The sequence below is a fragment of the Leptospira ainazelensis genome (genome assembly GCF_016918785.1).
Lineage (GTDB): Bacteria > Spirochaetota > Leptospiria > Leptospirales > Leptospiraceae > Leptospira > Leptospira ainazelensis.
On record NZ_JAFFPT010000025.1, the window covers coordinates 1 to 56,508 of the forward strand.

Genomic DNA, 56,508 nt, shown 5'->3' on the forward strand with positions numbered 1-56,508 from the left:
GGTAAAAGAGTTTTTCCGGAAGACTGGAGGAAGGAACAAGAATCTAAATCACAAGAGATTATAGATCGAGATCTGGATGCGTTTGGGGCAGGTGTAGATGTCGGTGGAACAATTGCGGTCGGATCGAATCCGAATCGAGTGGATTTGACCGACACTTTGATCGCCTATGATGAGAATGGAAAACGAATCGAAGTTCCACTGACCGTTGGGATTTTGGTACCCGCCAATGCCGTTTGTACAATTGTAATTCGTCATAAGTTCCAAGAAACTGAAACGAACAATCCTTCCAATGTTCCGAACGACGGACCGATTGTATGGAGGGACAATTCCTTTGAAATCATTGCTAGACAAGGCGCGCTCATCGAAGGAGACATTCCGCTTCGATCGATCTCGACAAATATTTCCGGCGTTGTTACTCTCGGCGCCGATTTAAGGTCCTATCGTGGCCTCAAAGGTCATCGAATCCGAGACAATGAAATTACGGAGGAAAAACAAGCAAGCGCGGTTAAGACCGGACTTGTAACCGATCTTCATACGGATATTGTCGCTGCGATCAATCCGGATACAAACAATCCGCTGAAGCTGGTAAAGGCGATCAATCAAGTGTATCTCTTCTTTAAGAATTTCGTTGAGTCAATCTTTAAGGAAGAAAGAAAATTCTTAGGGGAGATGTTTTGGTTGGACGATTTAAGAGTTCCTTCGACAGATTTTCCTGCGTTTTGTTTGGCTTCCCCGGATCAGTTGATCCAGGCGAGTGGAGTTGGTGGAATGCCCGACTTGGTGAATTATTGGTTGAACAAGCCCTTTCGCTACGATCCCCTCGGAACAAACGTGACCGACTTTGACGCGATCAGTTATTCAATTGCGAGTAACGTTCTGACCGTTACATTTGCAAATACTACAGCGTGTCAAAAGATGATTGATGCTTTAGCGGAGGACAATCTGGTCCACAGCTCTTTCACTCATTGGATGACGGGAACTCTTATGCAGGCCATCGGCGGGATTCCGTTAAATGCAACTTTAGCAATTACCGGATTATCCACCGTCAGTCGTATGATAAGTTTTTCTTGTTCAGCATCCAACTCGAGCGGATCGTTATCTGGTGTGAAGTTAAGATTTTATAAACATCGTATTCCGGATGTGGTCCCAGGGACTACGGTGACTACACAGGTTCGGCACTTTGCAATGCAAGGACGAGGGTTCGTTGGTGTTATGGACGCTGATAGTGAGTGGATCGGCGGTTTGCGGAGAAGAGATCGATTTCAGGGACATTTCCATACTACAATCGGTGGGGATATTATGAGCCAAGACATCACTTCTTCAAGGAGCTATATTCAGGGAGGAGATTATTCCGCCAGCCCAATGGGACAACATGTCGTAAAAGAAGCCAAACCGGACGGATCCAACGGAAATCCTCGCACAGGCAAAACTACGGATCCTCGCGGTTTATCCGCTTTTCCTTATGTTTTTGCAAAGAGGGTTTTGTAAATCAATACTTCGATGAATTGAAACGAAGGTGAAAAAAAGAATTTTAGAAAAATTGAATTCTTCTGAGACGATAAAAAAGGCGATGATTTCTCATCGCCTTTATTGAATCAGAATTCTGATTGATTTGTTTATTGTTGTGGAGCAGACGTCGCAAAACGGAAGGTTACTCTTCTGTTTTTTGCATCTTTTGCATCCAAACCGGAAACAGGCTCAGAAGAACCGGCGCCTTTCGTAGTGATACGATTCGCAGGAATTCCTTGTTTGATCAGAGCTTGTTTTACGGCGTTTGCACGAAGTTCTGAATAAAAAATGTTACCTTTTTTGTCACCTTCTGCTTGTTCAGGTCCTACCGCGTCGGTATGTCCTGTAATTTCAAGAGCGTAGCTATCAGGAAGTTTTCCAAGACCTTCTTTGATCACTGGAGCGTTTACTTTTGACCACTCGCTGAAATCTCCAGCGTTTACGTCGGCTTTCTTATAGCTGAATCCTGGACGAGAAAGTCCGTCTGGATATCTGAATTCTTTCAACTTTTCGTTCAAAGAATCAGCAATCGCTTCCGGAGAATCTACATCAACACTTCTATTTGCAGCGGCATTTTGCTCTTGCGGAGCTGGTTCCGGAGCAGGAGCTTCTTCTTTTTTTTCAGCGGAGGAGCAAAGAGTGAAAGAAAATGCAATTGCACCGAGCAGAATCAGATTCAAAATCTTTTTGACCATGTTTCTATCCTTCCTTAGATCTAAGGGGTTTTGGGTTTCAGTGTGTCATATTAAGGCTTAGGAAGGAAAATGGAAACTGTTTTTTTAGAGTGCTAAAAACGCGTGCAGTAAAAATCTGGATCCTTTCCCCAATTCAATGAACTTAGAACTGAAAGCAGAGGTTACGGAAGAATTTTCAGGAAATCGTCTCGATCGATTTCTGAAACTCTCTTTTGGAGACGAAGTCTCCCGTGCATCCATTCAAAAATGGATAGAATCCGGTTATGTTCGGAATCAAGACGATAGAATTCAAGATAAGAGTTCTTTTAAAGTGAAAGAAGGGGAACAATTCTCCATTTCAGTTCCTCCAAGGCCGCCTTTGAATTTAGAACCGGTTTCGATGTCCTTACCGGTAATTTTAGAAAGAGAGGACTTTCTCATCATTCACAAACCTGCGGGAATTGCCAGTCACAGTGGACCAGGGGATCGTTCTCCGAGTCTCGTAAACGGACTTCTCTATCACTTCAAGGACCTCTCCAAAGCCGGAGGTGAGGCAAGGCCGGGGATCGTCCATCGTTTGGACAAACCGACGGAAGGATTGATTCTCATCGCGAAAAACGATCGAGCTCATGGAAAGTTATCCGAACTCTTTCGCAAAAGGGAAATCGAAAAAAAATACTACGCTTGGGTGCAAGGTCATCCACCGGAAGAATCTGGAACGATCGATCTTCCGATTTCCCGTCATCCGGTGGAAAGACTCAAGATGACGATTTCTCCAAAGGGAAGAAGGTCCGTAACTCATTATAAAGTTCTAAAATACATCAATTCGAGGACGGGGCGAAAGTTCAGTTTTGTGGAAGTCGGATTGGAAACGGGAAGAACCCATCAAATCCGAGTTCATTTTCAGAGTCAGAGATGTCCCGTCGTCGGGGATTTATTGTATTCGAGAGCGGGCGCTCAGTTCGAATCTTACGGACTTCTATTATTGTCCTTCTTCTTAAAATTTAAAGATCCGTTTACGGGAGAATGGATCGAAGCCGATCTTCCTTTGACTGAAAGATTTCTTAGATTTGAGAAGAACGCTCCGATGATCTGACTTTTATCGTTTCCGGATCTTTTCGATCTCTCAGAACGGGAAACGTCTCACGGTATTCTATAATCGATTTTTTTTCTGCCTTGTAAAAAAGAATCGTTTCCACCTCATCGCCCGCATCCGTAAAATCACCGTTAGGCGCCACCGCAAGAGAATGACCGTTGTGATGAACGCTCTTGTTATAACCGGCGATTCCTATACGATTCACTCCAAAAACGTAAGCCTGATTTTCAATGGCCCTCGTTTTGAGAATCAGTTCCCAGTGATGAATTCTCGGGATCGGCCAGTTTGCATGGATCGTAAAAATATCAGTTTCTCCTGCGACCCTTCGAAAAATTTCAGGAAATCGGATATCATAACAGATAAACGGAGTGATTCGAAAACCGTTGAGATCGTAGCTTAGAATTTCCGATCCGGAGGAATAGTGTCGATCCTCTCCTCCAAAAGTAAACGGATGTATTTTAGAATATCTTAATACGATACCGCCGTCCGGCTTTACGACGCTTACCGTATTGAACGGTTTTCCTTCCGGATTTTTTCGAATCCAACCGGCGCAGATATAAGCTTCGGTTTCCTTAGCGATTTTTTTTAAAAAAGTTTCGGTCGGACCATCGTTGGGTTCGGCGATTCTTTCCGACCGCATCGTAAATCCGGTAGCAAAGGTTTCCGGAAGAAGAATCAAATCGGGTCTTTCCTCTTTTTTTTTATCAAGAGTGGAAAGAATCAAATTTCGAACGTGATCATAGTTCGCTTCCTGATTTTCCCATGAAAGGTCGCACTGGACCAGCGCTACGTTCAATTCTCCCGGATTCATTTTTTTACCTCATTTGTCACGATTCAAAATCTCTCTCGTGTTTTCGAAGAATCGGTTTTTTAGAAATTCTATGGAATCTAGGCCTGATCGTAATTTCCGTAAAACCGAGATTCTCCCTTCCACTGAATGCAAACTCGAACGCGTTTAAAACTTCTTCGACATAAAGAAAAGAACCGGAATCTTCATCTTTCCCAAAATCGAGGCGATCGTAGAATTCGGTATCCACGATATCGGGATTGATGCTTACTAATTTGACTCCCGATTTCCGAATCTCTTCAAACAAATTTAATCCGAAATGTCGGAGTCCTGCCTTTGTTCCGGCGTAAGCCGCGCCTCTCACGGATTCTTTGACTGCGGCGACGGAATGAATTTGAAAGATCCAGCCTTCATTCTTCTTAAGATCTCTTAACAGCAATTTGGTGATAAGAATCGGAGAAACGAAGTTCACAAGAAGCATTCTTTCCAATTCTTCGATCGGAATCTCCTCGTGTGGAGAAAAATTTCCAAAACCCGCGTTGTTTACGAGCACTTTCAAAGGAGGTTCTTCTTTGAGAAAACCCGGAAGTAGTGCGACATCCATTGTTTGGGAAAGATCCATTTGGATATGACGATATAAAGAAGAATCCTTTAAAAGAAGCGAGTTCGGTAGTGATCTTGCAATTCCGATCACACGATATCCTTTGGAAATTAAGAATTCAGAAATCGTTTGTCCGATTCCTTTGGAAGATCCGGTTACGATTGCGGAAAAGCCGTTCGCTTTTGAAGTTTCAGTCATTTTGATTCCATCTCACTCGCAACCAATCTATGAATTTTTTCCTTGGAAACAAAACGAATCAGTTCCTTTTCAACTTCGACAAACATTTCTTTTTCCAATTCTTCCGGATAAGATTTGATAGAATCGTGAGTTTCCATAGGTAAATAATACAAATAAGAATCCGGTCTTCTCTTTTTGGAATTTTTAAAATAATCGGAGTTCATTCTAAAAACTCCAAGGCTGATTTCTCTCAATCGGTTTCCGTCGATCTCCTCAAAGATTTGTTGAACGAATTCGGAATAAACTTTTTTCCAATCCGGAATCGCCAAAATCGGATCCAAACAAAGACGCACCTGCCAACCGGAATCCAAGGCCTCCTTTATATTTTTCAATCTCGAAGAAAGCCTTGGAGTCAAGGGTTCGTGTTTTTTAATTACGGATTCGGGAGAAAGAGTCCACGCAAGAATGATATTCGGGGTCGGCTTTAAACGGGCAATCGATTTAAAATTGGCGCTTTTGGTTCTCAATTCTACGATCAGATCCGGATTTGAATTTGCGAACAAAATCCATTCTTTACAATATCCTAATGTGTTTTCCAAGGCTAAGAGATCCGTATCATAGGAGATGCAGAGGTAAAGTGGTTTGGATAGTTTTAGCTGTTCTTCGGTTTTTTGGATATAATCCTCGTTATTTACGAAGACCACCAAGTTTGCGGAAGAATACATTCCTTGCAGATAACAATACGAACAATTGTAAAGACAATTGAGAACCAACGCGTTGTAATAGAAAAATTGATAACCGAAATCGGGAGCTACTCCGGAGCCTGAATACAAAAACTGCTCCTTTCTTTTTGCCAAAATGAGTTTAGGACTTCTCTTCTGTATTTGAAAACTTTGGGAAGAAGGATTAAAAACTTCCTTGTAAGAATCTATGGGGATCACGATAGAATCCGGAAACTTGGAAAGAATCTCCTTTGTCTTCGGATGATCCTTTGCGGATTCCTCCAAGTATATATGAGAAAAACGTTTAGGACTGATAAAATTGTCTGAGCTCATACAATCCTTTTTTACCTTCTTCTCTCGTTTTTACCTTGTTAACTTCCGAACCGAAGTTTTGATTTAAGAATTTTAGTCCGTCTTCGGAAGAATTTCCGGTCCTAATTTTATAACCGAGCATCCAATCTTTGAGTTGGATCGTTTCCGTTTCCGATAAACGAAGGAATTCTATTAAAGAATCGAGTGTTTTCAATTCTTCCTCGTCGAGTAATATTCTTCTCTCGGCTACGATCGGGATTCTTAAAATCGCATGAATATCAGGAAGAGCCGATTGGATTCTATCCGAGATTACGTTAGAGAAATTCGACTCCGAAGAAGATTCCAATTTTGTAAAATGATCGGAAACCGTTTTTACGATTCGGATTTTATCGGAAGTGAAGAATTTTTTTGAGGCTTGAAAAAATCCGAAAGCTTCCATGTCGACTAACGTGTTTTTGTGCTCGGACGATTCGTTTTCAAAAACGGGTTTGTCCACCGTTACAAGGGACGCCTCTTTTAGAGGGGATTTGAAAAGAAGATCCGGATAAACATTTTTTCCGGAACCCCAGTCCGCGACTTTGTGGATCAAAAAAGATTCTCCGATGGCTGCGTATTCCTTTGAAGAGCCGCAGATTCCAAAATTAAGGATCCAAGAAGATTCTTGAATTGCGTCTTCAAATCCGCTTAAAAGAAAAGAAGTAGCGATGGCCGAGGAAATTTTTCCGATTCCGGAAACTACCAACGTATAATTTTCATTTTGATAGACCGGAAACGCGGATTTTCCCTTGAGACTTTTGAGCCCAAGAGATTCTATCAAAGGTTTTGCTTCCGGGAAAAGCGCTGTGGAAATAAAAATCATCTTTCTTTCTTGATACCTGGAAGCAGAATTTGGGACAAGAGAGAAATCACTTTCCAATTGGAAAAGGAGACTTTATGGATCTGATCGAAAAAGTAAAAAGAGAATTTTGGCCGAAATTAAAGTCCGTGGTTTCCAAGATTCCGTTTACGGAAGATTTACTCGCGCTTTATTATTCCATGATGGATCCTGAAACTCCTCTCAGGACAAAACTTATCATCGCGGGAGCTCTCGCTTATTTTATTTCCCCTTTGGACGCAGTTCCCGATTTTATTCCCGGCGCCGGATTTCTGGATGACGCGGGAGTGATTGCGGCCGTACTGGCAAGTGTTCAATCCGCAATTCGTGCGGAACATCGCGAAAAAGCGAGAAAGAAGCTGGAGATAGAATGAGTTTAGAAAACGAAATTAAAATCAGATACGATCACTTCCTTAACTTTGTCCCCAAGATCATGGAATTTTTAGCCGAGACTCAGGAAGAAAACGATCTTGGAATCGCTTATAAAGGAGAAATCGATTTAGTAACGAAGGCGGACAAAGGTTCGGAGGAAAGAATCATATCCGAAATTGAAAGAATGTTTCCTTCTGATGGTATTCTTGGCGAGGAAGGAACCGATAAAAAAGGGACTTCGATCTTCAAGTGGATCATCGATCCGTTAGACGGAACCGTAAATTATTCGCATCGTCTTCCTTTGTATTGTCTTTGTATCGGATTGGAAAATCAGGAAACGGGAGAGGTTGTGATGGGCATAGTTCCTTTTCCGGGAACCGGAGACGTTTATCACGCGAGAAAAGGTTTCGGAGCTTTTAAGAATAAAAAACAAATCCACGTTTCTAAAACAAAAGACCTAAAACAATCGCTTCTTTGTACTGGTTTTCCCTATGATCGGGAAAAAAAGATCGACCGACTGATGTTCTATTATAGAAATTTTTTACTCAAAACTCGAGGTGTTAGAAGAACGGGATCTGCGGGTGTGGATCTTTGTTGGACTGCGGAAGGCCGATTCGACGCTTTCTGGGAAGAAGGTCTCAAACCTTGGGATATGTCCGCGCCCTCCGTGATCCTGAGCGAAGCGGGTGGCAAACTCTCCACTTACGACGGAAATATTTTTACGCCTTATATTCCGAATCTGGTAGCGAGCAACGGAATCCTCCACGAAAAAATGTTAGCGGGTATGAGCGAATATCTTCACGATTTAACTTAAAAGTCGAAAGATGTTTTTTACGGAGTCGAATAAAAATACATTCTAAATTTCTAATGTTCTATGATTGATTGGATTCTTAAGATTTCTAAAAGTCGACTTATCGAATTTTTCTTTCGATCGGACTTGAAGTCGGATTTCAAGCAATTTTTGCGGAAGGATTTTTGTAGGAACTCCGGACTGAAGTTTTTTTCGACGTATGGTTTTCCATTCTTCCCCATCTGCATAGAATCGTTCGAAAACGTTCTTTTTGACAGGAAAGTTTTCGATTCTAAAAAGCCGGCTAACTTCGTTTATCAAAGACCGGCGTATTTTTTTTGAATGGTCTTATCGATCAGACGAAGAAGTTTTTCACGAACGATGTCCGGGTTGAAGTTTTGTTCGACGTATCGTTTTCCATTCTTCCCCATCTCCATAGAATCGTTCGGATGTTCGAGGATGTAATTTATGGTCGCTGAGAAACTTTTTTTATCGGAATAAAACAGACCTCCGTTGCTTCTCAAACAATGGCCTTTGAGAACGTCCGATTTTCCGTTTACAAGAACCGGCTTTTCAGCCAACCAGGCCTCCATCAAAACGATGGAAAAACTTTCCAGAGGCGAAGAATTGATCAGACAAGCGCAATTTTGAAGGAGTTTGATTTTTCTTTTTTCCTCTACAAAACCTAAAAATTCTACATTCTGATTTTCTAATATTCGAGCGGGAATTTTAGAGGCGATTTTGCCGACGATCCTGAGTTTATGAGGAAGTTCCGAATTCTTTTTCCAGTCCAAAAACCATTCGGCCATTTCTAAAAAGCCCTTTCCCAAATCCACGCGACCGACATACAATAAGAATGGATCTTGTTTATCGGTAGACGAATTCTTAGGATTCGAACGGTTCTCCGAAACGGAGGCTAACGTATTCTTATCCAGATTCAGATTCATCCCGGTGATCGAATATGTACTCGGAGCGAATCCGAGGATGTTTCGAAAAACTTCCAATTCTTCGGGAGTGTTAAACGAGTAAGAGCTCAAATCCGTGAGAACCTCCTTATAAATCGGAAGATGTGCCGGAGCTTCGTCGTGAAACGTCGGAATGATGATCGACTTCTCCGCCACGAGTGGAGAACCGAAAACGAGAGGATAGTAGAGATAACTTACGAAGAAAAAAACTTCGAATTCACTTTTTCTGGATTCGATAAACTGAATCAGCTCCGGAACAAAGGGGCCTTGTTCTTCGATCCAGTGATTTACGTTTTCCCGATTTTGAAAAGACGGCTCTTCTAAGATCTTCTTAGAAAGGCGGTTGAACTTATCGATGTTTCTTCTCTTTTCCACGGTAAAATGGAGAACCTTATACGTTCCTCCGAGGGAGGAAGTTCGTTCTTCGACACAAACCGGTTTTGAAAGATTGTTAGCTTCTTGAATCGTGTAATTTTCTCGAACCGGAATGGAATTTTTCCAAGAAACATAATCGAGGCTTCGAGTCGTAAGAACTGTGATTTCGAAATCTTTCGCTAATAATTCAACGAACTGAAAGATCAGTTTTTCCGAACCCCCCGAAACTTGGTCCGAAAAGATGGGGGAAACAACCGCGATTTTTTTAAGAGAGGTTTTCAATCGTTTTCCTTAGAACGGATTTCGATTCCATATTCTTAAATTCTTCCAAACGCAAATCTTGTCCGTTTAAAATCCGATTCTTAAATTCTAAATCTGTCAAAATTTTATTGAGTAAGACCGCCAAATCCGGAAACTTCTTTTCCTTAAAAAGAACACCCGCTCCGTTTAATGTTTCCGGAACCGCGCCGCCGGCATACGCGAGAATCGGAATTTTATGAACCATCGCTTCGATCAAGGGAACACAAAATCCTTCGTGCTCGCTCATGGAAACAAAAACGTCAGCTTCCCGGTAGAGATGGTTCAATTCGTTATCCGAAAGAAATCCCGTAATCAAAACGTTCTTCCTGAGATCGTAAAAGTCCAACATTCTTTCCAATTCTTCCCTATAAAGAAAAAGTTCCCTAGAACTGAATCCGGCGAGATAGAATTGAAATTGATCCGAATATAAAGTTTTGTATGCGTGCGCGAGACGGATGAGATCGTCTTGTCTTTTGTTAGGAGTGATCCTTCCTACAAAAAGAATTTTTTTGATCGGAGTCGCGACCTTTTCGGTTTTTGAAACTGACTGGGATAATTGATACGTGATCGGAAGAATCCCGACATTCTGAAATCCTAATTCTTCCAGTTCCGCTTGATTGAATTTGGAAACCGCGAAAACAAGATCGAATCGATCCTTCATCTCTTTGAGTTCTTCTCTTCCTTTTTTTAAAAGATAACTCATCTTAAGATCGTAGGATTCAAAAAAGTGATGAGGAGTAACGTTATGATAGATAAGTATTCTCGGAGACCGAAAACTCCTCAGAAAATCAAAAACGCCGGAGTGAATCGAATGATGATAGAAGAGAATATCTTTCGAAGATTTGTTGTAAGTTTTGTATTTTTTTACGAAGGGAAGTTTGGAAGCGCCTATGTTTTCGGAATAGATGTCTCCTTTATATTCCAATTCTCTTAAATAGTTGCGGATCTCCAGCATCTCGTTGCTGATCGCATCTCCGGGATTGAAACCCGCGGAAAATTGTTGAACGGATCTCATACTAATATCCGCTCTTTGAAAATATTTTCAAAAGGAAAACGATTGTATTCTTCGATGACTGATTTTTCCGTCTGGGATATTTGTTCTCTTAGTTTTCTTTTTTCGACGAGGTTATCGATCAAAGCCGCGAGTAAGGTCAAGGATTCGGAGGATTTATTCTTAAAAAGAATTCCGCCGTTTTTCATAGTTTCGGGAGTTGCACCTGCAAAAAAGGAAATCACCGGAATTCCGGCGCCGAAAGCCTCCAAAACCGGAATATTGAATCCTTCGTGTTCGCTCATACAAACGTAAAAATCCATCGAGTTTAAAAACGATTCCATCTCCGCGTCATTCGCATTCAAACGAATTTGAACGCGGCCCATCAATCGTTTCTGTAAAACGAGTTTCTTAAGAAAAATATAATATTCTTCGAAAACGGGAGATACGTTTCCACAGATCAGAAGCTGGACGTTTTGTCTGAATTTGAGAATGGATGAAAGGAGCTCCAAAAGGTCTTCCATCTTTTTATTCGGAGAAATTCTTCCGATAAAACCGATCGTAACTTCCCTTTTGTCTTTCGGAACTCCTTCCCGGATTTTGTATTTTCTTACGATCGGAAGAACGAGTTTATTTTCAATTCCCAAGGAGTGTAAAAACTCCGCGTTGAATTCCGAGGAAGGTAAAAAGAGATCGGTTTCGTTTTTGAGAGAATAAAGCTCTAATAGGGAACGTTTTTCCTCCAATTGGAGCGTATTGTAAATTTCAGGACTTACAAAATTCTTAAAGTAGGCCGCAGGTGTAAAACTTTGGTAACGAATGATTTTTTTACCGGGAAGATCGCGAAACCAATCGAGAGGATAACCGCATCCGCCGTAGTTCAGGATGTGAAAGTCTTCCTTTTTGAATTCCTGAGCGATCGGGTGAACCTGAACCTCGAAGTTCTCTTTCGATAGATTTTTAAGACAAAAAATCGAATTCGGAATTTCTAATGTTTTTAATACGTTGGAAATACCTTTGATATCGTTTCCGATTCCGTCTCCGTCCCGGAACTCTGTAACGTGCTGATAGACTTTCATTTTCTAAACGATAGAATTGTGAATCCGTCTTCCGATTTTTTTTCAATTATATTTCTAAAACCTAATTGTTTTAGATAGTCTCGAATCAACGGTTCCTGGATTCTTGTGAGTCTCAGCGGTAAAAACGGGGAAGGGTAGTTCGAGTTTTCATTGGAGAATCGAAAACGAATCTCAGTACCGGAGGAAACGTTACGGCTCAAAGAACGGAGCGCTTTTTCTATCAGCCAGTGAGGATGAATCGAAAGATTTTCAGATATTATAATTTTAGAATATTCTGAACAGTTCACAGGAATGGAACCGGGTTCTTCCAAGACGACTTTGGCGGTAATCGAAGCGCGGATATATTCCTCGCAGGAGCGGTTCCAAGTCACGGAATCGAACCGAGCCCCCAACTTCAAAAGTTGTTTTAGAATTTTTCCCCAACCCGGAGAAAGGATCAAAACGTTTTCGGAAGGATCGATCGATTCCAAAAGAAAAGTTTCGCTTTCTTCGATCGTGTCTTCGGAATAAAGATTTTCGTTCGCCCAAAGAAATTCCGGACGTACTTCTTTTCCGATGGCCTGATTCCATTCTAAAAATTCGGAATAAAAGGATTCCATCTTACGTTTGAGGTTTTGATTTTCGGAACGGATCAGAATCAATTCGTGAAGAACGCTGTAAAACGCGCGCGTCCTGTTTTCGGAAAGTTTTTTGTCTAGGAACGAGTAGAATTCCGCGAAGCGTATCAAAAGCCATTTCAAAGGCCCGCGTACAAACCAAAGTTTTGGATTGGAGAATTTAGGAGCTGCGATTCCTTTTTCAAAAAGGTGAGCGATTTCCGCAGGATCAAAATCTCCATAACCTTCCGGACTCGGAGGAGAGAATTTCCAATGTGTGAGTTTATCGATTTCTTCTTTTGTGGAAGGATTCTTTTTGAGTTTGGATTCTATTTCTTCCATAATTTCCCGGACGTTGATCCGGGAATCTCTGATTTCGAATAGTTCCTGAAATTTATCTTCCATGCGGCAAAGGGAGAGAGAATTTTATTCGATTGTTTTTTATTCATTTTCTAAAACAACAGTATTTTTACGGAAAACCAAGAATTCTATGAAATGCCTTATTACTGGAGCCGCCGGGTTTGTAGGTGTTTACCTGCTGAAAGAGCTTAAGGATTCTTATTCGGAATTTTTGGGAATCGGAATTCTTCCCGGACCAAATCTGGAGGACGATCCCGAGCTTCCAAGAACATATCGTTCTACAATTTGCGATATTCGAAACGGAAATCAGGTTCGAGAAATCATCCAAGAATTTTCTCCGGACGCCGTCTTCCATCTCGCCGCACAACCCTTTGTTCCGAGGTCGATTGAAGATCCCGGCGAAACCTTGGAGATCAACGTACACGGTACGTTGAATATCTTAGAAGCCCTCCGCGGTTTAAAAAAGAAAGTTCGTTTTGTTTATATTTCCTCCTCGGATATTTACGGTAACGTTCCCGAAACGGTTCTTCCCGTTTCGGAATCCGTAAATCCGGCTCCGCTCAATCCGTATTCTTCTTCCAAATCTTGTGCGGAAATTTATTGCCTTCAATACCATCGTTGGATTCCGGAGATCGAAGTTGTGATTGCGAGACCTTTCAATCATACCGGTCCGAGACAGAGTTTAAACTTTGTGATTCCGAATTTTTGTGCCCAAGTCTGGAAATCCGCCAAACAATCGGAAGGTGAAAGAAAAATTTTGGTCGGCGATTTGACTTCCACTCGGGATTTTCTCGACGTGAGAGACGTCGTACACGCGTATCGTGTTCTTTCCGAAAAAGGAAAGCCAGGGGAAATTTACAATATCTGTTCCGGAAAAGAAGTCGTGATTCGGGACGTTCTCGACCGGATCATCGCTGCCTCTGACAAACCAATTTCGGTGGAAGTGGATCCTTCCCGGTTTCGCGCGGCCGAGATGAGACGTCTGTCAGGAAACAATCTCAAACTGCAACAGTTAGGTTGGACTCCCCGGTTCGGATTGGAAGATACGATTCGCGACGTCTATCATTGGGTCGGAACTCAGATCTGAGAATTAAGAATTTTTTATACTTTCCCTTTTCACTTTAACAAAGCGATCCCCGTTTCCAAACGATCACAAAAGATAATTTTTCCGTTCCGATTGCTTTCGTAAACGAAGTCTTGAAAACTTTTCGAATCGTATTCCGAAAAGTCTCCGACTATGATAAGACGGATTTTGTAATTGGAAGTTTTTTGCAAAATTTCGCCGGCAAATCCGGTTTTTAAATCAAAAAACGAATCGGGGAAACTCACACGATTGAAAGCGAACGTGTCGGCTTCCGCGGAATAGACTAGTTCCAAAAAAGAATTCGCATCCGCAATTCTCAGATCCTCCTCGTCGAAAAACGCAATCTTTCCGTTTTGTGTGTCGATCTCTTTCATGATTCTTCCTTTGCAATCGAATCAAAGTCCATATCGTTTCCTTCGGTGGTATTTGATACACTAACTTTATAGATTCTATTTTCGAAAAAGGTAATATTATAATTCTATAGAATGAACTTTTTCTAAAGATTTTCTTAACATCGGAAATTAAAGGACTGAACCTTTCCAGGTTTTGATTCCGCTTCCTTCGATCGGAAACGGATCCCCCAAATATTTAGGATTTGTTTTGAATAGATTCATATCGACCCAGGCCAAAGTGCGCGCAAAAAATTCGCGAAATCGACTAAAAGGTCCGCTTGTATAAATTCTTCTATCCGCTTCGAAAGCTTGGAATTTGAGCCCGATTTTGTTTGCGAGAAAAGCGGCCCTCGGTTGATAAACTCTCTGACTTACGAAGATCAGATCCTTGACTTGAAAAATTTCCTTCGCGCGGACCAACGTGTCTAACGTTCGAAAGCCGGCGTGATCCACGAATATGTCCTTTTCATTCACTTTGTTTTTAAGAATGTAGAGAAGCATCGGTTTTACTTCGTTATAATAAATCGAGCCGTTATCGCCGGAGAGAAGAATTTTGCGAACCTTTCCTTGATGATACAATTCCAGAGCACAATCCAATCGATCTTTCAAAACGGGAGAAGGTTCGTTTTTGTAAACCGAAGCGCCCGGTACGACGGCGACGGTCGCAGGTTTTGCGGATCTGTGGTTTTGGAATTTTTCGGTGTGAAGATACGATTCTTCAAAACTGAAATCGATGGCGATCGGGGCGGCTACGAGAAGAAACAGAACAAATCCGGACCAGACGTAAAATTTAGGTTTTTTAAAGAATTTTAGGCGAAACACAAAGTAATAATCCGTCAAAATCAGGATTGTTTTTTTAGTCCCTTACAAGCCAAATTCAACGACGAACCTCCTTTTTTTCTTTCCAACGGACGCGAACCGGTAAAAAATTTCGAAACAGGAAACAAACCTTCGGGTTACGGGTCTTATAATTTGAGCAAATACCTCATGAATCTCCTGAATTCAATTGTCAGAATGACCGTCGCCGGTTGCTTTCTTGCGCCGGCGGTTATTTTTTCCCAAGAACTGATGGGGCTTCGCTCCGGAACGGATTCCAATACTCCGGCTCCGGTTCGGCAATTGGCGCCGATTCGCCAGTTAAGAAGTTTTGGATTGGTCTTCGGAAACGTGGACACGGTTCGGGAAAGGTTTGCTCTTTCGGAACAACAATTGGACGAGATTTCGAAAATCAACGAGAAACACAAACAGGCCCATTTTCGCTGGCTTCAAAAAATTTCCCCCATCGAAATCGAACTTGAAGGGCTTTTGATGGAGCCTAACGTCGACTTAACGAAGATCAGAAAACTTTTGATCGAAATCGGAAGATATACTACCGAAATCAGAATCAATCAGATCTCTCACCGTCTTGCTATTGAAAAAATATTAACCCGGGACCAAAAGTCTAAAATCAAAGAGCCTTCTACACGGCAAGAAAACGGATTTCCGGTGAATCTTTTTTCTCCGGAAAGAATTATACTACCAATACAGGGAATCCTACACTGAGGTATTCATGGACCAGAAAGAATTTACCGAGCTAATCGATTCGACAAAACATATCGTCTTGTCCGCGATTAAGAAAAACTTATTCGAAGAATTTCACGACTCGATCGACGACGTCGTACAAGAAACTTATTTCCGAGCTTACAAAAGTCTTTCCGCGAATAAGTTTCGCGGTGATTCCGCAGTGAGCACTTGGCTTTATACGATCGCAAGAAACGAATCCCTGAGAATGAATCAAAAACGTTCCAGACAAACGGCGCTCGCGAGCAAGCTGAAAGAAAAAGTCATTCAAGACCATTCTATCCAGGAAAAAGAGGCAGCTTCCGCGAGCTTCACCGATTTTGAATTGAAAGATCTTTTGGCGATGTTACCATGGAAGTATAAATCCGTATTGAGTCTGGTCGGAGAAGGTTACAAAGAACAACAGATTGCGGAAAAACTCAGTATTCCGGAAGGAACGGTTAAGTCCCGAGCGTTCCGTGGAAAACAGATGTTGAAAAAAATATTCGTTGAGAAGTGAGAGATAGGATAAAGAAAACATGAAATCGAACGGATTCGAAAAAGAAATTTCAGACAGGCTTTGTAGTAAGGTTTGGAGTTCTAAAATCTGTGACGGAGTTTATAAAAAACGCAAATGGAAGATGATTCAATTGGCGTTGGTCACATTTTTATCCGCGTTCTTTTCGAGTTCCATCGTGTGGCTCGCTTTTTTTGAAACGGATCAAAACAGCGTTGCCCGCAACGAACTGCATTCCTGGGTTCAGGAACAAATTTACGGAACGACTGCGGAAGCGGAATCAAAGGCGAAGAACATATTCTTCAAAGAGGAAGAATCGACTACGATGCCCGTTTCCTTGGATGTGGACACTTTGATCGAGGCTTCCTTAGATCGAAGGTAATTCTTGGTTCACAAAAGGAAATCAAAAGAAGTTCGGAAAGATTCCGGTTTTTCGATTGTATCGGTTTATTCCTTTGTGTTAAATGCGATTTGGGTTTCGAAAAAAATAGGAATTCAAATCCCTTGTTATAATAACCTGTCCCAAAACCGGGACAGAACCCTGTAGTTTGATTTTTCTGATAAAGTATAATCAAGTTTTGGGGCGCGTTTCAAATAAAAATCGAAAGTAATATTAGAATTATCAAATTCTTCTATTGAAGTGTCTCGGCTGGAGTCCGGTTCGATCCGGAAAAAAATCAAACTTGGAGAATCCAATGTTTTCGTTAAACTCCAGTCTTTCCCCGGAAAAAGACTCACAAAAAATCAAATCTCCTCCCGGTTCTTACGGCTTCTTTGCGCTTCGTCACTTATATCGAATGCGAAGAGACATCATCGGATTCTTCCAAGACATGAAGAAAAAACACGGAGACGTCGTTTTGTTCGGAATCCGTAAAACGAGAATTTTTATGATTCAGAGTCCGGAAGACATTCGTCACGTTCTTCAGGAAAACAGCGGTAACTATCATAAAAGCGTATTCTATGATGAATTGAAAAGAATCCTCGGAAAAGGACTTCTCACCTCCGAAGGAGATTTTTGGAAAAAGCAGAGAAGGCTGATTCAACCGGCGTTTCATCGTCAGAGAATATCAGAATTTACTCATATTATGGCGGAAGAAACACAGAACATCTTTCAAGAATGGGAATCCAGACAAAAAAACGGAACTCTCCGAGTCGATCTTTCCGAAGAGATGATGAGACTCACGTTTGCGATCGTAGGAAAAACCTTGTTCCGCTCCGACGTAAAAGAATATTCCGAAATCATCGCGAAGAACGTAGAGATCGCGATGCAGGAAGTCACAAAACGATTGACGATGGTTTTTCCACCTCCGATTCACTGGCCGCTTCCGGGAAATCGAAGACTGAGGAATTCGATCGAATCTATGAACGAAGTCATCTATGAATTGATAGATCAGAGAAGAAAAAATCCTTCCAACGATTTGATCAGCATGCTTTTGGAAATTCAAGACGAAGAGACCGGTGAAAAGATGAGCGTTGAACAGGTTCGAGACGAAGCGATCACACTTCTTCTCGCGGGACATGAAACAACTGCAAACGCGCTCACTTGGGCTTTTTATCTTTTATCAAATCATCCGGATGTATTTTCCAAACTCAAAGCCGAAGCGAAGAATGTTCTGGGAGATAAAATTCCATCTTTGGAAGACGTCGGAGCCTTGACCTATTCGAGAATGGTTTTGGAAGAATCGATGCGTCTTTTTCCGCCGGCTTGGACCGTCGAACGATCGTCCCTAGGTTGGGACGAGGTCGGGGGTTACAAGGTTCCTCCGGGAACTAACGTTTCGATTTGTATCTATTCGATTCACAGAGATCCGCGTTTTTGGACGGAACCCGAAAAGTTTTGGCCTGAAAGATTCTCCGAAGAAAACTCGAAAGAAAGGCCCAAATATGCCTACATCCCGTTTGGCGGCGGTCCGAGAATGTGTATCGGAAACGTATTTGCGATGACCGAAGGGATTCTCATCCTAAGCATGATCGCGAGAAAATACGATCTAAAGCCCGTTCCAGGACATAAAGTCGAATTGGAACCTTTAGTCACATTAAGACCGAAACATGGAATGTTGATGGATCTGGTTTCCACTTGACCTATACTTCCCCGGAATAGACTCTTTATCTGGAGTCTATTCCCATGGAAAAGGAAATCCGCAAACGACTGGATCAAGTAAAGGAAAAGGGTCATCAACGGCTCACGGTACTTTTGATCCCTCATGGATTCGATAAATCATTTCATTTTCAAATATCGGTTTTTACGATCTTCTTCTTATTCAGCCTTTTGGTTTCGATCTTAGGAATTGCGGTCTTCGGAATCGTAAAATACAACAATACCAGAAAACAAATCAACGCTCTTGCGCAGGTTTATGGTAAATACTTCGACGAATACATCGAATACTCCGAACAGTTGGAAGGCGTTCAGGACGACTTTCTGGCTCTTACGGAAAGTTTGGAAGAAATCTATTCTCTTGTCGACGGAGAGAGAGACGAGATGTTAAAACTTCCCGATGAGTCCGATATCGAAACGATCGCTCTCGCAGAATTAAAAACTGAAGAAGCCGCCGATAAGGACTTGATGTTGGGAAGAAGTTATCTCTCCGAAATCTACGGCTATCGCACCGCAAGAGTTTATATGGATAAACAGCGACCTTTGATGGACAGCGTTTACGACTTTCTCAATTCAAGATACGATATCATGGACGCGCTTCCTTTTGGAGAGCCTCTTTATTCTTATAACCTGACTTCTTACTTCGGAACAAGACGTTCGCCTACAACGGGTTATATGGAATATCACGATGGAATCGATCTTGCGAATGTTCCGGGAACTCCTATCTACGCGACTGGGAACGGTAAAATTCACCGCGTGATCTACTCGAATCGTGGGTACGGAAATCATATCGTCATTCAACACGCAAACGGTTATTTTTCCCTTTTCGGTCATTGTACTAGAATTTTCGTAAAAGACGGACAACAGATTCGAAAAGGAAATTTGATTGCAACGGTCGGATCCACCGGAAACGTCACGGGTCCGCACTTACACTATGAAGTATGGCTTGGAGAATCCAATCGTACCGATCCGATGGAATTCCTAAAAGTTCCCGTTTATTAAACCCGATTCAAATTCGATATGGCAAAGAAAAAAGAGACTGTGGACAAATCTCTTTCCGAGAAAGAGGCTAAGAAAGAAATAGCCGGTTTGATGGAGGAAGTTCGCCTTCATCAGCATTCTTATTACGTAAAGAATCACGCTACGATTTCCGATTTTGAATTCGATAAACTTTTTCGTCGATTACAGGATCTCGAAGAACAATTTCCTCAACTCAAAGATCCGGCGAGTCCGACCTTGGTTGTCGGATCGGACTTGGATAAGGACTTTGAAAAGTTCCAACACAAACTTCCAGTTCTTTCTTTGATCAATACATATAACGACGAGGAACTTTTGGATTGGGTAAACAAAACCGATCCGGAAGGAATCTACTCAGTGGAATGGAAGATCGACGGAGCCTCGATCGTATTATATTATGAAAATGGAATGTTGCAAAACGGCGTAACAAGGGGTTCCGGAGGAATCGGAGACGACGTAACCGATAATATAAGAACGATCCGAAATATCCCGCTTCGTTTGCCGGATACGACGAGTGTGTATTTGCGAGGCGAAGTTTTTATGACCTATAAAGACTTCGAAGAGTTTAACGAGCTTTCTTCCGGTAAATACGCAAATCCGCGAAATCTGGCCGCAGGATCGATCAAACAGAAAAATTCTTCGGATACCGCAAAACGACCGCTGCGAATTTTTACTTATGACGCAACGTTCCCGAACCAAACTAAGAAACTGAAAACCCACCAGGAAATTCTTTCTCAGTTGGAAAGGCTGAAGTTTCCTCTGGCGCCGGATACAGTTTATGTGACCGGTTCTAAGATCGCAAAGACGATCAAGGATTTTAAAAAGAGAAAGGAAACTCTTGGTTTTCCAACGGACGGACTTGTCATCAAACTGAATGACATTTCAAAGAGAGAAGCTTTGGGTTATACTTCCCATTCTCCGCGTTGGGCTCGCGCTTATAAATTCGACGCCGTGATGAAGGAAAGTAAAATCGTAGATATCACTTACGCGGTCGGTCGTACGGGGAAGATCACTCCGAGGGCTGAAATCGAACCGGTCAACCTAGCCGGGACTACGGTTACGTTCGCCACCTTACACAATCAAGACTATATCGACGAACTCGGAGTCGGAATCGGTGCACTCGTAAGAGTCGCCAAAAGAGGAGAGATAATTCCCGCTGTGGAAGAGGTCGTAACTCCGGGCGAGGACGTTTTCAAAATTCCCGATCGTTGTCCTTCCTGCAATACGAAGACGATCAAAAAAGACGGTTTAGTTGATTTGTTTTGTCCGAACTCGGATTGTCCGGATCGGGTTAAGAATGGAATCATCTTTTTCTGTCAAAGAAAACAAATGGACATCGAAGGACTTGGTGACAAACAAATCGAATTTTTATACGATCATGATTACATTCGATCCATTGCGGATCTATACGAACTGAAAGATAAAAAAGAAAAACTGATGGAAGAAGAAGGTTTTGGAGAAAAGAGCGTATCGATTATCCTGAAGGGAATCGAAGAATCCAAACAAAAAGACTTTCGTTTTGTTCTTCCTTCCATCGGTCTTCCCGAAATCGGCCATAAAGTGACCGAACTTTTGATCGAACACGGAATCGATTCTATGGATCAAATTCTAACAATCGCTAAGGATTCAAAGAAAATCGAATCGTTGCTGGAAATACCCGGTATTGGCCCTTCCACGGTTCAAGCGTTTGGGGAGAATTTTGTAGATAAGAAAATTCTAAAGTTGATTGAAAGACTGAAAAAATCCGGACTCAAAATGAAAGCGGATCCGATTCGGGTCGCAGATCGCCAACCTTTCGCCGGTCAGTCTTGGTGTGTGACGGGTTCATTTGAAAACTTTCAGCCGAGAGATAAGGCCATGGATTTGATCGTCTATTACGGAGGAAGAAAGGTAAGCGCCGTGAGTTCTAAAACGACTCACCTTTTGGCAGGTCCGGGGGCCGGATCTAAATTAGAAAAAGCGAATGAACTTGGAATTGCCGTCTATGATGAAAATCAGTTTCTTGATCTATTAAAATCGGAAGGAATTGATTTTAAAAATACGATTTGAGTTTCCCCTTCTTTGGAAAAAGCCTGGTTTATTTTCTCGTTCGATATCGTTTCTCTCTTTCTAGAAATAGATACTGATCTTCCGATTAAATTACCGTTCCACCTTTTCAGTTTTAAAATTTTTACTTACTATTGTTTCAAAATGAAGAATCGGGTTTTGTTCTAAAAATCGTTTCCTCATTCTTTTTAAAATCGAAGTCCGTTTTAATTTCTGAATCGGGACGATCGGCTGGTTTCGGGAAGGGTTTTCTCGATTTGTTTCAATACCGCTTCTCGAATCGATCTTTAGTTTTCGCAAAAATCTCCTTTCCATGTTGTAAAACCGACTTTTGTCGGTTTTATTCTTTTTTGATTTAATGTTCATTTTAAAAAAATGAACATTCGTTTATTCTGTTTCAATTTAAACGAGTTTCACAAAAAGAACTTGATAGGCTGACTTCGATTTCTATTCTTTCTGCCGGAAGAGAATATTCTTTCTTTAAGGGGAACGGTTTTGGAGACTGAATTGAAATATTTATATGATCTGCTGGAACGTTCGGCGCGGCGTTTTCCTAATAAAGAAACGTTTTGTAAGAGAACTGCGAATGGGATTCAAGGAAAAACCTTTTCCGCTCTTAAGGACCAAGTCGACGCTTTGACTGCGGGTCTTATCGCCGAAGGAATTACAAAGGAGGATAAGATTGTTTATCTTTGTGATTCGAGCGTAAACTGGTTTTTGGCGGATTTGGCGATCATCAGCTCCGGCGCGGTTTGTGTTCCGAGAGGAACCGACGTCGTTGACGAAGATATTCTCTATATCGTCAACCATTCCGAAAGCAGATACGCTTTGGTTCAGAAGGAGAAAGACAAGGCTCGACTCATCCAGCTCGCTCCTCAAATTCCAGGAATCAAAAAAGTATTAGTTTTAGAAGATGAGAATGGAGAACTGAAGTCAGGATCCGATAGTGTTCTGAGTTTAATTCAATCCGGAAGGGAATATCTGAAAAGTCGTCCGAACGCGGTCCGCGATCGTTTGAAAGAAAAGTCTTCGGATGATCTTGCGACTCTTATCTATACATCCGGAACAACAGGAGCTCCAAAAGGAGTGATGCTCAATCAAACCGGTTGGATTTCGGCGATTGAAAAAGTCGTTCGTTTCACGGGTCTGACCTCGGAGGATTCAGGAGTCAGTTTGCTTCCGCCTTGGCACGCGTTCGAGCGAGCGATCGAATATTGCACCGTCGCACTGGGAGCTACATTCTTAATTTCTAATATTACGTCTTTAAAGGACGACCTTCGCGATTTTCGTCCGACTTTATTCCCGTCGGTTCCTAGAATTTGGGAATCTCTTTACAACGGAATCATGACCAAGGTTTCCAAGGAATCTGCGTTTAAAAGAGTTTTGTTTCATTTCTTTTTGAAAGTAGGAATGATCTGGTCGCTTAACAAATCGATCCTCTTTGGATACGACTTTCAAATCGAAAGACCTAAGTTTTTCAGAGATATTACGAGAAGACTCTTTGCCCTTTCTAAGCTCGCGTTTCTATCTCCGCTCAAACTTTTTGCGATTCTAATCTTTTCCTCCGTTCATAAGGCTCTGGGGGGAAGATTGCGGGTCTCCGTATCGGCGGGCAGCGCGCTTCCGAGCATCGTAGACAAATTCTTATCCGCAATCGGCCTTATCGTACTCGAAGGATATGGTATGACTGAGACTTCTGCCGTGACCTCGGTTCGGAATCCAAAAAAACCTTCGCCTGGTACGGTCGGAGTTCCGGTGGAAGGATATGAGTATCGTTTGAAAGACGAGTCCGGTAATCCGATTCCGAAGGGAAGTTCTAAAAAAGGGACGCTCTGGCTCAAATCCAAACAAATTCTTATGGGATACTATAAACGTCCCGAACTCAACGAAGTCGTTTTTGACAAAGACGGTTTTTTTGATACGGGCGATATCATGCGCGTGAATTACAGAGGGGAACTTTCCTTTGCGGGAAGAGCGAAGGATACGATCGTTTTGGCGGGAGGTGAGAATATAGAACCGGTTCCGATCGAAGATCAACTTCTCAATTCTCCATTTATCAATCAGGTTATGGTTACGGGACATGAAAGCAAACATCTTGTTGTGTTAATTGTGCCGGATTTTGATAGAATGAAAACTGAGGTGGAAGGAATTCCAGAGGATCCGGCGGAGTGGAATCAAAATCCAAAGATCCGTGAAGTTTTTAAGAAAGAAATTTCAACGAGAATTTCTCGAAAAGGCGGATTTAAAGCTTTCGAATTGATTCCACAAAACGCTTTTTATGTGGTTCCTCGGCCGTTTGATCCCGATAAGGAAATGACTCGGACCTTAAAAATGAAACGAAACGAAATATTAGAGAATTTTAAAAAAGAAGTAACGGAGTTAACCAAGTAACATGCTGTTTTTAAACCCATATTTAGAAAGTGAAGACAGAGATTTTTATATTACGGTAAAGGAATTCGCGAAAGAAAGAGCGCTTCCTACCGTGGAACAAAGAGACGAGGATTGCACTTGGGATAACGAACTCTGGAAAGAAATGGGGAGCATGGGCTTGCTCGGAATTCCTCTTCCGGAGCAATACGGAGGACAAGGTGGAACCTGTTTTCAGTGTTGTTTGGCGCAAGAAGCGTTTAACGCCGGTTCGCTGGATTCCGGTTTTGGTCTTTCTTGGGGCGCTCATATGATCATCGGAACCCTTCCGATTCTTTTTCAAGGAACCGACGCGCAGAAAAAAAAATATTTACCGAAACTCGCTTCCGGCGAGTGGATCGCCGGTCTTGGTTTGACCGAGCCGGATTCCGGATCCGATGCCGCTGGTATGAGAACGTTTGCCGAAAAAACGCAGGGCGGTTTTATTATCAATGGAAGCAAGATGTATATCACGAACGGTCCGATCGGCCAAGTGTTTATTATAATGGCACGTACTACAAAGTCTCGCGGTCCGATGGGAGTTTCCGCCTTTATCGTAGAATCGAATATGAAAGGATTTCGAGTTTCCAAAGTTTTAAAAAAGTTAGGCCATAATACATCGACGACTGCGGAACTTTCCTTTGAAGATATGTTTGTTCCCGAAGAAAATTTGCTCGGTCCTCTCAACTCCGGTTTTTTAAGAATCGGAAAGGCCACCTTAGAATGGGAGCGAACCGTTCTTCTCGCGGCTTTGATGGGTGGAATGGAATACTCGATCGAGAGTTGTTTACAATACGCTTGGAATCGGCATCAGTTCGGGAAACCGATTCTTTCTTTTTTTGCGATGAAGGAAAAAATAGCAAGGACTTGGGCTTATCTTTGCGCGGCAAGAAGAGTGATTTATTTTGTAGCTCGCAAAAAAGATTCCGAACCCGATGTAAGTCTTCCTATGGAAAGCTCGATCGTAAAAGTTTACGCTTCCGAAGTTTCCGAAGAAGTCGCTTCGGATGCGGTTCAGATTTTCGGCGGAATGGGATATATGAGGGAGGTTCCGGTAAGTCGACTTTACAGAGACGTTAAACTTGGAACTATCGGCGGCGGAACCTCGGAAGTACAAAGAAGTATTATTTCGGCAAGTTATGGCGGTTATGATAAATTTAAGAATATCATCGAAAGCGCCGTTTCCGAAAAAACTAGAATCGAATCCGAGAAAAAAACGAAAAATACTCCCGTTGCAGATCTGATTTCCAAACTGGACAAACTCATTCAAACCGTTGGGGAAAATCCTGAAAGAAAAAAAAGACAACCTTTAGAATTCGGCTTCGCGGATCTTTTGACGCTGACTACCATTCTTAAATTGAGCGTTTGGGACTTGATGGAAGACAACAATCACTATAAGGTTTCGGATAAGGAAAGAGACATTCAGATTCTTGCATATTATTTGACCGCGCGTTATATTCGAGGAATCGGTTATCTTAAAGAATTGGATCAAAACGGCGTGGCTGATCTTCTAAAAGCTTTCGGGAGCTTGACGGTCCCGGAAAAAGAAATCGAAAATTGTATCGATTTTTTAAAAGAAGGGATTCTCGGCGCCGCTGCGGTTTCTGCCTAAATAAACGGAGAATTTTGAATGTATCAAAAAGGGAAATCCTACAAAGAAATCCAAATCGGCGATAAGGCGAGTTTTTCAAAGACGATTACGGAAACCGACATTTATCTTTTCGCAGGAATCAGCGGGGATTTTAATCCGCTTCATGTTGATGAAGAATATGCAAAAACTACGATGTTCGGAACCAGAATCGCACACGGAGGTCTCGCCGCTTCCTTGCTTGCTCCGGTTTTAGGAATGAAACTTCCGGGTTTGGGAACCGTCGCCCTGGAAACCGTAACTAAGTTTCGTAAACCGGTTTATCCCGGCGATACGATTACATGTACAGTGGAAGTAAAATCGAAAGTCGAAAGATTAAAAATGGTAGAGATGAAAATACTCTGGACCAACCAAAAGGGCGATACGATCGGAAAAGGAGAATGTAAAGTTCTTCCACCCGAGTCGAATTCTTAATTTTTAAAAGCATCAAAAAGAACCCAAAAGGCAAATTCATGAATCCTGTTTTACTAGGCATTAGCGATTCGGTCGCAAACGATTTTCCGGAAGAATATAAGGAATGGTCCGGCGAAAAAAAAGTATTAGAACATTATAAAAAGTCAATATCCGATCTTTTACAATTTTTAGAAATGAAGCCGGAACTTCTTCAGAGTATTCTTACTGATTTTGTCAGCATCGAACCGGCTTCCTTGGGAAAGTCCGGTTACGGACATAGTGTACGGATAGCCAATGAACTAGGATATACGGGTTTTCGTTCTCATTTGATAGATTTGGGCGGTGCGAGCGTGACCGGCGCCATCGGACAAGCTAGGACCATTTTTCAATCCGATCCGGAGGCGGTGATTTTGATAGCGGCTGCGGACATACCCAAATCCGCATTCAAACAGGTTTCCGATCTGAAACGATTGAACGAAACGGTTTGTCATCCGATCTTTGAACTCAACTACGGGGCGACATTGATCGCTATGTACGGACTTCTTATGAAAAGAATGATGTTCGAACACGGCATCGCTCAAAAAGATCTGGAAGAGATCACAAAAAAATTCCGATCCAATGCGATTTCCAACCCAAGGGCGAGCGTTTATCAGCAAGAGATTACCGAAAAACAAATTTCTCGAACGATCGCAGATCCGTATTCCACTCCTATGATCGCGATCGTTACCGATCACGGTTTTGCAACCTTGCTCATGTCCGAAAAAAAAGCGAAAAAACTACAGTCACAAGGAAAACTAAAAAAGGACTTGGATCCGATGTATCTCATCGGAGCGGGACACGCGGCCCATTCCGAATACTTTATGCTGAAAGGCGACTTTGCAACACCGGCAGGATTGGCCGGTGAAATCGCATTCGCTTCCTCTGGAATTCAAAGAGAAGACATCGACTACGCTTGGATCTATGATTGTTTTACGGGAATGGTGATTCTTCAATCCTCCGAGTATTTCGGATTATCGAAGAAAGAAGTTGCAGAAACTCTCAAAAACGGAGAGCTGCAATTTAAAAACGGGAAAAAAATTAAGATCAATGAAATGGGAGGAATTTTAAATTACCAAGCCGCTATGTCTATGTCTGCGGCTACCGGACTCATTGATCTTGCCGCACACTATGGATTGTATTCTCGTGAAGTGCCCAATATCAAAGTTACGCGGCCCGAAAAATCGCTATTGGGAGGAAACGGAGGTGTGGACAGCATCAACTCGGTTGCGATTTTCTCTTCCAAACCTTCGAAACTAAAAGCTAAATCGGCGAAACGACCTAAACTCTTTTTGAATCAAAACGGCGCAAAGGAAAACGAGGTCGGTACGGTCTTTTCTTCTACAACGGTCAACATGAACCCCGGTTCTTTTACAAAAGCTCCTTATTCTTTGGCGCTCGTAAAAATGAAATCCGGAAGATATGTAATGGTAAATGCATATAATAAGAATGGAGAACTCTTAAAAACGGACCAATTGCTGGAAATCGATCGTTCGAAATTAAAAATCGTAAGTGAAAACGGTTTTTTGAAAGGAATTTTATCTTGAATTGAAAGAAATTTTCAAGATGATAAGTCAGTACATTTTCCGAGAATCCGCAAAGAAAAACCAGTCAAAAGAGTGTTGTTCTTTGAGGAGATCTAAATCGAAAAGCTGATTCTAAATTCAAATGCAATTGTGGAAAGTTATTCATCGGATTTCAGTATTGGTTATTTTTTAGCATTCTTCAAATACAAACTCGCTAATTCGAACCAAGGATGGATGAGAGACAGCTCGCTTAGGAAACGGATCGAACTAACTATGCATATTAAGGCTGAGAATATACAAACGGGCCAGATTCGGATCTTTAACGGATCGGACTTGATTTTAATTCCTGATTCTTCCAATGAACAAGAAGGAACCATGTTTCTTCACGGAAGAAGGGTCGAAAATTGTCTGAATCTCCGAAAATACTCCACGTTCTTTGTTGTTTCAGATTCTGTCTCCAAAACCGGATTTCCGGAAAAGATCAAATTGCAAGAATTCGGTCCGGACGGATCCGTGATCGAAATTTCAGAGAGCAAAATGGACTGTTATCGTGTGATGGGAATATTTTTGGAGTAAGTTCACTTTCTGCTGGATTCGATCCGTTGTATTCATAGAATCCGTATCCACCATTCTTTTCCGAGGGGAATTCATCATGGTCCAAAAGAAAAAGACCAAAGTCCAAAAAGCGGCTCCGAAAAAAAAACGAGCTCACGTATCTTCCTCCGTAAAAAAAAACGACATCCGTCTTTCGGATATGGTAGATTTAGCCGCAGAGGAATTCGTGAAGACGATTGAAATTATGGCGAAGCTTTCAACCGGCAGTCGAACGAAATTAAAAAACTCGATCAAATCGGCGGCGAAGCAGATCCTTCAGGGGAAATAGAAACGATCGAAACGTTTCGAATTTCTCTCGAAGAATTTTACATTCGAGTTCGTTTATTTCTTAAAATCGAATCGCTATTCAGAAACGTATAAATCGATTCGTATGTTTTCGCTCATTTGCTTCCATTCCCAAGAAAAAAAGCGTGCCAAAATATATTTCCTTTTTTTTAAAAACAGTCAATTTATTTCCAAAAAAAGAAAACACCGGAAAAAACTTTTGGAAAAAAATTTCCAAAAAGATTCGATTTTTTTTAGGATTTGTAGTCAACTGTAAGTATGGAAAACTTATTTCTGATTACCTTACTCTTCTTAATTCTCTTTGAGCAGTATAAAACCAGGGTTTCCCGGGAACGAATTCCGATTCGCGCTCTTAAACAATACGTCCATCGTTAATTTTTGAGTGATTTCGAACCGGGAATGCGATTGTGCACCCGGTTTTTCGTTTTTTTAACCCGCCCTTTTTCCGATTCTCCATATAGGATCGCTTCTTTAGAGAGTTGAAACATTCTTATTCCGCTAGAACCTTGTCTAAAGACCGAGGAAAGCATGTATAAGAAACCGATGACTCCGACCCGAGCCGTAGAAACTTTTATCCGCTCCAAAAAAAACCAGGAACCGATCTCCGAAGAAGTCGTTATGGTTTTAGATTCTTTTAAAACCTGGAATGAAATCGAACTAACCGGACTTCTCAATGCTTCGTTTTACCAGCCGGAAGTTTTAAACGAATACAGATCCGAAGCTGCGATCCAAATTCTCCTCGAAAAGTTTAAAAAAAGAATCGTGGATATCCCTATTCAATGAATCGGACGATGGAACCAAAAGTTATTTATCAAGAGGCCAATCCTTATGGAACCTTCACCGCGTTTTTAGAAGACGATGGAAGGACGGTTTATCTTTATCTTCAAGGTGAACAGAATCCCGAGTTCGGAATCAAATCCGTTTGGGTCTGTAATCGTGTGGAAGCGCCCGAGCAAAGAAATCGGGAAGATCTTTCCGACGGTTTAGCGCCTATTCTTCTGAAAGCGGAAGTATTGGATTCTAAACCTCATGCGGGCTTGGAAGAGAAGGACATTTATTTTATTTGGACGGAGGAAGGCGACGGGGTCGCCCTTTTTTACAAGGAAACGTTGTATGCGTTTCTTCCTCCCTGGTCCGGAATCAAAGGGTTCCACGGTTATTCCATTCATGCAAAAGTGGATTCTTTAACCGCTTATCCTCTGGGGAATTCGGAGTTCGGTGTGATTCCCGATCGTGTACAAGCTTCTCGTGATTTTTGGGAAGCTCGTTCCAAACAAGGCGCTTGGAAAGAAATCCAGGAGAAACGTCTTCATTTTTTAGAATCAAAACTTGGTAAACACGATAAATATTGGTCTGCGGACGGAGGAAAGTATCCTCAACTCGGAATCGTTCGTTTTCGTTCGCCAATCAATCCCGATCTCTGGATTTATTCGACAATCGGTATGAGCGCGCAGAATATGCCCTCTGTCGAACTTTTTCATAAGGATTACGAGGATTACGCGCGCATCGAGCTCGTCTTGGCTGTTAAAATCGGTTCTGAAGGTTTAGAAAGATCGGAATCGTGGGTTCCTCACCTCATCGGCGAGTTGATTCGTTTTCCATGGAATATGGCGAAATGGTTCGGAAACGGACATACGATTTCGATGTCTCGTAAAGATCCGGAAGCGTTGTATCTCAATTTCACTTCGATTTTATTTCGAGATCTGCAAACGTTCCCTTCCAATACGGATGTTCCTGATTTGACCGGTTTGATTTCCGAAAACGGAAGACAAGTTCGATTCTTATCCTTATTACCGGTTGCGGAAGAAGAAAAAGAATACGCACAGAAGGACGGAATTCAATCTTTCCATCAGATCTGGGATGAAAAAAAATTTCCTTGGTTTCACGACTCGGAAAGGCAATCGCTTATCTAAGATGTTTCTCATGGAAGATATCATCCTTTCTATCAGACGTTATTCGAATCAGTCGGCGTTTCTTTTAACGTTGATTTGTTTCGGATTGTTATGGGTGACTCTTCCGTTATCCCTTTTATCCGAAAGTACGGATCCACTGAGCGCGGAAGTGCAGGAAAAGATCTGGCAAGAGATTTATAATCAAGATTTTCATTCTTCGAAGAAGTTAGTTCAACTAGAACTATCCAAGAGTGGTAAAAATGAGACAATTCCTCTCTTATCGCTCTTGGAAATTTCTTTAAACGGACTTCAGAGGCACAAACAAGCGGATGAAACCCGCAAAAGAATCCTTTCGATCTGGGAAAAAAAATATAAGAAGTCTTTCTTGGATGAAAATTATCCGATCAATCTTGCGACTTGGACAAGAATGATCGTAGTAAAGTCGGATTCACTGTTGTTGGGAGCCGAATATTTTATTCCATATCCGATCAATGCGGGAAAAGACGGCTTCTATTATCATAAGTTTACCTTATACAATCGCTTTTCAAAAAAGCCGACTCGATTCTTCAAACTAGAAAGATCACCCGCAACCAATCAAGAATATCGTCTTTACGAGATCAATGCGGACGGCGAATCGAAACAAATCAAAGTTTATGGCGATATTCTGCCTGAGATGAAGGACGAAATGATATTTCTTACCGGATTTTTAGGATTTTAGCTCGAAAGAGCGATCTAGAACGATCAATTTGATGTGTATAAAAGAAAAAACCCGCTTCGAAAAGCGGGTTTTAAAGTTTCATCCCTTCTTAGAATGAAAGTGTGTTGCGAGATTACTTATTTCTTCTTCGCAACTTTCTTTTTAGCTGCTTTTTTCTTAGCAACTTTTTTCTTAGCTGCCTTCTTTGCTGCTTTCTTTTTTGCAACCATTGACTCTTCCTCCGTGTTACTAACATCAGTTCTGAATTTTGTTCAGTTCTAAATGCCGTGATTAGGGACATAATTAATGGATCAAGATAAAAATGTAAAGTGTTTTAATAAAATTTTACAATTTTTTTTAAAATTTATTTCTCATCATCATTTTTGATTCATGAAGACGGTTTATCATTCACTTCAACGCAGATAAAAGATATATCATCGCTTGGATCTTTTACTCCGCGAAAGTCTTGAATCGTTTTTAATACAAGATCAGCAAGATCTTGCGGATTCAGATGATGATTACTCTTCAAAAGATTTAAAAAATTCTCATCTCCGAAGATTTCTTCATTCTCATTGAACGTTTCAGTGATGCCATCGGTGAATAAAATTAATTTATCACCTGGATAAATCGGTATCGTTAAGTGTTTATATTCGGTAGGTAAAACTCCGAGAACTCTTTGTGTCTCGGTTCTCAATTCTATTTTTCCGTTTTTCCGAATACAAATCGGAGAAGAGTGACCCGCGTTGATATATTTAAAGGTTTCCTCTTGAGAATTGTATTCTCCGCAGATAAAAGTCATAAACTCGCTTCCTCGATATCGTTCGATTAGAAACGAGTTGATCACTTTGAAAATGGTGGATAAGTCCGATTTTTTACGGATTTGATTCTGAATGATGCCTCTGATCGCACTTACAAGGTATCCCGTTCCCAATCCATGACCGGAAACGTCTCCTAAAGCCAACAACATTCGATTTGTATTCAATTTTTGAATGTCTAAGTAGTCTCCGGAGATTCCAACCGCGGGAATCGAGAAGAATCCGATCTTTGTTCCCTTGATCGATCCGCCTTCCGCTACGTGAAGGGTCTTATCGATGATCGCGGCCATATTGAGATCACGAACGATTCTTTTTTTTTCGACTTCTTCCGCTAGTAACGCGTAGTTTTGCAACAACATAGAGGCCATTCTCGTACATTCTTTTAGAAAATGAAGTTCTCCAAGATTAAAATTCCTCCGATTGTTCTTTTCTCCCACAAGAAAGACTCCGAGGACTTCTTTTCCCTTTGAATAGTTGAAAATCGGATACGTTAGTTGTATTCCAGAGTTTTGCAGAAATTTATAGACCGATTCCCTGATACCGAGTCCGTACGCGAGGTGAGTGGTCACAGTAACTTCCGTATTTGCGGCGAAATACTGCCAAATCTCGGAATTGGAAGAGATTCTTATAAAATTGATATTCCTAAGATCCGTCCTCGGGAATTTATCGGCGGGAATCAAAACAAGGACTTTGCCGATGTCCAATGCTTCGGAAACCTTTCTCATAAGACTGTTGATCGTCGCTCTCATCGAAATCGGAGCGCTGATCATCGCTGAAACTTTTTCAAGAGCCGAGTGTAGTTTTTGATTCCTCTTAAAACTCCAAGTATCGACGAGATTTGAAAGTCTTCGATTCAAAGAACTCAGAGTATAAATGCTTATCGAAAGAAAAAGAATATTGAATTCTTCCAGATATTTATCCGCGGCGATCGGATTAAATTTAAAAAACGCACCCGAAAGGAAAAGATATCCTCCTGCAAGTATTAAAATCAGATACATCGACGTGAGCGAGGAGCTAAATGCGATTTGGACGGGAACGATTGAATATGTAAACGTTCCATAGATAATAAGAACCGGAAAAACTAAAAAAGCAAAAAGAATCAGCGCTTTGGATAAATAAGGCGAAATTAAGTCCGAAAATTCTACGGAGACAAAGGGAAGAATGGAGATCGCGCTGAAGGCGAGGATCAAACTGAGTTTCTTAAATAGACTCTGAAGAGGAAACAAGTTTCGAATCGAATCCAAAATCAAAAAGAAAATACAAATCACCGAACAAAGAAGAATAAAATAGACTCCGTTGGTTGCGAGAATCCCGAAAATATGAGGATCCGCCTTTTGAGACCTTCCTACAAAGCCGGCGATGAGAGAAAATATGAGTTCGGGCGCAAACCAGCGCGTCGGCAATTCCTTTCCCCTCAATCGAAAGGAAATATTGAAAATTACGAAGGCGGTAAAATATAAAAAGAAGAAAAATAAGAAATGAAATTCGTGAAACCCGACTAGGAAAAAATTAAATAGACTCAAACAAGACAAGGATCCGAAGAGTAGCAGCATATAAAGATCCCTTGTGTAAATGAAAAACCAAATCGCAACGGAAAGATAGATCAACGAAATCAAAATGTCTCGGGTAAAATCCTTCAGTACGGAATAATCCGACTTCGGCGCGAGAATTACCGGAATTGTTTCACTCACCCCCTTATCATAGACGTGAATTCCGTTTTCATACGATTGCCCGGACTCTGCCATCTTCACGGCGATCTCCAATTCGAGAAGATCCACTTTTTTACCGAGGATACCCGGAAACTCTTCGTTGGTTTGAATGATGGTGCCGTTCGGATAATAATAGAAAGGCGGCCGTAGACTTTCGGACGAGGTCTGTAACACTCCGACGAGCAACGCAAAACTGAGTAGTATTAGAGAAATAAAGAGTAAAAGAATATTTCTCACGTAGGAAACCTCAGATCATAAAAAGAAATCATAGGTCGAGTTTTCCACGTTAGAATCAAAGGATCGTTTCCGATTTCTTCTTCGATTTCCCAGCCGATTGATAAAAGATTCTTACCAAAATTGGAATTTCTATGTACTTTGAAATTTTTTCCAGAACTCCTGAGAGAGATCGTACTTTCGGTTCTTCGAACGACTCCTACTAAAAGATCGTATTCTTCGTTCCAGGTGATTTCTTTGAGATAGGATTCCACGAGGTTTTTTATATAATTCAAACTTTGAAGGGATTTGGATGTTCTTGCAGAATAAAGAATTCCTAATATATAGCAGAGAACCAAAACGGAAACCTGATTCGTTACTCCTAATTTTAAGATTACGAAATACGTTTCTTCACCATCCGCATTTAAGAATTCGACGAGTTCTCCGGGTTCTCTGGAAAGAATTTCGGTCCGAATATTTCCGATCATCGGCGGTTCCCCGGCTTCTAAGAATTTTCTGATCTTACCGGCGGTTTCCAATTCCTTTCTATACTTTTTGTTTTCAGCGACTTGGGATGAAAGAATGTGATTGTGTACCGCGATTCCGCATTTTCCGGAAAGGAAACTTAAATCTTGGCGAACGGAATCCTTCGGAATATTGGAAACCGCAAGAAAACCGAAAAGAGTTTCTCTGTAAACAAACGGGAGAATGAAATTTGCTCTTAGGCTGACGAAGTCTTCGTTGATTTCGTGATTCTGATCCGGTTCTCCGATCATTGCGCCGTTCTTCTTATTTAAAATATATTTTAGAAGTTTAGCCTCCGGATTGATTCCATCGTGAGTAATGACTTTTCTTTGTTTTTTTTTCGCATACGTATAAAGTTCGAAGGTTCTGAGATCGTTATTGAGTAACGCAAGTTTACCGTAGTTACTTTCGGTTAAACGAACCAAATCGGGAAAAACGTTTTTGATCAATCCGTCGTGATCGAATCTTCTGTATGCCATTCTGGAGGAACGGGGATCGTCGCTTAGATATTCCGAGATTAAAATGGATTTTAGTTTGCCGCTAAGTTTTTCCTGAAGAGGGAATATTACAAAAACCGCAAACACAAGCGTTGATAAAAGACTTACTTCCATGTAATATTCGATCGCGGTGGGAATCGTAGAAAGAATAAAAAAATAAAGCCCTAGTGCTATAAGAATGGAGATTCCCTTTGAGAATAGATTGATGATCCCGGAGATAAGATAGTAGTCCGTCACGAGGGAACGAAATGTTTCTTTAAATCCGGGTTGGTTATTTTCGCTATCAGGTAGTATAGTAAGCATTCTCTTCGATATATTTTTCGGTAAGATCGCAACCCCAGAATTTCATGGAAGTTGCTCCAACATTCAATACTACATTTAAGGAAATTTCAGTATTATTTTTTAAATATTCGGAAAGCTTTTTCAAAGTTTCAGGGCCGGCTCCTTTGACCGGTAAGGACCCGAAATAAATTTCCAAACTTTCAAAAGGAATCGGTTCGTCAAAAACCTTGCCTACTGCCATGACCAAACGTCCCCAGTTCGGATCTCCGCCGTAAATAGCGGTTTTTACGAGTGGAGAATTGAGAATGGATTTTCCGATCTTTCTCGCTTGGTTTTCATTCTTAGCGCCGATGACCGAAAGTTCGATCAGCTTGGTCGCGCCTTCTCCGTCGATTGCGATGAGTTTTGTAAGATCGGTGCAGATTTCTAAGAGGGCGTTTGAAAAATCTTCCACGGAGGTTTCTCCGGCGAGTCCGTTACAAAGTAGAGCGACCGTATCCGAAGTCGAAGTATCGGAATCGATCGTTAGACAATTGAAACTCTGATCGACCGAAGTTTTTAACAACGAATAAAGATCCGTATTTTCCGGAAGAGAAACGTCGGAAAGAATATAACAAAGCATTGTCGCCATATTCGGCTCGATCATTCCGGCGCCTTTCGCAAATCCGTAAATAACACCTTCTCCCGATTTCGTTTTAATTTTTCGGAAAGAAATTTTTTTCCGAGTATCAGTCGTCATGATGGCTTCCGCTACTTCTTCCAAATTTCCGGGTTTCAAAAGTTCTTTTGTTTTTTTACAAGCGGGAAGGATGACTTCCATTTTTAGAGGGACTCCTATAACTCCGGTGGAGGAAGGAAGGACGAGTTTTTCAGAAATGCCGAGCGATTCTCCGATGGATTTACAAATTTCCCTAGAATTCTCAATACCTTTCTCGCCCGTTGCAACATTGGAGTTTTTAGAGTTGATCACGATGGCCTGAAGAAAACCGGATTGAATGTGTTCCTTTCCGACTATGACGGGGGCGCCCGGAAAGTTATTCTTAGTAAAAACGGCGGTCGCCTTACAAGGAACTTCCGAATAAACGACTCCGAAGTCCTTCGTAGCATCTTTGATTCCGATATTAATTCCAAAGGATGAAAAACCTTTTGGCATGGTCATTATAAGATCCCTCAACGTGTCTATTGGGATCTATATTTGGAAAATTCTTCCTACGGGAAAGAAGAATTCAGGAAACTTCCGGCTGATAACGGATCGGGATGGTAACTGAAAAAATGGTTCCACCTTCGGGATTGTCGAAAACTTTCACGGAACCGTGATGAAGGCGAACTATGTGTTTTACGATGGAAAGACCGAGGCCGGTCCCGCCTTCCTTTCTGGAGCGATTCTTATCCACGCGAAAGAATCTTTCGAAAATGCGGCTTTTGTCTTCGTCTTGAATTCCGATTCCTTGGTCGATGACTTGGAACTGAACCTGATCCGGTTTGATCGGAATAATTTTGAGAGTGATCGTTTTTCCATCGGGAGAATAGGAAGAAGCGTTTGAAATCAGATTCAAAAGCATATGTTCCAAAAGAACCCAGTCCGCAAAAATCATCAGAGATTCGTTCATATCGACTGCGAATTTTTGGCCTTTGGAAGAGATGACACCTTCGACGGTATAACTTAAATTTTCCACTAGAGACTTAAGGGAGAATTCCTCATCACCCGAAATCTTAGTTTGATTTTCGATTCTTGTAATCGTCAGCATGTCTTCCACGATACGAACCATTCGATCGGTGTTTCTCGAAATCGCGTCTAAGAATCTTTTTTCGTGGCTTTCCGGTGATAATTTGAGACGATCGAGTAACGTTTCCGTATAACCCTTGATGGACGTGATCGGTGTTTTGAGTTCGTGGGACGCATTCTGAACAAATTGTTCGCGGATGATATGAGATTGTTTTTCTTCCGTGATGTTTCGGATAACGCCGATAAACATCAAAATTTTACCGTTGGTTCTCAAGGGATACATCTTGATCGCGTAGAAGTTTTGCCCTAGGTCGATTTCCATTTTAGAATCGCCGGAACCTTTCAGATGGGAGTTTACGAATTCTAAAAGTCTATGATCCCTCGTCGCGTCGGCGACCTTTCTGGATCTGGAGTTCGGTTCTATCAGAGAACCGGGAACACTTTTGTTTTGAAAAAGAATGGATGCGTTTTCGGGATCGATAGCGAAAACGCCTTCCTTTAAATTCTGTAGAACCGAATCGAATTTTTCTTTTTCGATCGTAAGGTCCACGAATTGATTTTTGAGTCTTGTCGACATCAAATTTATGGAAGAAGCTAAATCGGCAAGTTCGCGAATGTCTGGAAGCGCCAGTTCGGAGCCGAAGTCGCCTGCGTTGATGTCTCCGGTCTTTTTTTCGATTCTGTCCAGAGGTTCCGAAACGCTTTTTGCGATCGAGTAGGACATATAAAACGTTCCGAACATCGCAAACAAAACGTAAAAGGAAAAAAGGAGAATTTTAAAATCGGGAGGAACGAATTTTTCGATAAAAAGAACCGCCCCCGCCGCAACAAGAAGCACGAGGAGAAGCAACCAGTTGCTAAGGAGGAGTTTTGAAAATAAACTACGCCTCATTGAATCTATAGCCGATTCCGCGAATAGTCTCGAGTCTTTCTTTTTCATCCCCGAGTTTATCGCGTAATCTCTTAATATTTACGTCGACCGCTCTGTCGGTAACGTAAATATCTTTTCCCCAAACCCGATCCAGTAATTTGTCTCTTGTAAACGCCACGCCGGGATTGGTCATAAAAAGATTTAGAATTTTATATTCGATCAAAGTTAAGTCGACTTCGGCATTGTTGATAAAGGCTTTGTGCGCTTTCAGATTGAGGAAAATATTTCCGATCGTGATATTTCCTTCGAACTGTTCTTCTTCCTCGGAGTCTTTTGTTCTTCTTAAAACGGAACGGACTCTCGCGATCAATTCTCTTGTGCTGAAGGGTTTACGAACGTAATCGTCGGCGCCGAGTTCTAATCCGAGAACCGCTTCCGTTTCTCCGGACTTCGCGGTGACCATGATGATCGGCATGGAATATTTTTCTTTGATTCTTTTACAAAGATCCATTCCGCCGATGCCGGGTAACATCAAATCAAGAATGACTAAGTCGGGAGTATTTTTTTCGAGTTTGGGAAGAACTTCCAGTCCGTTTTGGCACGTGTCTACTTGGTAGCCGTTTTCCTCAAGATGTAATCGGATCAATTCGGCTATGTCTTCCTCATCGTCTACAACGAGGACTTTTTGTCCCGGGTTCCCTGATTGGTTTTTCATGAGTCCTATTCTTTTTTGCCGGCTTTACAGTTGTCTTACAACTTGACTTTCGTTTTTCGAAAAATTCTAAAATTGTAAGATTCTGAACGATGTGGACAGATTGTCTATTTCACCGCGCAAAGTTTATAGTTCTAATATTCCAGAAATTCGTTACAATTAGAATACGAAAAAATTACAAACTACAGAAAATCGATTCTCATCAAACAATTGGATGACAGAGAGAAAACAAAAATTAATCTTTCTCACCCAATTGTGAATTTATCTTACGAATCAAAGCTCTTTGACGGAAAATTGAAAAAACCAAAAAACCTCCGAGTAGGAGTGAGCCGATAAGATAGACTTGGTTGAGACTTTTGAGTCTTTCCTGTTCTTCTTCGATCGCTTTGATCGCTTCCAGATGAGAAATTAGAAAGTAAAACTTATCCGCGTTCGCCCACTCTTTTTTGGATTCTTCCCGAATTTGAGTGATGAGCACGGCGGCCTCTTCTTTTTTCATCTTTTGAATCAACGGAAATACTTGGTCTAATTCCGCATTTAGGTATTCCCTTGCTCCCATTACGGGTTTGGAATCGGAGGAAACTTTATCCGCAAAAGCGGTCTGAATCGGATTGAATATCAGAAAAATAAGAAGTGTCAAGATCGAAGTTTTTAACGTAGTTGGGTTCATTCAAAAAATCCTAATTTGTTTTTCCATTCTTTAGTGTATGGATTTCTATAATGGACAAGATAGATTCCCGCCAGTATCGCGAAAACACAAAAGAGAATGCTGCTCGTTACTAAAATCAAAGGCAATAATCCTGTTTCAATCAGAAATTCTTTATCGATAAAGAAGAGAACCGTAAGGGGAGAAAATCCCAAAAGAAAGAGACCGGATAAGATAATCTTAATATGACGTACGGGAATGATATGAAGCATCACCCTTCTTTTTAAATCGGGAGGTACGATCGTGTTCTCGGAAGTGTTAGCAGGTTCTCCCTCAAAAAAATGCAGTCTTTCCTCGAGGTCGGGAGGAACGGGCTCGGGAGGTAAAAACTGGGAAGGTGAATTATTCTTGTTTTTCATTCTCTTCCTTATTCAACCAATCCCTCATGATTTCTTTTCCCCTGAAAATATAACTCTTTAGAGTATTCATTTTCAAGTTTAATTTTTTCGAAATTTCTTTATAGGACATATTCTCGAAATAGTGGAGCGCTATCGGTTTTCGATAAACATCCGGAAGGTTTTCCACAAGGGTTCTGATCTTTTCGGAGCTCTCTTGGTTTAAAAGTTTGTTCTCTTGTTCGGAAGAGATTTCTTTTTTTTTCTCCTTTTCATTTTCCGCCAGAATCAGAGCGTCCAAGCCTGAAATTTCAGGGTGTTCCTTCCGGTATCTTCTGATGATTTCATTTCGAGCTATGGTAAACAACCAAGTGGAGAATTGCGAACGCCCTTGGAAAGTGGACAAACTCTCAAAGGCTTTTAGAAAAATATCCTGCGTGAAATCTTCGGCCTCGGTTTCGTTTCGAAAGGCTTTGATCGCTTGAGAGTAAACCAGTCCTTGATACCGGTTCATCAATTGTTCGAAAGAATTAAAATCCCCTTGCAGGACTTTTTGAATGCAATCCCAGTCTTCCGGTTTGCATACAATGGGAAGATTTTCCCTCATCGAGAATATTTATAATAGCAGAGTAATCCCAACCCGGTTCCGAGGGGAACGAGTCCGCCGAGCATTGCGAGTGATTGTCCTAATACGGAAATAAATCCGATAGAAAGGGCGATTCCTACAAAAGTGAGAATCAATCCTAAGAAAAAAGAATAGGTTCTAAGATCGAAGGACTCTTTTTTGTAAAGCCCCGCTTTGATGATCTCGATCCGTTGTCTATACCACCAATAAAAAACAAAAAACAACAAAGCGCATCCAAATACGATTCCAAAGATGGGTACAGAATAAAGTACAACTTTTTATTCCGATCCGGAACTGGCATTTTGATCCTGAAGGTGTTTCAGAATCAAGTCCAGCGTTTGTAGTAATTTTGCTTTTTCTTCTGGGTTCATCTTACAATGGCAGTAGTAGTTTTTCTATTTTCCGCTTTGGTCTTGAAATAAGGAAACCTTTCTTCAATGCCCGGGCGATTGATCAGAGATTGATACCATTCTTCTTCTTGAAAACTTTCTTTTAGGAAAGAGTTCCGAATTTCAGTTTGAAATAAGTTTTTGAGTATTTTCATCGTTTTTACCTCCTTTTAGATTATGTCCGATTAAATTATCGGCAGATTCAAAAATTCCATCGAATAATTTACAACTTCTTCCCGGGTCCGATTTACTTTCCATGGAAGAAGGGAAAGCTCCGTCGTTTTTCTACGGAATTCTACAGCGTAATTCGAAAGTGAATTTTATTTTGGTCCCGCTGAGAACTCAATTCGATACACTTCAAGTGACGACGAAAATTTTGTCCCGTGTAAGGGACAAGTTCTTATCCACAATTTTCAGACGGAGATCTAGATGAAGAAAAAAAAGTCTTTTTAACTTTTTTTAGAGAATTTACGAATCGGATCAAAAAAAGGAGGAAATCCTAAGTTTGGTTCGACTTGGATGGGTTCACGATCGAATTCTGCGTGTTCTCTGAGAAAATTTACGATAATTCTTCCCGTAGCCCCCCAGAGTAATCCTTCTTCCAGGTCGAAATAATAGATTTCCAACTCTTTAGCACCGGATCTTCGAATTCGGATCGAATAAAACGGGGCCGTTTCCAATCGATCGAGATCCAATAAAATAGATCGTTCTACTTCTTCCGGATTAGGACGGAACTGAAACGATCCGTTATAACGCGCTATGAATGGAGAAATGTGAAATCCAGTATGAGTATAAAGTCCCGGATATTCTCCCAGAACCTCGAGGACGGAACTGGACTCTCCCATTTCTTCTTCCCATTCTCTAAGTGCGGTTTCCAAAAGATTTTTATCATCGGAAGAATGAGCTCCTCCCGGAAAAGAAATCTGTCCGGGATGGGCTTTTAGATTCGAATTTCTTTTTTGAAGAATGATCCCTTGAAGCAGGTTCGTTTTTTCGTATATGGGAAGTATAACCGAAGAAGCCCTTGTTTTTTCTTCTCCGACCAAGGGAGGCGCCGGAATTCCGTTAAAACTTTCTTGAGGAATTGCAAGTTTGTCTTTCAGCGTTTGAAAATCGAATTTCATTTCGAACCTGCATTCAAAAAATTGAATATTCCTTAGACGAACTTTTTATTGATCGGAATCAATCCTTTGAGATTCGATTCGTAAGGAACATTCTCCAGCGCGGCCAAAATGGATGGGCCGTAGTGAATGACTTTCCATTCGGAGAATAAATTCATTTCTCTCAGTTCGTCCAAGTTTTTTGGATTTCTCTGCGCTAGTTCGGCGATCATTTTATTGGAAGGCATCATCTGGTGACTCATTCTTCGAATGGACATGATCGTTTCTCTCCAGATTCTCAAACGTTTGAATCTTTCCCCTTCTTCGTTTGTGAGATTTTCACCGGGTTTTTTAAAAAGTTCCGATTTTTGAATCGGCGGCCCGCTCGGATTCGCGTAGATATGAAAGAGAGTTTCCGCGTCCTTTTTTCCGAGGACTTCCGTTAACTTCGCCATATCTCTTCTGTTCTTCATAAGAAGAACGACTTTCTCGTTGTTAAAAACTCGAAACGGAGCTTTATTCAATTTTCGAGACTTATCGTCTCGAAAAACCAAAGTGTCGTAGATAAATCTTCTCTCGTCTGCGCTGAATTCTAAGATTTCCGGAAACTTATCCAAGGAAATGGAATTTCCTTCCGAACCGGCTTCTTCCGTCGCGATCTTTTCAAATTCGGAAAGAGCTTCTTCGAAAAGATTTCTTTTGACAAGTTCCTCTCTCATTTTTTCCCAAATCGTCTCCAGATAGACCGTATCCAAAGCGGCATACTGAAGCTGGCTTTTTTCGAGAGGCCGTTTTTCCCAGTTAGACTTCTGTTCCTTCTTCGATAGCTTTATTTTATGATAATAATCGACAAGATGAGTTAAGGAATACTGCTCGTGATCCAAAAGCCGAGAACTGAATCCGGTATCCGCGATATTCTTAAATTTAAAACCGAAGTCTTTTTTGAGAGCTTTGATATCATCGATTGCAGAATGGAAAATTTTTAGAATTTTTTCTTCTTCAAACAGCGCGCCCAGACCCTCTAAGTTTTGTAACTTTAACGGATCGATGATGTAATTTTTTCCTTTTGCGGAAATTTGAATCAGACAGACTCTGGAAAAATAAGTATAATAACCAGAGGACTCCGTATCTATGGAGATCGAGTCAGCCTGACCCAAATTGATGAGGACTAGTTGTAGGCTTCGAAGTGTATCTACGACGATGTAATCGGAATTTATTTGCATGAAAAACGCGACCTGAGATTTTAAGCTTAAGAAGGCAGAGAATGAGCTCAATTCCCGATAAATCCAGAGTAAGAAGACAAGCCCAGGATGACAAACCAAAAGATGAATGCGCGATATTTGGTATTTTCAACGCACCGGAAGCTTCTAATTTTACATATTTAGGTCTCTACTCGATGCAACACCGAGGGCAGGAATCCAGCGGGATTGTTTCCTCGGACGGGGAGCATCTTTACAGATATGCGGGGATGGGTTTGGTTGCCAATATATTTACCGAGACAAAACTGAAGGAACTTCAGGGCAATTCCGCCATCGGTCACAATCGTTATTCAACAACGGGGGCCAGCTTTTTACGAAACGCCCAGCCTCTTCGGGTCGAATCGCATCTCGGCCCGGTTTCCCTCGCCCACAATGGAAATCTAGTAAATTCCTGGGAGCTTCGAAGCCAGCTCGAAAAGGAAGGAAGCATCTTTCAAACCACGATCGACTCCGAAGTCATCGTTCACCTGATGGCCCGTTCCGGAGAGACTGATTTTCTTTCCGCTCTTTCGACGGCCCTCAAAAAGGTGCGTGGTGCGTATTCGCTCGTAATTCTTACCAAATCCCAACTGATTGCGGTTCGGGATCCGAACGGTTTTCGTCCGCTGGTGATGGGGCGCAGGGAAGACGGGGCTATCGTTTTCGCGTCCGAAACCTGCGCTTTTGATATCACCGATACGAAATATGAAAGGGATGTCGAACCCGGGGAAATGATCGTAGTGGATAAGAACGGGGTAAGTTCTTATTATCCGTTTCCAAAAGCTACCCCGAGTCTTTGTATTTTCGAATATATCTACTTTGCAAGACCGGATTCCAATATTTTTGGAGAATCCGTCTATAAGGTACGTAAGAATTTAGGAAGATTCTTAGCCAGAGAATTGCCGGTGGAAGCCGATGTGGTCATTCCAGTTCCGGATTCTGCGAGTATAGCGGCTTTGGGTTATGCGGAAGAATCGGGTATTTCTTATCAATCGGGATTGATTCGCTCTCATTACATCGGTCGAACCTTTATCGAACCGGATCAAAAGATCCGAGACTTTGGAGCCAAGATCAAATACAACGTTGTGCGAAACGTCGTGGAAGGAAAAAGAGTCATCGTTGTCGACGATTCTATCATGAGAGGAACCACGAGCAGAAAAATCATCAAGATGATTCGCAATGCCGGTGCGAAGGAAATTCATCTTCGTGTTTCCGCGCCTCCTACGGTTTCTCCTTGTTATTATGGAATCGATATTCCGACTCACAACGAACTGATCGCCGCGACGCATACGATCGAAGAAATTCGTAAGTATCTCAGAGTGGACAGTATCGCTTATCTTTCCGTCGAATCTATGAATCGCGCGGTGATCGATCACAAGGGCGGCGGTTTCTGCAATGCTTGTTTTACGTCACAGTATCCGGTAGAATTCCAGAGCGAGTTGGGAAATCAGAAAAGTCTTTTTAAAGAATATCAAGTGGAGGAAAGAGCCGTTTACTAAACGGCTTTTTCTTTTTCCAAAGCCCAACTTTCATTAAACTTTATCCGCGGTAGGGTGTTCTTTGTCTATTTTCACTTTGAGATAGTGAAACGGCCTCTCGATAATAAGATAAAGAATCCAACAAGAGATAAAAATCTTTAGACAAACTACCTCATAGATCGAAAAGAATCCGGACCAACTGAGATTATCCATTCCCTTTCTCACAAATCGAATCGCTAAGATTCCGTGCCAAAGATAAATCGTGTAACTCAATCCGGAAACCGGTCTGAATAAAAAAGAAGAGAAAAACTTATAAACGGGGCTCGCAGGAATCATCGCCGAGATCGTAAGAAGAATAAAGACGATATGGTAGCTAAGCGTGTGTTCTAAGGTCGAATGTCGTTTTAGAATTTGCCGTTTATTAGGATTTCTTCAATTGCGCGACCAACTTGCCTAACGTTTTTATTTTTTCTTCCACCTTCGGCGTTAAACGAATTCCACCGCTCAACCTTAGGAAGTTTCTAAAATTTCCCGTACCCGAAAAAATAGGGCCCGGTGCGATCGAGATGTTGTGTTTCCACGCTTCGTTTTGTAAAAGAAGACTATCCACTTTATCCGGAAGTTCGATCCAAAATACCAGACCACCTTGCGGATTGGAAATGGATGTGGGTTCCGGAAAAAATTTCAGTACGGATTCCCTAATTTTTGCAAGATTGGAAGAAAGATCTCTTCGAAGAATTTTTATATTTCTTTCAAAGGAAGTTTTGAGATATTCGCAGAGCGCAATTTGCGGAATGCTTGGGAGCGCCAGTCTGGAAAGTTTTAATTCTTTTTGAAGTTCCGCGCCCTTTTTTCCGGGAAGAATCCAACCGATTCTCAAATCGGGAGAAATAATTTTAGAATAAGAGGAAATCTTATACACAATCTCCTTTTTGTCAAAGGACTTTAAAGACAACGGGCGGGAAGAAGTAAAGAAAAGATCGCCGTAAATATCGTCTTCGATGATTGGTATGTTTTTATTCGAACAAAGTTCGACGATGATCTTTTTATTCTCATTGGATAAAAGACTGCCGGTCGGATTTTGAAAGTTCGGATTTAAGACGATACATTGAATCGAATATTTGTTCAAAGCATCATCTAAATGTGGAAGACTCATTCCATGGATCGGATCCGCGGGGATTTCCAAAACCTTTCTTCCTAATCTTTGAACGCTTTGAAGAATTCCGAAATAAACCGGAGATTCGACCGCGATCAAATCACCCGGCTTCGTCAAAACTTGGATACAAAGATTCAATGCATCTTGACAGCCGTTTGTTACGATGATCTCGGATTCGTGGCTCGCAATTCCTTGAAGAGAGGACCGTATAGACAATTGTTTTCGAAGTCCCGGATAACCTTGAGAATTCTGATAGTTATGGCTATCGGCTATCAGAATTGCCTTTTTTAAGTTTTTATGTAGCGACGGGATCGGCAAAAAATCCCTTTCAGGAATTGCGGTTCCCAACTGGAGAATATTAGGATTTTGTAATGAATCTAAAAGAGAAGAAATTCTTTCGTCGATCCCGAAGGAAGAAACGAGTTTGGGCTTTTTGGGCATCGTAGGAACCTTGGTTCCCATTTTTCTAGAAAGAACGACGTAACCTGATTTCGGCCTGGATTCGATATAACCTTCGTTTTCCAAAAGTTCATAGGCCATTAAAACGGTCGAGATGCTGACTTTGCTTTCTACTGAAACTTTCCGCAAAGAAGGTAATTTATCGCCCGCTTTTAGAACTCCTGCTTCAAGCATCGATTTGAGAGAAAGGGCGATGGACTCATATTTAGAATTTTGATCTGTACTGGTTGAAATGTTCATTTCTGTATCTGTTATGATTGGTTTAAATTTGTTATAACATAGAGTATCATCGAAGGAAATCATTTTTTATGAGATTAAAAATTCTTCAAATCGACGCCTTTGCCGAAAAAGTATTCCAAGGGAACCCGGCTGCCCTTTGTCCTTTGGAAAATTGGATCTCCGAAGATCAAATGCAAAACATCGCATTTGAAAACAACCTAAGCGAGACCGTGTTCTTTGTTCCCGAAGGAGATTCATTTAGGATTCGTTGGTTTACTCCGGAACAAGAAGTGGATCTTTGCGGTCACGCCACTCTGGCGACAGCCTTTTATCTTTTCGACAAGGGAATCGTAAAGGAGGACTTCGTTCGCTTTCAATCTCTTTCGGGCGAATTATCAGTATTCAAAAAAAAGAATATACTTTATTTGGACTTTCCTTCGCGTAAACCGATCCGCATAAATGAAACTCCGAAAGAAATTCTAAATTCATTTTCGATTCTTCCTTTGGAGGTTTGGAAGGCCAGAGATTATCTTTTAGTTTATGAGAATGAAAATGATCTGCGCGAACTTTCTTATAAAGCGGAGGTCGCGAAAAATTTGGAGACTCTGGGTATTATCGCGACCTGTCCCGGTAAAGATTTTGATTTTTTATCTCGATTCTTTGCGCCCGCCGCCGGATTGTACGAAGATCCCGTCACAGGTTCTTCCCATTGTTCCCTGATTCCTTTTTGGTCCGAAAGATTGAACAAAAAAAATCTAAACGCCTATCAAGCTTCGCGAAGAGGCGGCAAGTTATTCTGCGAAGATTTAGGAGATCGAGTTCGGATCGGAGGAACCTGTGTTCCGTATTTGGAAGGTTGGATCGATATATGAACGGAAACGAATTTTTCTTTTCGGATAGAATTTTAAAATCAAATCGATCGTTTATTCGTGAGATTCTAAAAGTAACTTCGCATCCTGAAATTATTTCTTTTGCCGGAGGACAACCCGATCCGGCGCTGTTTCCTTTAGAAGAATTAAAACACGCTTCCGAGTTGGCGTTTCAAAAACACGGCTCTCGATTGCTTCAATACGGAATTTCGGAAGGTTATATCCCTCTCCGAGAAAAAATATATGAAAGATATTATAAAAATATTAAGTATTCGGGGTTGAGTCCGGAGAATATTCTGATCACGACAGGATCTCAGCAAGCGCTTGATCTGATCGGAAAAATTTTTATCAACCCGGGAGATCCGATTTTGATAGAACGCCCAGGATATTTGGGCGCGATTCAGGCGTTTTCTCTCTATGAACCTTTTGTGATTGGAATTCCTTTGGAAGACGACGGTTTGGACACTGTCGTATTAGAAAAAACTCTTTCTAATACGAATCCGAAATTTCTTTATTCCAATCCTACGTTTCAGAACCCGACCGGAAAAACTCTTTCGATTGAAAAAAGAAGGACGATATCCGAAATTTTGAGAAGGGAAAATTGTATTCTCATAGAGGACAATCCTTACGGAGAAATCCGTTTCGAAAATGAGACGCTTCCAAGTCTCCAATCGTTTTATCCCGAACTAACGATCAGTCTCGGTACTTTTTCCAAAACTCTGTCTCCCGGATTTCGAGTCGGTTGGGTCTGCGCTCCGAAAGAAATTATAGACAAACTCCTGATCGCAAAACAGGCGAGCGATCTTCACTCTAATATTCTTTCGCAGATTATATTGGACGAATATCTTATTCATCACGATCTGGATTTGCAAATCGATAGAATTCGAAATTCTTATAGACTGAAAAAAGAAAGTATGGAAATCGCTTTGAATCGGTATATGGTCGAATTTGCGGATTGGGTGGCTCCTAAAGGGGGAATGTTTTTCTGGTTGAGATTAAAAAACGATTTGAACTCGATGAAACTTTTCGAAAGCTCCATTGCAAATAACGTTGCCTTTGTTCCGGGAAATCCGTTTTATACGGGCGAGCCGGAATTAAATACGATGAGAATCAACTTCTCACATTCTTCGATCGAAACGATTGAGGAAGGAATTCGAAGAATTGGGGAATCGACTCGGAAACTTTCGACGATTTCAGTTTAGTAGAAAAGTATGATTTACTCCAGACACTCAAACTTTTGCCGGATTACGATCGATGGATAAAGGAGAAGACTGATTCCACTTGTCTCCTGTTGACGGATTTCTCAGGGGAAGAAAGACCGGGGCGCTTTCTTTAAGTCGATTCATTCTACTTTAAATCATATTCTCTGGGTGGACCTGTCGTGGACGGCGGGTTTGAGGGAAAAGTTCTTCCCAAAGGATCTGCAAGTTCGGATCTCTATTCCGACTTTGACGAACTTTCTTCCGCGAGAAAAGAATGTGATAAGAAGATCCTGGAATGGTCCCTCGGAATCGATTCGAGTTGGTTGGATTCCAATTATCGTTTTTTCAGCGTCGTTTATCAAAAGGAGTTGGAAAAGCCACTTTGGGTTTTGGTGGATCATATTTTCAATCACCAAACACATCACAGAGGACAGATCACGACCTTGATCTCTCAATTCGGTTTTGACGTCGGAATTACGGATCTCGCCTGGATGTAATTGAATTCTTAAATGGAACGCTTTAGATTTTTCTTATGGATCGGTTTTTGATTCACTCAAAATCTTTTCTTTTAAAATCAAAAACGGTCTTTCGATCAAAAGATATAAAAGCCAAGAAAAAAGAAAACAGTAGAGAACGGCGACTATAACCGCAAGCAAGAGCACTCCGACGCTCGGAGCCTGAGACCCCGAAACCACTTTCGAAACTGCGATTCCCGCGATCAGAATATTCCACAAATACATCGTATAACTTAGTCTTGCAATCGGTCTCAGGAATGGCGATTCCAAAAAAAAAGAAACCCAACCTTTTGTTTGGATCGCCGAAAAAATCAAAAACGCGAAACCTATATTAAAAAAATTGAAACCGAATATTCTACGAAACCAATGTTCCAAAGGGAATGTATGCCCGATCAATAGAAAGATAATTCCAATCGCAGGAATCGAATTTTCCAGCGATTTCGACCGTTCCGATCTCGATTGCGAAAAGATGATTCGAATTTCAGCAAGAAACATACCCGCGATTAAACTGTCCATTCGAGTATGGGAATAGATTAAAACCGAGATGTCTGCTTGTTCGAGAAAATAGAAAATTCTAAAAAACAAAGGGATCCAATAGAAAATCGCCAACAGGAGAATTCTTCTTTGGGGTTTTAGTTTTAAAAGCAGAAACGCGGAAACAAAAGGAAGAATCAGATAAAATTGTTCTTCTACGGATAAGGACCAACCTACCAAAGAAAGACGATGAGACGTATAATTTGAAATATAAAAAAAATCCGCGTAGCTGTTTTGTAACATCAAGGAAATAGAATTCAATTCCGCCGATTGTAACTCGTTCGGATTTCGGAGTTGTGAAATTTTCTGAAATTGTCCTTGATAATACAAAAAGAGAACGAGCAGACAAAAGTAGTAAGCCGGGAAAATTCGGAGCGTTCTCGCGGTAAAAAATCTCCTTTTACTGAAGAGTTCGGGCCGATCTTGATATTTTAGAATTCCTGAATATATGAGAAACCCGCTCAATACGAAAAAAAGGTCAACTCCGGAATTAAAATTGGAAAGTATGTTTTGAAAAATTTTCGGAATACTCGTAACCGAAAAGGAAAGCCATACGTGATAGATAATTACGAGTAAGATGGCAATCGCACGAATTCCGTTTAAAGACTGGATTTCTTTCTCGTTTTTGAGAAAGGGTGAAAAAATATATCGAGAAAATTTTAGCAACAAGGAAAACTCAAACTCAGTTTTTAACTGCTTTTTGTTTGTATAAAAGTTCTTTGATCAGATTTTTTTCGGATCTTCCTAAAATGCCTTTCTCTTCGAAAATCCCCAAAATCTCCATCGTAATTTCCGGTTCTAAAACTGAAAGATCGGCAAAAAGCGATTGATGATTGAGTTTTCCGGATTTGTATTTTTCCAGAATCGTGTGCGAAGATTCGATGATCTGTTGTTTACGAAGGACCAATTCTTCCATCGTGGAAAGGATCATAAAAATTTCAGGATCGTCCTCAAAAAGTTTTAGAATGTGCTGATAAATTCCCGGACTTCGGATGGGAAGTTCGTAGATTCCGTCTTTGAGTGAAAGGTATAATTCTTTTTCCTCGTCGATCGAGAGACCTGCGAGGGATTTTAAATCCGAGACCGTATCCGGAGGGAGAACCGTAAGAAATTGAGATGCAAATTCAGGATCTTTTGCTTCTCTTACACAATAGGCTACAAAACTACAAATTCTTTTTGAAGAGAGCGATTTCCAGTAATCGTTCGATTTTAAATCCAAAAAGGTGATATTCTTTCTTTCCCTTCGGCGTTCGTCTTCGGATTGCATGAAAATGTTGTATTCATGTATTACGATTTTATAAAGTAGTTTGTCGCTGAATGCATCGATCACTTCTTTTATTTTTTCGGGTTCGATGATCGCAAGAAAATATCTGAGAACTTCGAAGTACACTTCCCCCTTTGCGATAAAACCTTCTAGAACGAGCGGATGCGCTTGTAAAAAGGCGGACGCGCCTACGTTGATTCCCACCTTTCCTTCGGCAAAGGCGTTCATCTTTTCTTCGGCGATGCAGGATTCCCTAATTGCGCTACTCCATTCGTTTGGAATGAGATTTTGTCTGCAATTGGCAGGACACGGTTCCCCCAAAGAAATTCCAATTTTACAGAGAGTTTTTAAAATTCTTTCCAGAAGGTTTCCTTACGTCAGGGGACAAGATCTCCACAGTCTCTCATTTCAGGAGCGTATGGATTTTGTATTTTAGTGCCTTGTTTCACCCAGGTTTTTTTGACCATGGGACAATAGAATTTATTAAAGACTCCGTTTCCGCCCGCGAGTTTTACACTTTCGGCGAGGGTTTCGGAAAACGAAGAATACGCTTCGAAGAATTTTTCTAAGTCTTTCGCGTCCTTCTTGTGAAGGGAATGTAACATCTTCTCCGCCTCGGTTTTTAGACCCCCGTTCAATAGGATCAGAGCCCGAACGTCGGCTTCTAATTTGGAGAGGTCGGGAATTTTTTCTTCTTCCTTCATCAAGAAGCTATGAATGGATTCGTTTTCTAGTAAAATAGACTGGAGAGCGTCTTTTTCAGGTTCGGTGATAGGCGCTTTTTGTTTTGCGCAAAATGTAAGGAGTACAAGAATCCCAGCGGAAATTACAAATGGACGGAACATTCTCAAGGTCTCCAAGACGATCATAAGGTTAAGTCTAAGATTCTAGAAAAAACCTTGGTGTAAAGTAAGGAAACGAATAAAATACAAAAAATGCGAAAGACCTCTTTCGCATCGGTCTTTGATCTCGAAAAGCGCAAGATGTTTGAAAAACCTTCAAATCGATAACTGTTTAACCTCAATAGATCCCGCCTGTTTTATGTCCGCGGTTTTGTTCAAAGGCGATCTTCTCACGAGTTTTGGTTTCTGGAAACGGGTTGCACATTCTACCAGGTCTCGGATTCTACTGAAAATGAAAACGGAGTTCTTTTTCCATGGCTGACTTTTACAACAAACACATATTTGTTTGCGAAAACGTAAGGGGCGAAGGGGAAAGGGTTTCCTGCGGCCGTTCCGGTTCGATTCAGTTATTGGCTTCTTTAAAAAAGAAAATAAAGGACTTGTCGATTCCGGGAAAAATCCGAATTCAAAGGGCCGGTTGTTTGGATCGATGCGAGCTCGGTCCGGTCCAAGTGAGTTATCCGGAGGGAAGATGGTTTTCTCTGAGAACGGAGGAAGACATCGATATATTCTTAAAATATTATGTAGAATCGGAACAAATCGAAAAAATAGAACATTTAATCATCAAGGAAAACTCATGAATATCCCAAAAACATACAAGGCCTTAGAACTCAGAGAATACAGTGAAAATAAAAACAGAGCTCAGATCGTCGAAAAGACGATTCGTCCCTTAAAAAAGGGCGAAGTTCTGATTCGGATGCACTCCGCATCCATCAATCCTTCCGACTTGATGTTCTTACGCGGACTCTACGGTATCAAAAAGAAACTTCCGGTAGTCCCGGGTTTCGAAGGAAGCGGACAGGTAGTCGCTTCGGGCGGAGGTTTTTACGGATCTTATCTTAAGGGTAAGAATGTGGCCTGCACCGCGCCGGGAAGAGGCGACGGCGTTTATGCGGAGTATATGATCACCGACGCATTTAGTTGTCTTCCGATCGGAAGGGATCTTTCTTTGGAACAAGGCGCTTGTCTTTATGTAAATCCGATCACTGCGATCGCGATGGTGGATCTCGCTGAAAAATACGGAGCGAAGGCGATCGTTCAAACGGCCGCCGCGAGCGCCTTGGGAAAGATGGTCGTCGGAATCGCCGCTCGAAAGGGAATACAAGTGATCAACGTAGTCCGGAAACCGGAACAGGAAGAAGCCCTAAAAGCGGTCGGTGCAAAACACATCCTCAATTCGGAGGTTTCCAATTTCGAAAGACAACTCAGAGTTCTTTCCAATGAACTCAAAGCGACCGTTTGTCTGGATGCCGTGGCGGGAGAATTGACCACAAAAGTCCTGCTCGCGATGCCTTACGGAAGCCGGGCGATCATCTATGGAGCGTTATCCGAAAAGGAAATCCCGCTCCATGCAGGAATGATGATATTCCAAGATAAAAAATTGGAAGGTTTTTGGCTTTCCACCTGGGTTCCACAACAAAGTCCGTACAAAATCTGGAAACTTTCCAAAGAGTTGAGATCCTTGGCTAAGAAAGAATTAAAAACCGATATAGCCGCGAGGTTTCCCTTGGACAAAGCCGTGGAAGCGATCGATAATTATGCCGCAAACATGACGAAGGGAAAAGTTCTGATTCAAACTCCTTTCGCCGAAGGAAAATAAAATTTGAAAACTATCGATTCTAAAATCCGAATCGGGAATGTTCTGCTTTTCGTTTTTTTGTTTTTCCTTTCTTCCTGTTCCGCCCTGAAAGATAATTACAAGGCTCTTCAGAAGTGTAAGTTCCAGGTTCTTTCTTTGGAAGCTCAAAAGGCCGAGCTCATTTCATTTCCGCCGGTCCCCAAGATTATCTTTTTGGCGAAAGTGGAAATTGAAAATCCGAATGAAACGGATGTGACGATTCACAAATTCGATCTTTCCTTTTTTGTTCCGGATTCTTCCGAAAAAGAATCGGAGCTCGCTCGAGTGATATCAAACGAACAGATCGTGATTCCCGCGCTCCAGAAGAAGTTAGTGGACCTTCAGGTTGAAACCTTATTCGAAAAGAAGATGGATCGAAATCTTCTTCAAATCGCGCTCGGAATCTTACAGGCGGGTCTTTCCGGAAAGGAACTTCTTTTTACGATTCGCGGGAATTTCGAATACGAAACGATCCTCGGAGCGGTTCAGATCCCGGTGAACGAAAAAATTCCTTTAAAACCTTCGAAGAAAAGTTCGTTCGGTTTTTGACGGATCTTTCGTATTTGAATCCAAAGCTTCTTCGATGGAAATGGTGAATACGATGTATTTTTTATTTTTAAAGAATCTTTTGCAAAGACTCCTGAAGTTTTTTACCATCGGATCCTTACTTTTATTTTATTTTAACGGATGTTATCAGAAAAATACGGACGCCGACTTTTACGAGTTTGAAGACGCTAACACGAAGCTGATCGTTGCGTATCAAGCCAAGGATGTTCTTTGTAATACGAATCGAAGAGTGACCGCGTTTGTTCCAGGAAGATCCAGAAAAAAGGATATTGAACTTTGTGTCAGCGCGGTCTTTGCGGTGAGTTGTGAGTCATGGTCCTCCACTTCGACGGATGCGACACCGGCTACCTGCAAAGGGATCGAGTTTCGATATTAAGGAAATTGAATGAAACCTGCGGAATGGTTTTTTGGAATCAGCCTCTTGTTTGCGGGTTTTATCTACCTTTTTCTTCTTTTGGTTAGAAAGAAGGAAAAAAGCGGATCCAATTCTATGGTTAAATACGGTCTTCCTAAAGAGAAAGAAGACGGCGCTTCCGCGTCGAGTCGCTCCGATTCAAGGGATTCTTCAAATCCAAAAACGAATATCTTGGAAGTTTTTGATTACAACGGAATCAAAATCATGCACGAGAACGGAATTTATACCGTTAACACAGGCGGAGAAATCGAAGTCTACGGTTCCTGGCAAACACTTCCTTCGCGTTATCAACGAATGGTCAAAGAGATGGATCATCGTGCGACCGGAGAGAAAAAAGCGGGTAAGTATTATATGGAAATTCTCAACGGAGTTTATTACGTGATCTTTCCGGACGGGAAAAAACAAAAATACAAACACTTCGAAGAAATTCCGGAAAAGATCCGAAAAAATCTCGGTTATTAAACGAATTCGTTTTAGAAAGTGTTCTCTTTAAAGAATCAAATTCTATTTTTTTATCGCAGGTTAAGGAGCGGAAATCGTTTCACAATTTCGTTAATCGATTCTTATTTAAAAACACGTTATCTGGTATTTGATCCAAGGCTGTCGATCGGCGCTGAATCCTTCAATCCAACCTTGGACGCGTTCTTAAAAGAACAGGGAGAGGAAGAATGGGCTTATTTGACCGCGTTCAATCCTCGTTCGAAAATTCTTTCCACTGAAGAAAACCAAAGTAGAAATCGTGAACTCAAGCTCGAATTGAATTCTTATCTCGTTTTGGAAGGGGAAGGAAAAGGTGAGGATTCGGAATGGGTTCCTGAATCCAGTTTTCTAGTGTTAGGAATTTCGGAAAAGGAGGCGATTCTTCTTGGAAAAAAATTTCAACAAAACGCGATTCTGATCGGAAGGATCAACCGAAGGTCCAAACTGAAATTTTTATACTGAATTCTAAAATCGCTTTTCTTTTTCCATTCCTATACGAATCTTCCGTTCTGTGAATCGTTTGCCTTTTATTCTAAGTTTGAGTTTTCTCTTATCCTTTTCTTGCGGTCCTTTTTTTTCGCCTAATATCGATTCCACAAAAGTTAGAATTCCAGCGGATGGAAAATCAGTCGCCGTGATTACGATCACAAATCCGTATTTAGGAACTCCCGATTCTTTTCGATGGAATGAAAGCGAAAGTTTATTGAAACTTCTTTCCTTGGAGAATTCCGGTTCTAAGCAAATCATTCGTTTGATTGCAGGTTATAAACCGGGAAAACAGATTCTTCACACTCAGTCGGGAAAGGTTGTTGAGATCGAGTTGTTTTCGAGAGAAGGAGATTGGGACGAGGACGGATTTCCCGATATGTCCGAACTCAGATCCGAAGAGGATCGCCAGGCATTTCGTCAGTGGTTTATTCAAATCGCTCTTTCCCAATATCTAAAAGAAACCGGTTCTTGGAACGTTCAGGAAAGAGATTGTAGCGGACTGATTCGATTCTCATACAAAGAAGCTTTAAAAAAGCATGATTTATCTTGGCAGAAAAAAATAGGAATTCTTCTCGATAAGAACATTCCCGATGTCCGTGAATTCCAATATCCGGATATACCTTCTATCGGTATCAATTTATTTAGAACCGGATTAAAAACCTTCGGCGCCTTTGCGGACGCTGAAAGTCTTGAAAAATTCAATACGTTCTTTGTTTCGAAACACTTGGAATCCGGACTTCAGGGTGATATTTTATTTTTTCGCGAGGACCGAGGAAATGGTACTAATTTTCACTCGATGATTTTAGTGGAAGAAAATAAAACGAATCCACTTTTATTGTATCATACAGGTTCTCAGAGGGGAATTCAATTGATTCGGGCGAAAGAATTGCGGAAGAGTTATCGATTTTCACCGGAGCTGAACAATCCTTCTTTTTTGGGAATTTATCGATTTCGTATTTTAGATTGAGGTTATGGAATGAAACGCGTTCAAAATTGGATTCTTGGTTTGTCGTTCGGGGCCGTGTTGGTTTTGGGGATAGCGTATCGATTTCCAATCTCGGGGAGCCCTAATTTTTATTTGGGAACGGATCGAAGTTTCGGTCCCGGAGAAAAACCTTATATCAACTTGGAAGGAAACGGCCGAGCGGATTACGAATTTAGAATTTATAAAATCGCGGATCCACAGGCATTTCTTTCTAAAAAAGTTAAAGAAAGGTTGATCCAAGAAAATAACGAAGGCGCGTTCGGAAATCCGATCTCGCTTTTTTCCCGAACGATGGATAAGTTTGAAAGGAATTTCAGATCCGTAGCAAGAAAGGAATTCAATTCTGCGACTCGTTCCGCATTGAAGGATACGTTAGGAATCAATTACGAAGCCGCTTCAAAGGAACGAACTCTGGCGGTTGCTTCCATTCTTCCCGAACACGAATTGATTTCAACCTTCTTCGTTCCCAGCGTCGCCTCTTCCTGGGCCTATCGAAGAATTCCCGTTCCGGTTTCGGATAACGGCGTCTATCTTGTGGAAGGAGTTTCCGGCTCCAACATCGCTTATACGGTTCTTGTAAGATCGGGTTTAAATTTTTTAGTAAAACAAGCCAGTTCCGAAACGTTTGTTTACGTCGCGAGAAAAGATACGGGAGAACCGGTTTCCGACGTCGATCTGAGTTTGTTTAGTCTTGAGACGGGAGGTATATTCCATTCTTCTAAAACCGGCTCGGACGGAACCTTTCTTTATAAAGGAAATTCTCCCGTTAAAACTCTCATCTTAGCTAAGAAGGGGGGAGAATACGCCGTCTCCGATCCTGAATTCTATTCCAGTTCCTTTTACGG

The 56,508-nt window shown here is 41.4% G+C and carries 59 protein-coding genes and 1 pseudogene (1 of these 60 only partly in view); 32 read left to right on the forward strand and 28 right to left on the reverse strand.

Annotation, left to right across the window (positions count from 1 at the left end; all coding sequences use genetic code 11):
• Nucleotides 1–1,488, forward strand: a 1,488-nt coding sequence (locus JWG44_RS06160) for a hypothetical protein (RefSeq protein WP_205274098.1), incomplete at its 5' end; no start/stop codon positions are given.
• Nucleotides 1,489–1,616: 128 nt separating this feature from the next.
• Here the strand turns inward: JWG44_RS06160 and loa22 are convergent.
• Nucleotides 1,617–2,204 (reverse strand): OmpA family outer membrane lipoprotein Loa22, encoded by a 588-nt coding sequence (gene loa22 / locus JWG44_RS06165; RefSeq protein ID WP_205274099.1) that lies wholly within the window; start codon nt 2,202–2,204, stop codon nt 1,617–1,619.
• A gap of 136 nt (nt 2,205–2,340) precedes the next feature.
• On the opposite strand from loa22, the gene JWG44_RS06170 reads away from it, so the two are divergent.
• Nucleotides 2,341–3,279: an RluA family pseudouridine synthase gene (locus tag JWG44_RS06170; protein ID WP_205274100.1), complete on the forward strand. Its 939-nt coding sequence runs from the start codon at nt 2,341–2,343 to the stop codon at nt 3,277–3,279.
• On the opposite strand, the gene JWG44_RS06175 is transcribed toward JWG44_RS06170, so the two are convergent.
• The 4 genes from JWG44_RS06175 to JWG44_RS06190 are packed head-to-tail and all read right to left on the reverse strand — an operon-like array spanning nt 3,248 to nt 6,737.
• Nucleotides 3,248–4,090 carry a carbon-nitrogen family hydrolase gene (locus tag JWG44_RS06175; protein ID WP_205274101.1) on the reverse strand — a complete coding sequence of 281 codons (843 nt, stop codon included), beginning with the start codon at nt 4,088–4,090 and terminating at the stop codon, nt 3,248–3,250. The genes JWG44_RS06170 and JWG44_RS06175 overlap by 32 nt on opposite strands.
• Nucleotides 4,091–4,106: 16 nt before the next feature.
• Entirely contained in the window at nt 4,107–4,865 is a 759-nt protein-coding gene (locus JWG44_RS06180; protein WP_205274102.1) for an SDR family NAD(P)-dependent oxidoreductase, read from the reverse strand.
• Nucleotides 4,862–5,899 (reverse strand): SPL family radical SAM protein, encoded by a 1,038-nt coding sequence (locus JWG44_RS06185; protein WP_205274103.1) that lies wholly within the window; start codon nt 5,897–5,899, stop codon nt 4,862–4,864. Before JWG44_RS06185 ends, JWG44_RS06180 begins: the two co-directional genes overlap by 4 nt.
• Entirely contained in the window at nt 5,871–6,737 is an 867-nt protein-coding gene (locus JWG44_RS06190) for a 5'-methylthioadenosine/S-adenosylhomocysteine nucleosidase family protein (protein ID WP_205274104.1), read from the reverse strand. The genes JWG44_RS06185 and JWG44_RS06190 overlap by 29 nt, the downstream gene beginning before the upstream one ends.
• Before the next feature lie 74 nt (nt 6,738–6,811).
• On the opposite strand from JWG44_RS06190, the gene JWG44_RS06195 reads away from it, so the two are divergent.
• On the forward strand, nt 6,812–7,126 hold the full coding sequence (locus JWG44_RS06195) for a YkvA family protein (protein WP_205274105.1): 315 nt from the start codon (nt 6,812–6,814) through the stop codon (nt 7,124–7,126).
• A complete protein-coding gene (locus JWG44_RS06200; protein WP_205274106.1) occupies nt 7,123–7,938 on the forward strand; it encodes an inositol monophosphatase family protein in 816 nt (271 codons plus the stop codon). Before JWG44_RS06195 ends, JWG44_RS06200 begins: the two co-directional genes overlap by 4 nt.
• 293 nt (nt 7,939–8,231) lie before the next feature.
• Here the strand turns inward: JWG44_RS06200 and JWG44_RS06205 are convergent, their stop codons facing one another.
• From JWG44_RS06205 to JWG44_RS06220, 4 genes are read right to left on the reverse strand one after another with little or no spacing between them, the layout of a single operon-like run.
• The gene (locus JWG44_RS06205; RefSeq protein ID WP_205274107.1) at nt 8,232–9,536 is read right to left on the reverse strand and encodes a glycosyltransferase family 4 protein; all 1,305 of its coding nucleotides are present in this window, start codon (nt 9,534–9,536) and stop codon (nt 8,232–8,234) included.
• A complete protein-coding gene (locus JWG44_RS06210; protein ID WP_205274108.1) occupies nt 9,520–10,569 on the reverse strand; it encodes a glycosyltransferase family 4 protein in 1,050 nt (349 codons plus the stop codon). The genes JWG44_RS06205 and JWG44_RS06210 overlap by 17 nt, the downstream gene beginning before the upstream one ends.
• Entirely contained in the window at nt 10,566–11,624 is a 1,059-nt protein-coding gene (locus JWG44_RS06215; protein ID WP_205274109.1) for a glycosyltransferase family 4 protein, read from the reverse strand. The genes JWG44_RS06210 and JWG44_RS06215 overlap by 4 nt, the downstream gene beginning before the upstream one ends.
• Nucleotides 11,621–12,625, reverse strand: coding sequence for an LIC_10202 family protein (locus JWG44_RS06220; protein WP_205274110.1), 1,005 nt, complete (start codon nt 12,623–12,625; stop codon nt 11,621–11,623). Before JWG44_RS06220 ends, JWG44_RS06215 begins: the two co-directional genes overlap by 4 nt.
• Before the next feature lie 85 nt (nt 12,626–12,710).
• Here JWG44_RS06220 and JWG44_RS06225 point away from each other — a divergent pair, with 85 nt between their 5' ends.
• Entirely contained in the window at nt 12,711–13,667 is a 957-nt protein-coding gene (locus JWG44_RS06225; RefSeq protein ID WP_205274111.1) for a GDP-mannose 4,6-dehydratase, read from the forward strand.
• Nucleotides 13,668–13,696: 29 nt separating this feature from the next.
• On the opposite strand, the gene JWG44_RS06230 is transcribed toward JWG44_RS06225, so the two are convergent.
• Both JWG44_RS06230 and JWG44_RS06235 read right to left on the reverse strand, forming a co-directional pair.
• Complete coding sequence (locus JWG44_RS06230) at nt 13,697–14,038, reverse strand: DUF4180 domain-containing protein (protein WP_205274112.1); 342 nt, start codon at nt 14,036–14,038, stop codon at nt 13,697–13,699.
• Between the two features lie 147 nt (nt 14,039–14,185).
• Complete coding sequence (locus JWG44_RS06235; protein WP_205274113.1) at nt 14,186–14,878, reverse strand: SanA/YdcF family protein; 693 nt, start codon at nt 14,876–14,878, stop codon at nt 14,186–14,188.
• Between the two features lie 165 nt (nt 14,879–15,043).
• Here JWG44_RS06235 and JWG44_RS06240 point away from each other — a divergent pair, with 165 nt between their 5' ends.
• The 15 genes from JWG44_RS06240 to JWG44_RS06310 all read left to right on the forward strand — a co-directional run bounded on the left by JWG44_RS06240 (nt 15,044) and on the right by JWG44_RS06310 (nt 30,789).
• The gene (locus JWG44_RS06240; RefSeq protein WP_205274114.1) at nt 15,044–15,598 is read left to right on the forward strand and encodes a Spy/CpxP family protein refolding chaperone; all 555 of its coding nucleotides are present in this window, start codon (nt 15,044–15,046) and stop codon (nt 15,596–15,598) included.
• Between the two features lie 7 nt (nt 15,599–15,605).
• Nucleotides 15,606–16,115: an RNA polymerase sigma factor gene (locus tag JWG44_RS06245; protein ID WP_069605840.1), complete on the forward strand. Its 510-nt coding sequence runs from the start codon at nt 15,606–15,608 to the stop codon at nt 16,113–16,115.
• 19 nt (nt 16,116–16,134) lie between these two features.
• The gene (locus tag JWG44_RS06250) at nt 16,135–16,494 is read left to right on the forward strand and encodes a hypothetical protein (protein ID WP_205274115.1); all 360 of its coding nucleotides are present in this window, start codon (nt 16,135–16,137) and stop codon (nt 16,492–16,494) included.
• Nucleotides 16,495–16,807: 313 nt separating this feature from the next.
• Nucleotides 16,808–18,193, forward strand: coding sequence for a cytochrome P450 (locus JWG44_RS06255; protein ID WP_205274116.1), 1,386 nt, complete (start codon nt 16,808–16,810; stop codon nt 18,191–18,193).
• 44 nt (nt 18,194–18,237) lie between these two features.
• Nucleotides 18,238–19,209 (forward strand): M23 family metallopeptidase, encoded by a 972-nt coding sequence (locus tag JWG44_RS06260; RefSeq protein ID WP_205274117.1) that lies wholly within the window; start codon nt 18,238–18,240, stop codon nt 19,207–19,209.
• 18 nt (nt 19,210–19,227) lie between these two features.
• Nucleotides 19,228–21,273 (forward strand): NAD-dependent DNA ligase LigA, encoded by a 2,046-nt coding sequence (ligA, locus tag JWG44_RS06265; protein ID WP_205274118.1) that lies wholly within the window; start codon nt 19,228–19,230, stop codon nt 21,271–21,273.
• Between the two features lie 492 nt (nt 21,274–21,765).
• The gene (locus JWG44_RS06270) at nt 21,766–23,661 is read left to right on the forward strand and encodes an AMP-dependent synthetase/ligase (RefSeq protein WP_205274119.1); all 1,896 of its coding nucleotides are present in this window, start codon (nt 21,766–21,768) and stop codon (nt 23,659–23,661) included.
• Nucleotide 23,662: 1 nt separating this feature from the next.
• Nucleotides 23,663–25,288 carry an acyl-CoA dehydrogenase family protein gene (locus JWG44_RS06275; protein ID WP_205274120.1) on the forward strand — a complete coding sequence of 542 codons (1,626 nt, stop codon included), beginning with the start codon at nt 23,663–23,665 and terminating at the stop codon, nt 25,286–25,288.
• Nucleotides 25,289–25,306: 18 nt separating this feature from the next.
• Nucleotides 25,307–25,738, forward strand: coding sequence for a MaoC family dehydratase (locus JWG44_RS06280; RefSeq protein WP_205274121.1), 432 nt, complete (start codon nt 25,307–25,309; stop codon nt 25,736–25,738).
• A 38-nt stretch (nt 25,739–25,776) separates the two neighbouring features.
• Nucleotides 25,777–27,300: a thiolase C-terminal domain-containing protein gene (locus tag JWG44_RS06285; RefSeq protein WP_205274122.1), complete on the forward strand. Its 1,524-nt coding sequence runs from the start codon at nt 25,777–25,779 to the stop codon at nt 27,298–27,300.
• A gap of 252 nt (nt 27,301–27,552) precedes the next feature.
• Complete coding sequence (locus tag JWG44_RS06290; RefSeq protein WP_205274356.1) at nt 27,553–27,855, forward strand: hypothetical protein; 303 nt, start codon at nt 27,553–27,555, stop codon at nt 27,853–27,855.
• 76 nt (nt 27,856–27,931) lie between these two features.
• The gene (locus JWG44_RS06295; protein WP_205274123.1) at nt 27,932–28,162 is read left to right on the forward strand and encodes a hypothetical protein; all 231 of its coding nucleotides are present in this window, start codon (nt 27,932–27,934) and stop codon (nt 28,160–28,162) included.
• A gap of 545 nt (nt 28,163–28,707) precedes the next feature.
• Nucleotides 28,708–28,962, forward strand: a complete 255-nt coding sequence (locus tag JWG44_RS06300) for a hypothetical protein (RefSeq protein ID WP_205274124.1) — start codon at nt 28,708–28,710, stop codon at nt 28,960–28,962.
• The gene (locus tag JWG44_RS06305; protein WP_205274125.1) at nt 28,959–30,092 is read left to right on the forward strand and encodes a suppressor of fused domain protein; all 1,134 of its coding nucleotides are present in this window, start codon (nt 28,959–28,961) and stop codon (nt 30,090–30,092) included. Before JWG44_RS06300 ends, JWG44_RS06305 begins: the two co-directional genes overlap by 4 nt.
• Before the next feature lies 1 nt (nt 30,093).
• Nucleotides 30,094–30,789, forward strand: a complete 696-nt coding sequence (locus JWG44_RS06310) for a hypothetical protein (protein ID WP_205274126.1) — start codon at nt 30,094–30,096, stop codon at nt 30,787–30,789.
• Nucleotides 30,790–31,156: 367 nt separating this feature from the next.
• Here the strand turns inward: JWG44_RS06310 and JWG44_RS06315 are convergent, their stop codons facing one another.
• From JWG44_RS06315 to JWG44_RS06370, 12 genes and pseudogenes are all read right to left on the reverse strand, one after another.
• Complete coding sequence (locus JWG44_RS06315; protein ID WP_205274127.1) at nt 31,157–33,529, reverse strand: SpoIIE family protein phosphatase; 2,373 nt, start codon at nt 33,527–33,529, stop codon at nt 31,157–31,159.
• Nucleotides 33,526–34,830: a hypothetical protein gene (locus tag JWG44_RS06320; protein ID WP_205274128.1), complete on the reverse strand. Its 1,305-nt coding sequence runs from the start codon at nt 34,828–34,830 to the stop codon at nt 33,526–33,528. The genes JWG44_RS06315 and JWG44_RS06320 overlap by 4 nt, the downstream gene beginning before the upstream one ends.
• A complete protein-coding gene (gene argJ, locus JWG44_RS06325; RefSeq protein WP_205274357.1) occupies nt 34,811–35,962 on the reverse strand; it encodes a bifunctional glutamate N-acetyltransferase/amino-acid acetyltransferase ArgJ in 1,152 nt (383 codons plus the stop codon). The genes JWG44_RS06320 and argJ overlap by 20 nt, the downstream gene beginning before the upstream one ends.
• Before the next feature lie 73 nt (nt 35,963–36,035).
• Nucleotides 36,036–37,427: a HAMP domain-containing sensor histidine kinase gene (locus JWG44_RS06330; protein WP_205274129.1), complete on the reverse strand. Its 1,392-nt coding sequence runs from the start codon at nt 37,425–37,427 to the stop codon at nt 36,036–36,038.
• Complete coding sequence (locus JWG44_RS06335; protein ID WP_205274130.1) at nt 37,417–38,121, reverse strand: response regulator; 705 nt, start codon at nt 38,119–38,121, stop codon at nt 37,417–37,419. The genes JWG44_RS06330 and JWG44_RS06335 overlap by 11 nt, the downstream gene beginning before the upstream one ends.
• A gap of 232 nt (nt 38,122–38,353) precedes the next feature.
• A complete protein-coding gene (locus JWG44_RS06340) occupies nt 38,354–38,788 on the reverse strand; it encodes a hypothetical protein (protein WP_205274131.1) in 435 nt (144 codons plus the stop codon).
• Nucleotides 38,785–39,183, reverse strand: coding sequence for a hypothetical protein (locus JWG44_RS06345; RefSeq protein WP_205274132.1), 399 nt, complete (start codon nt 39,181–39,183; stop codon nt 38,785–38,787). Before JWG44_RS06345 ends, JWG44_RS06340 begins: the two co-directional genes overlap by 4 nt.
• Nucleotides 39,167–39,766 carry an RNA polymerase sigma factor gene (locus tag JWG44_RS06350; RefSeq protein WP_205274133.1) on the reverse strand — a complete coding sequence of 200 codons (600 nt, stop codon included), beginning with the start codon at nt 39,764–39,766 and terminating at the stop codon, nt 39,167–39,169. Before JWG44_RS06350 ends, JWG44_RS06345 begins: the two co-directional genes overlap by 17 nt.
• Nucleotides 39,763–40,155 (reverse strand): annotated as a pseudogene (locus JWG44_RS06355) (hypothetical protein). Before JWG44_RS06355 ends, JWG44_RS06350 begins: the two are co-directional and overlap by 4 nt.
• Nucleotides 40,152–40,328, reverse strand: coding sequence for an LIMLP_16695 family PerRB-regulated protein (locus tag JWG44_RS06360; RefSeq protein WP_118966818.1), 177 nt, complete (start codon nt 40,326–40,328; stop codon nt 40,152–40,154). Before JWG44_RS06360 ends, JWG44_RS06355 begins: the two are co-directional and overlap by 4 nt.
• A 294-nt stretch (nt 40,329–40,622) precedes the next feature.
• The gene (locus JWG44_RS06365) at nt 40,623–41,297 is read right to left on the reverse strand and encodes an NUDIX hydrolase (protein ID WP_205274134.1); all 675 of its coding nucleotides are present in this window, start codon (nt 41,295–41,297) and stop codon (nt 40,623–40,625) included.
• Nucleotides 41,298–41,329: 32 nt separating this feature from the next.
• The gene (locus tag JWG44_RS06370; RefSeq protein ID WP_205274135.1) at nt 41,330–42,496 is read right to left on the reverse strand and encodes a ribonuclease D; all 1,167 of its coding nucleotides are present in this window, start codon (nt 42,494–42,496) and stop codon (nt 41,330–41,332) included.
• 41 nt (nt 42,497–42,537) lie between these two features.
• On the opposite strand from JWG44_RS06370, the gene purF reads away from it, so the two are divergent.
• Nucleotides 42,538–44,010: an amidophosphoribosyltransferase gene (gene purF, locus JWG44_RS06375; protein ID WP_118966814.1), complete on the forward strand. Its 1,473-nt coding sequence runs from the start codon at nt 42,538–42,540 to the stop codon at nt 44,008–44,010.
• Nucleotides 44,011–44,043: 33 nt separating this feature from the next.
• On the opposite strand, the gene JWG44_RS06380 is transcribed toward purF, so the two are convergent.
• Nucleotides 44,044–44,325 (reverse strand): acyltransferase family protein, encoded by a 282-nt coding sequence (locus JWG44_RS06380; protein WP_205274136.1) that lies wholly within the window; start codon nt 44,323–44,325, stop codon nt 44,044–44,046.
• A gap of 85 nt (nt 44,326–44,410) precedes the next feature.
• A complete protein-coding gene (locus JWG44_RS06385) occupies nt 44,411–45,844 on the reverse strand; it encodes an aminotransferase-like domain-containing protein (protein ID WP_205274137.1) in 1,434 nt (477 codons plus the stop codon).
• 68 nt (nt 45,845–45,912) lie between these two features.
• On the opposite strand from JWG44_RS06385, the gene JWG44_RS06390 reads away from it, so the two are divergent.
• The 3 genes from JWG44_RS06390 (at nt 45,913) to JWG44_RS22435 (ending at nt 48,391) form a co-directional block, all read left to right on the forward strand.
• Entirely contained in the window at nt 45,913–46,695 is a 783-nt protein-coding gene (locus tag JWG44_RS06390; RefSeq protein WP_205274138.1) for a PhzF family phenazine biosynthesis protein, read from the forward strand.
• A complete protein-coding gene (locus JWG44_RS06395; protein ID WP_205274139.1) occupies nt 46,692–47,894 on the forward strand; it encodes an aminotransferase-like domain-containing protein in 1,203 nt (400 codons plus the stop codon). Before JWG44_RS06390 ends, JWG44_RS06395 begins: the two co-directional genes overlap by 4 nt.
• 179 nt (nt 47,895–48,073) lie before the next feature.
• Nucleotides 48,074–48,391: a DinB family protein gene (locus tag JWG44_RS22435; protein ID WP_205274140.1), complete on the forward strand. Its 318-nt coding sequence runs from the start codon at nt 48,074–48,076 to the stop codon at nt 48,389–48,391.
• A 33-nt stretch (nt 48,392–48,424) separates the two neighbouring features.
• Here the strand turns inward: JWG44_RS22435 and JWG44_RS06405 are convergent, their stop codons facing one another.
• Genes JWG44_RS06405 through JWG44_RS06415 form a run of 3 tightly spaced genes read right to left on the reverse strand, consistent with a single transcriptional unit; the run spans nt 48,425 to nt 51,076 of the window.
• Nucleotides 48,425–49,612: an acyltransferase family protein gene (locus tag JWG44_RS06405; protein ID WP_205274141.1), complete on the reverse strand. Its 1,188-nt coding sequence runs from the start codon at nt 49,610–49,612 to the stop codon at nt 48,425–48,427.
• A 13-nt stretch (nt 49,613–49,625) separates the two neighbouring features.
• The gene (locus JWG44_RS06410; RefSeq protein ID WP_205274358.1) at nt 49,626–50,570 is read right to left on the reverse strand and encodes a hypothetical protein; all 945 of its coding nucleotides are present in this window, start codon (nt 50,568–50,570) and stop codon (nt 49,626–49,628) included.
• Between the two features lie 14 nt (nt 50,571–50,584).
• Complete coding sequence (locus JWG44_RS06415) at nt 50,585–51,076, reverse strand: LIC13259/LIC11441 family protein (RefSeq protein WP_408611894.1); 492 nt, start codon at nt 51,074–51,076, stop codon at nt 50,585–50,587.
• Nucleotides 51,077–51,363: 287 nt separating this feature from the next.
• Here JWG44_RS06415 and JWG44_RS06420 point away from each other — a divergent pair, with 287 nt between their 5' ends.
• The 8 genes in view from JWG44_RS06420 to JWG44_RS06455 are tightly spaced (at most 52 nt apart) and all read left to right on the forward strand, a layout consistent with a single transcriptional unit that may run on beyond the window.
• Nucleotides 51,364–51,690 carry a (2Fe-2S) ferredoxin domain-containing protein gene (locus JWG44_RS06420; RefSeq protein ID WP_205274142.1) on the forward strand — a complete coding sequence of 109 codons (327 nt, stop codon included), beginning with the start codon at nt 51,364–51,366 and terminating at the stop codon, nt 51,688–51,690.
• Entirely contained in the window at nt 51,687–52,709 is a 1,023-nt protein-coding gene (locus tag JWG44_RS06425) for a zinc-binding dehydrogenase (protein WP_205274143.1), read from the forward strand. The genes JWG44_RS06420 and JWG44_RS06425 overlap by 4 nt, the downstream gene beginning before the upstream one ends.
• Before the next feature lie 12 nt (nt 52,710–52,721).
• On the forward strand, nt 52,722–53,276 hold the full coding sequence (locus JWG44_RS06430) for an LEA type 2 family protein (RefSeq protein ID WP_408611904.1): 555 nt from the start codon (nt 52,722–52,724) through the stop codon (nt 53,274–53,276).
• Between the two features lie 52 nt (nt 53,277–53,328).
• Nucleotides 53,329–53,670: an LIC13255 family lipoprotein gene (locus tag JWG44_RS06435; RefSeq protein WP_232371531.1), complete on the forward strand. Its 342-nt coding sequence runs from the start codon at nt 53,329–53,331 to the stop codon at nt 53,668–53,670.
• A gap of 9 nt (nt 53,671–53,679) precedes the next feature.
• Nucleotides 53,680–54,171: a hypothetical protein gene (locus JWG44_RS06440; protein WP_205274145.1), complete on the forward strand. Its 492-nt coding sequence runs from the start codon at nt 53,680–53,682 to the stop codon at nt 54,169–54,171.
• An 18-nt stretch (nt 54,172–54,189) separates the two neighbouring features.
• On the forward strand, nt 54,190–54,651 hold the full coding sequence (locus tag JWG44_RS06445; RefSeq protein ID WP_332460776.1) for a DUF3293 domain-containing protein: 462 nt from the start codon (nt 54,190–54,192) through the stop codon (nt 54,649–54,651).
• A 49-nt stretch (nt 54,652–54,700) separates the two neighbouring features.
• Nucleotides 54,701–55,645: a DUF1175 family protein gene (locus JWG44_RS06450; RefSeq protein ID WP_332460777.1), complete on the forward strand. Its 945-nt coding sequence runs from the start codon at nt 54,701–54,703 to the stop codon at nt 55,643–55,645.
• A 9-nt stretch (nt 55,646–55,654) separates the two neighbouring features.
• Nucleotides 55,655–56,508, forward strand: partial view of an alpha-2-macroglobulin family protein gene (locus JWG44_RS06455; protein WP_205274146.1) — the beginning only. It continues 3,754 nt past the right edge of the window; 854 of the gene's 4,608 nt are visible here — the first part of the coding sequence; the start codon lies at nt 55,655–55,657; its stop codon lies off the right edge, out of view.

What these genes read in the sequence shown, in the direction of transcription:
- loa22 (WP_205274099.1), bottom strand. Translation starts at nt 2,204, where the DNA reads ATGGTCAAAAAGATTTTGAATCTGATTCTGCTCGGTGCAATTGCATTT.
- JWG44_RS06170 (WP_205274100.1), top strand. Translation starts at nt 2,341, where the DNA reads ATGAACTTAGAACTGAAAGCAGAGGTTACGGAAGAATTTTCAGGAAAT.
- JWG44_RS06175 (WP_205274101.1), bottom strand. Translation starts at nt 4,090, where the DNA reads ATGAATCCGGGAGAATTGAACGTAGCGCTGGTCCAGTGCGACCTTTCA.
- JWG44_RS06180 (WP_205274102.1), bottom strand. Translation starts at nt 4,865, where the DNA reads ATGACTGAAACTTCAAAAGCGAACGGCTTTTCCGCAATCGTAACCGGA.
- JWG44_RS06185 (WP_205274103.1), bottom strand. Translation starts at nt 5,899, where the DNA reads ATGAGCTCAGACAATTTTATCAGTCCTAAACGTTTTTCTCATATATAC.
- JWG44_RS06190 (WP_205274104.1), bottom strand. Translation starts at nt 6,737, where the DNA reads ATGATTTTTATTTCCACAGCGCTTTTCCCGGAAGCAAAACCTTTGATA.
- JWG44_RS06195 (WP_205274105.1), top strand. Translation starts at nt 6,812, where the DNA reads ATGGATCTGATCGAAAAAGTAAAAAGAGAATTTTGGCCGAAATTAAAG.
- JWG44_RS06200 (WP_205274106.1), top strand. Translation starts at nt 7,123, where the DNA reads ATGAGTTTAGAAAACGAAATTAAAATCAGATACGATCACTTCCTTAAC.
- JWG44_RS06210 (WP_205274108.1), bottom strand. Translation starts at nt 10,569, where the DNA reads ATGAGATCCGTTCAACAATTTTCCGCGGGTTTCAATCCCGGAGATGCG.
- JWG44_RS06215 (WP_205274109.1), bottom strand. Translation starts at nt 11,624, where the DNA reads ATGAAAGTCTATCAGCACGTTACAGAGTTCCGGGACGGAGACGGAATC.
- JWG44_RS06220 (WP_205274110.1), bottom strand. Translation starts at nt 12,625, where the DNA reads ATGGAAGATAAATTTCAGGAACTATTCGAAATCAGAGATTCCCGGATC.
- JWG44_RS06225 (WP_205274111.1), top strand. Translation starts at nt 12,711, where the DNA reads ATGAAATGCCTTATTACTGGAGCCGCCGGGTTTGTAGGTGTTTACCTG.
- JWG44_RS06230 (WP_205274112.1), bottom strand. Translation starts at nt 14,038, where the DNA reads ATGAAAGAGATCGACACACAAAACGGAAAGATTGCGTTTTTCGACGAG.
- JWG44_RS06240 (WP_205274114.1), top strand. Translation starts at nt 15,044, where the DNA reads ATGAATCTCCTGAATTCAATTGTCAGAATGACCGTCGCCGGTTGCTTT.
- JWG44_RS06245 (WP_069605840.1), top strand. Translation starts at nt 15,606, where the DNA reads ATGGACCAGAAAGAATTTACCGAGCTAATCGATTCGACAAAACATATC.
- JWG44_RS06250 (WP_205274115.1), top strand. Translation starts at nt 16,135, where the DNA reads ATGAAATCGAACGGATTCGAAAAAGAAATTTCAGACAGGCTTTGTAGT.
- JWG44_RS06255 (WP_205274116.1), top strand. Translation starts at nt 16,808, where the DNA reads ATGTTTTCGTTAAACTCCAGTCTTTCCCCGGAAAAAGACTCACAAAAA.
- JWG44_RS06260 (WP_205274117.1), top strand. Translation starts at nt 18,238, where the DNA reads ATGGAAAAGGAAATCCGCAAACGACTGGATCAAGTAAAGGAAAAGGGT.
- ligA (WP_205274118.1), top strand. Translation starts at nt 19,228, where the DNA reads ATGGCAAAGAAAAAAGAGACTGTGGACAAATCTCTTTCCGAGAAAGAG.
- JWG44_RS06275 (WP_205274120.1), top strand. Translation starts at nt 23,663, where the DNA reads ATGCTGTTTTTAAACCCATATTTAGAAAGTGAAGACAGAGATTTTTAT.
- JWG44_RS06280 (WP_205274121.1), top strand. Translation starts at nt 25,307, where the DNA reads ATGTATCAAAAAGGGAAATCCTACAAAGAAATCCAAATCGGCGATAAG.
- JWG44_RS06285 (WP_205274122.1), top strand. Translation starts at nt 25,777, where the DNA reads ATGAATCCTGTTTTACTAGGCATTAGCGATTCGGTCGCAAACGATTTT.
- JWG44_RS06290 (WP_205274356.1), top strand. Translation starts at nt 27,553, where the DNA reads ATGCATATTAAGGCTGAGAATATACAAACGGGCCAGATTCGGATCTTT.
- JWG44_RS06295 (WP_205274123.1), top strand. Translation starts at nt 27,932, where the DNA reads ATGGTCCAAAAGAAAAAGACCAAAGTCCAAAAAGCGGCTCCGAAAAAA.
- JWG44_RS06300 (WP_205274124.1), top strand. Translation starts at nt 28,708, where the DNA reads ATGTATAAGAAACCGATGACTCCGACCCGAGCCGTAGAAACTTTTATC.
- JWG44_RS06305 (WP_205274125.1), top strand. Translation starts at nt 28,959, where the DNA reads ATGAATCGGACGATGGAACCAAAAGTTATTTATCAAGAGGCCAATCCT.
- JWG44_RS06310 (WP_205274126.1), top strand. Translation starts at nt 30,094, where the DNA reads ATGTTTCTCATGGAAGATATCATCCTTTCTATCAGACGTTATTCGAAT.
- JWG44_RS06320 (WP_205274128.1), bottom strand. Translation starts at nt 34,830, where the DNA reads ATGCTTACTATACTACCTGATAGCGAAAATAACCAACCCGGATTTAAA.
- argJ (WP_205274357.1), bottom strand. Translation starts at nt 35,962, where the DNA reads ATGCCAAAAGGTTTTTCATCCTTTGGAATTAATATCGGAATCAAAGAT.
- JWG44_RS06330 (WP_205274129.1), bottom strand. Translation starts at nt 37,427, where the DNA reads ATGAGGCGTAGTTTATTTTCAAAACTCCTCCTTAGCAACTGGTTGCTT.
- JWG44_RS06335 (WP_205274130.1), bottom strand. Translation starts at nt 38,121, where the DNA reads ATGAAAAACCAATCAGGGAACCCGGGACAAAAAGTCCTCGTTGTAGAC.
- JWG44_RS06340 (WP_205274131.1), bottom strand. Translation starts at nt 38,788, where the DNA reads ATGAACCCAACTACGTTAAAAACTTCGATCTTGACACTTCTTATTTTT.
- JWG44_RS06345 (WP_205274132.1), bottom strand. Translation starts at nt 39,183, where the DNA reads ATGAAAAACAAGAATAATTCACCTTCCCAGTTTTTACCTCCCGAGCCC.
- JWG44_RS06350 (WP_205274133.1), bottom strand. Translation starts at nt 39,766, where the DNA reads ATGAGGGAAAATCTTCCCATTGTATGCAAACCGGAAGACTGGGATTGC.
- JWG44_RS06360 (WP_118966818.1), bottom strand. Translation starts at nt 40,328, where the DNA reads ATGAAAATACTCAAAAACTTATTTCAAACTGAAATTCGGAACTCTTTC.
- JWG44_RS06365 (WP_205274134.1), bottom strand. Translation starts at nt 41,297, where the DNA reads ATGAAATTCGATTTTCAAACGCTGAAAGACAAACTTGCAATTCCTCAA.
- JWG44_RS06370 (WP_205274135.1), bottom strand. Translation starts at nt 42,496, where the DNA reads ATGCAAATAAATTCCGATTACATCGTCGTAGATACACTTCGAAGCCTA.
- purF (WP_118966814.1), top strand. Translation starts at nt 42,538, where the DNA reads ATGAGCTCAATTCCCGATAAATCCAGAGTAAGAAGACAAGCCCAGGAT.
- JWG44_RS06380 (WP_205274136.1), bottom strand. Translation starts at nt 44,325, where the DNA reads ATGATTCCTGCGAGCCCCGTTTATAAGTTTTTCTCTTCTTTTTTATTC.
- JWG44_RS06385 (WP_205274137.1), bottom strand. Translation starts at nt 45,844, where the DNA reads ATGAACATTTCAACCAGTACAGATCAAAATTCTAAATATGAGTCCATC.
- JWG44_RS06390 (WP_205274138.1), top strand. Translation starts at nt 45,913, where the DNA reads ATGAGATTAAAAATTCTTCAAATCGACGCCTTTGCCGAAAAAGTATTC.
- JWG44_RS06395 (WP_205274139.1), top strand. Translation starts at nt 46,692, where the DNA reads ATGAACGGAAACGAATTTTTCTTTTCGGATAGAATTTTAAAATCAAAT.
- JWG44_RS06415 (WP_408611894.1), bottom strand. Translation starts at nt 51,076, where the DNA reads ATGATCGTCTTGGAGACCTTGAGAATGTTCCGTCCATTTGTAATTTCC.
- JWG44_RS06420 (WP_205274142.1), top strand. Translation starts at nt 51,364, where the DNA reads ATGGCTGACTTTTACAACAAACACATATTTGTTTGCGAAAACGTAAGG.
- JWG44_RS06425 (WP_205274143.1), top strand. Translation starts at nt 51,687, where the DNA reads ATGAATATCCCAAAAACATACAAGGCCTTAGAACTCAGAGAATACAGT.
- JWG44_RS06435 (WP_232371531.1), top strand. Translation starts at nt 53,329, where the DNA reads ATGTATTTTTTATTTTTAAAGAATCTTTTGCAAAGACTCCTGAAGTTT.
- JWG44_RS06440 (WP_205274145.1), top strand. Translation starts at nt 53,680, where the DNA reads ATGAAACCTGCGGAATGGTTTTTTGGAATCAGCCTCTTGTTTGCGGGT.